Source organism: Pseudomonas gingeri (assembly GCF_013386165.1).
Lineage (GTDB): Bacteria > Pseudomonadota > Gammaproteobacteria > Pseudomonadales > Pseudomonadaceae > Aquipseudomonas > Aquipseudomonas gingeri_C.
On sequence record NZ_JACAOS010000011.1, the window covers coordinates 1 to 56385 of the forward strand.

A 56385-nucleotide genomic window follows, 5' to 3' on the forward strand; every position below is an offset into this window, starting at 1 on the left:
TTCAGTTTTATGGCAAATGGGTCAAAAAGCCCCGCAAAACCTACCTGGTAGGAGCCGGCTTGCTGGCGATGGCGTCCTTAATAGGCGGCGCAAGTCTCAAAGGCCCCATCGCGAGCAAGCTTGCTCCTACAAAGGTCGAGGCAGCCCTCAAGTCTTGCAGCGTTCGAACCAACGCCATCGCCAGCAAGCCGGCTCCTACACAAGGGATAGGCGTACATCGGCAAAACCGTGCGAGAACCAAGAACCCTGAAAAGCAGAAGGCCGGCCCTGGCGGGCCGGCCTTCTTCCCTTCTACTTACAAGCTCGGGAAAGCGAACTGCGAAGCCTCATGACTGGCACGTTGCGGCCAGCGCTGGGTGATCGCCTTGCGCCGGGTGTAGAAACGCACGCCATCCGGACCATAGGCATGCAGGTCACCGAACAACGAACGCTTCCAACCGCCAAAGCTGTGGTAAGCCACCGGCACCGGCAACGGTACGTTGACCCCGACCATGCCTACTTCGATTTCGTCGCAGAACAAGCGCGCCGCCTCACCGTCACGGGTAAAGATGCAGGTACCGTTGCCGTATTCATGATCATTGATCAGTTGCATGGCTTCTTCCAGGCTGTTGACCCGGACGATGCACAGCACCGGCCCGAAGATCTCTTCCTTATAGATGCGCATCTCGGGAGTGACGCGATCGAACAGGCAGCCACCGAGGAAGAAGCCTTCTTCGTGACCCTTGACGCTCAGGCCGCGACCGTCGACCACCAGTTGCGCACCGGCGGCCACACCGTCTTCTACATAACCGCTCACCTTGTCCAGCGCCTGGGCAGAAACCAGCGGCCCCATATCCAGGCCACAGGAAGTGCCGGCACCGATCTTCAGCGCCTTGATCTGTGGCGCCAACTTGGCCACCAGCGCATCCGCCACCTGGTCTCCCACGCAAACCGCCACGGAGATCGCCATGCAACGCTCGCCACAAGAACCATAGGCGGCGCCCATCAAGGCACTCACCGCGTTGTCCAGGTCAGCATCCGGCATCAGCACCGCATGGTTCTTCGCCCCGCCCAACGCCTGGACACGTTTGCCGCGCTTGGTGCCCTCGGCATAGATGTACTCGGCAATCGGTGTCGAACCGACAAAACTCAGCGCCTTGACCTCTGGCGCCTCGATCAACGCATCCACCGCCGTCTTGTCGCCATGCACCACGTTCAGCACGCCTTTAGGCAAACCGGCTTCCTGCAGCAACTGGGCGATCAGCAAGGTCGAGCTCGGATCACGCTCGGACGGCTTGAGGATAAAGCAGTTGCCGCAAACGATGGCCAGCGGGTACATCCACAGCGGCACCATGGCCGGGAAGTTGAATGGCGTGATGCCGGCCACCACACCCAGCGGCTGGAAATCGGACCAGGCGTCGATGTTCGGGCCGACGTTACGGCTGTATTCACCCTTCAGCACTTCCGGTGCAGCACAGGCGTACTCGACGTTCTCGATACCGCGCTTCAATTCACCGGCGGCGTCTTCCAGGGTCTTGCCGTGTTCTTCGCTGATCAGTTGGGCGATACGCGCCTCGTTCTGCTCCAGCAGTTGCTTGAAGCGGAACATCACCTGGGCACGCTTGGCCGGTGGCGTATTGCGCCAGGCCGGAAAGGCGGCCTTGGCCGAATCGATGGCCTGCTGGATGGTTTCGCGATCCGCCAGTGGCACCTGATGGATAACCTGGCCGGTGGAAGGGTTGTAGACAGCCGCCGTGCGACCGGAATCGCTGACCAACTGGCCATTGATCAAATGTTGAATTGCACTCATTGCGGGGCTCCAGAACTTGGGCATACGGGAGCGAGTCGCCTCGCTCCTGACGGGGAATAGCGTGGGTCTTCTATATAGAAGGATCAGTCGAGCTTGTTCAGCACTTCGCCGACCGCATCGAACAGGCGGTCGAGATCCTTCGGCTGGCTGTTGAAGGTTGGCCCGAACTGCAAGGTGTCGCCGCCGAAGCGCACGTAGAAACCGGCTTTCCACAGGGCCATGCCAGCCTCGAACGGACGCACGATGGCGTCGCCGTCACGGGCAGCGATCTGGATCGCCCCGGCCAGGCCGTAGTTGCGTATGTCGATGACGTTCTTGCTGCCTTTCAAACCGTGCAAGGCATTCTCGAAATGTGGCGAAACCTCGGCCACGTTCTGCACCAGGTTTTCCTTCTGCAGCAGGTCGAGTGCCGCCAGGCCCGCCGCGCACGCCACCGGGTGTGCCGAGTAGGTGTAGCCGTGGGGGAATTCCACCGCATACTCGGGAGTCGCCTGGTTCATGAAGGTCTGGTAGATCTCGCTGCTGGCAATCACCGCGCCCATCGGGATGGCGCCGTTGGTGACTTGCTTGGCGATGCACATCAGGTCCGGGGTCACGCCGAAACTGTCGGCACCAAACATGGAGCCCGTACGACCGAAACCGGTGATCACTTCGTCGAACACCAACAGGATATTGTGCTGGTCGCAGATTTCCCGCAGGCGCTTGAGGTAACCCTGTGGCGGTACCAGCACGCCGGCGGAACCGGCCATGGGCTCGACGAAGACGGCGGCGATATTCGACGCGTCATGCAGCTCGATCAGCTTGAGCAGCTCATCGGCCAAGGCGATACCACCCTGCTCCGGGATACCACGGGAGAAGGCATTGCTCGCCAGCAGGGTGTGGGGCAGATGATCGACGTCCATCATCGACTGACCGAACAGCTTGCGGTTGCCGTTGACGCCACCCAGGCTGGTACCGGCGAGGTTCACGCCGTGATAACCACGGGCACGACCGATCATCTTGGTCTTGGTCGCCTGGCCTTTCAGCCGCCAGTAGGCACGCACCATCTTCACTGCGGTATCGGCGCACTCGGAGCCGGAGTCGGTGAAGAACACATGGTTCAGGTTGCCCGGCGTCAGCGCGGTGATTTTTTCCGCCAGTTGGAAGGACAGCGGGTGACCGTATTGAAAACCCGGCGAGTAATCGAGGGTGCCCAGTTGCTTGGCAACCGCTTCCTGGATTTCCTTGCGGGTGTGCCCGGCGCCACAGGTCCACAGACCGGACAGCGAATCGTACACCTTGCGGCCCTTGTCGTCGGTCAGCCAGCTGCCTTCGGCGGCAACGATCAGACGCGGGTCGCGCTGGAAGTTGCGGTTGGCGGTGTAGGGCATCCAGTGGGCATCGAGTTTGAGCTGACTGGCCAGGGAACCAGGGGCGTGTTCAGGCATGTTCATGGGCGAAACCTCGCAAGGCAATAAGCGGCGCAGGAGTTGAAAGCGTTCTTGCAGCTAAATTGCCATGGCGATAAAGTCGATGAAATCCAACTTTTCTAATGTTCAGTCAGCAGCCCACTAAACTATATGATCAAACCATGAGCAGCCGCCGTCCCGATCCCCTCGCACAAGTCAGCGACTTTGATATCCGCCTGCTGCGCATCTTTCGCAGCGTGGTGGAATGCGGCGGCTTTTCCGCGGCGGAAACCGTGCTCGGTATCGGTCGCTCGGCCATCAGCCAACAGATGAGCGATCTGGAACAGCGTCTCGGGCTGCGCCTGTGCCAACGCGGGCGCGCCGGCTTCTCCCTGACCGAGGAAGGTCGCGAGGTCTATCACTCGGCATTGCAACTCTTGGGTGCCCTGGAAAGTTTTCGTACCGAGGTCAATGGGCTGCACCAGCACCTGCGCGGCGAGTTGACCATCGGCCTGACCGACAACCTGGTCACCCTGCCCCATATGCGCATCACCCACGCGCTGGCCCAGTTGAAGGAGCGCGGGCCGGATGTGCAGATTCAGATCCGCATGATCGCCCCCAACGAGGTGGAGCAAGGTGTGCTCGACGGCCGCCTGCATGTCGGTGTGGTGCCCCAGGCCAGCGCGTTGTCGGGCCTGGAGTACCAGCCGCTGTACAGCGAGCGGTCACTGCTTTATTGCGCGGTCGGGCATCCCTTGTTCTATGTGGACGACCGACAACTGGACGACGAACGCCTCAATAGCCAGGACGCCATTGCCCCGACCTTCCGCCTGCCGGCCGAGATCCAGGCGCATTACCAGGCGCTCAATTGCACCGCGAGCGCCTCGGACCGCGAGGGCATGGCGTTCCTGATCCTGACCGGGCGCTATATCGGCTACCTGCCCGACCACTATGCCAGCCTTTGGGTCCAGCAAGGTCGGCTGCGCGCCCTCAAGGCCGGCAGCCGCTTCTATGACCTGAGCCTGGCGTCGGTGACCCGCAAGGGACGCCGTCCGCATCTGGTTCTGGAAAGCTTCCTGGAGAGCCTGGCGGCGACCCGTTGAAGATATCCACAGCGCTGAAAACACAGCGCAACCCTGTAGGAACATGGCTTGCCAGCGAAGGCGTTATTGAGGACCGCGCAAGGCTCAAGGGTCCGACTGCCAATAACCTGGCGCCGACAAAATATCGCCCCAAACCCACTGCCGTAAATAGTTGCCCCGAAAGCGACAGAATCGGCCCGGATCCGGGCTTTATATGATGACAGGACTTGTCTGAACCCCCTGGGTACGCTATCTGTGCACCAGTTACGCCCACAGACCCGCTCGGAACTGCCTATGACCGTTGAAGCCCCTGCCCTTGCCGGAAAGCCCGCCAGCCGAATTCGCCAAAAAAACCAGGAAGCGATAATCCAGGCCGCCGAAGACGAGTTCGCCCGCCATGGTTTCAAAGGCACCAGCATGAACACCATCGCCCTGAACGCCGGGCTGCCCAAGGCCAACCTGCATTATTACTTCACCCACAAGCTGGGCCTGTATATCGCGGTACTGAGCAATATCCTCGAACAGTGGGACAACACCTTCAACCACCTCAGCGCCGAAGACGATCCGGCGCAGGCGCTGACCCGCTACATTCGCGCCAAGATGGAGTTCTCCCGGCGCCAGCCGCAGGCCTCGCGCATCTTCGCCATGGAGATCATCAGCGGCGGCGAATGCCTGACCGAACACTTCAACCAGGACTACCGCACCTGGTTCCAAGGCCGGGCGAACGTGTTCCAGGCCTGGATCGATGCGGGCAAGATGGACCCGGTCGACCCGGTGCACCTGATCTTCCTGCTCTGGGGCAGCACCCAGCATTACGCCGACTTCGCCACCCAGATCTGCCGGGTCACCGGCCGGCCGCGGCTGACCAAGCAGGATATGGAAGACGCCAGCAACAACCTGATCCACATCATCCTCAAGGGCTGTGGCCTGAAGCCAGCGCTCTGATCCTCCTGAACTGAAGCCCGACTCCGTATGCCTTTTACCCTGACCGGCCTTTGCGAATACCGAGAGGAAATTCGCAAAAGCCGCTTTATCACCCTCGCCGCCCCAATCACCAGCGTCGCCGAAGCCCAGGCTTTTATCGAGCAGCACAGCGATCTGGATGCCACCCACAACTGCTGGGCCTGGAAACTCGCCGACCAGTATCGCAGCAGCGACGATGGCGAACCCGGCGGCACTGCGGGCCGACCGATCCTGGCCGCCATCGAAGCCCAGGACTGCGACCAGGTCGTGGTCTTGGTCATTCGCTGGTACGGCGGCATTCAACTGGGCACCGGCGGCCTGGCCCGTGCCTATGGCGGCGGCGCCAACAAGTGCCTGCAGACGGCTGAACGATTGCCGCTGATCAGCCGGGTCGCCCTGAGCTGCGCCTGCGCTTTCAGCGAACTGGCGCTGGTAAAACTGCGGGTGGCCGAACTCGGCGGCCTGATCGCCGAGGAACAGTTCACTGCCAATGGCGTGGAACTGCAGTTAGCGGTGGGCGAAGCACAGATCGATACGCTGCAACGGCAACTGGCCGACCTCAGCCGTGGACGTATTCTGTTGGAACGCCAGACCTGAGCGGCCTCGACTCACGCACTCGATGGTTGCCCACAGCCGCTGTGCACCTGACTGTGGATAACCTGAGCACATCCGCCTGTAACCCTTCTGCACCGTGGCTTTGAGGCCACTGATCAGTTTTTGTCCAATATCCCGTCAACGACGAAAAATCGCCCAGTAAACAGCGAGTTAGTCGGGTTTATCGCGTTTGGAAAATAGCCGAATGCGCTTTATACCCAAGCCTTGAGCTTGCACACAGATACTGTGGAGCAACCTGTGGATAAGCCGTGCAAGGGTGGCCGGGTCGCTGATCCGGCCAAGCCTGCGGTAGATTGATCACTTTTTGATCAGGCCGCACTGACCCGCACGGCCTGATCGGACGCCCCGCGCACCGGTAATAACTGTGCGATCCCCCAGGCCAGTTCAAAGAACAGGAACACCGCGATAATCATGCTCGCTCCCTGGCTCAGGGCGTAGGCCTGCCAGGTCGCGAACAGTAACCGGCCCACCGCGTCATAGCGGCCGAATGCCGGTTGCGGGTCACGAATACGCAATACCGCCCAGACGCAGACGATCGAACCCAACAGGTTCGCCATCAACAGGTGCACAGGCGCAAACGGTGGAAAACTTCCCGGCAAGTTCAGCGCCCCGGCCAACGCCAACAACGCAGCGTGCAAGGCGAGAAAACTCCAGGGCGTGACAAAGGCCGCCGTGACGATCAAGTCATACCAACCACTGGCCCGAACCAGCCGGCGGTACTGTGCTGTGCTCCACATACTGCATCTCCATCGATATTCAAGGAGCACAGAGGTTAAAGCCTGGAGTATGCTCCAAGGTCAAGCCTTTCCAGAGAGCAAATAGCATGCGTATCGGTGAGCTGGCCCGGGCCTGTGTTGTCAGTTGCGACACCCTGCGTTTCTACGAGCAGCGCGGCCTGATCATTGCGCAACGTAGCGCCAACGGCTATCGGGACTATCCTGCCGAGATGGTGCAACTGGTGCAGTACATCAAGACCGCCCAGCGCCTGGGCTTCAGCCTGGGCGAAATCGGCAGCAGCGTCGCCGGGGTGTGGAATGCCCCGGACGCCGATAGCGCCGTGACGCAACTGCTGCAAGACAAGCTCACGCTGATCGAAGCGCGCATCGCCGACCTGGGCGAATTGCGCTTGGAATTGCAGCATCGCCTGCAACAAAGTTGTCCTCTGAGAACCGGACTTTCATCTGACAAGGAGTTTGCCCATGAGCAATAAAAACGCATTGATCATCGGTGCTTCCCGAGGCCTTGGACTCGGGCTGGCCAAACAGCTGCTGGCCGACGGCTGGGACGTCACCGCCACCGTACGCGACGTCCACAAGGCCGATGCCCTGAAAGCCCTCGGCCCGGTCCGCATCGAAGCCCTGGACATGGATGATCACGCCGCGGTCACCACGCTGGCGCAACGTCTGGAAGGCCAGGTCTTCGAGCTGCTGTTCGTCAACGCCGGCGTCAAGGGCCCTGAAGACCAGCGCCCGGGACACGCCTCGCTGACCGAGATCGGCAAGCTGTTCATGACCAACGCCATCGCCCCCGTGGCCCTGGCCCAGCGTTTTGTCGGGCAGATCCGCCCGGGCAATGGCGTGATTGCCTTCATGAGTTCGGGCCTGGGCAGCGTGACCGTCCCGGATGCGCCGAACCTGGCCTTCTACAAGGCGAGCAAAGCCGCGCTGAACTCGATGGCCAACACCTTCCTCAGCGAAATCGAGGCGCCGACCTTTACCGTGCTGTCGATGCATCCGGGCTGGGTAAAAACCGACATGGGCGGCGAAGGCGCCGATATCGACGTGGCGACCAGCGTTCGCGGGCTGATCGACCAAGTGAATGCTTATGCCGGCAGAGGCGGGCATCACTTCATCAACTACAAGGGCGAGACCATTCCCTGGTAAACCTTACCCTGTAGGAGCGAGCTTGCTCGCGATGGTAGCCCAGGCATCACGGGGCACCAGACGCCCCGTGTCATCGTTGACGCCCATCGCGAGCAAGCTCGCTCCTACAGGGGACGCGAATTCGAGCGGGATTTAGCCGGTGTCTCGACGACACCTGTAGAATGCCGGCATCTGCACCTGATGAGAAAAAAGACCATGTACGACTGGCTCAATGCCCTGCCCAAGGCAGAACTGCACCTGCACCTGGAAGGCTCGCTGGAGCCGGAGCTGCTGTTTGCCCTGGCCGAACGCAACAAGATCGTCCTGCCGTGGAACGATGTGGACACCTTGCGCAAGGCCTATGCCTTCAACAACCTGCAAGAGTTCCTCGACCTTTATTACCAGGGCGCCGACGTGCTGCGCACCTCCCAGGATTTCTACGACCTGACCTGGGCCTACCTGCTGCGCTGCAAGGCGCAGAACGTGATCCACACCGAACCTTTCTTCGATCCGCAGACCCACACCGACCGGGGCATCCCCTTCGAAGTGGTGCTCAATGGCATTGCCGCGGCCCTCAAGGACGGCGAACAGCAACTGGGCATCAGCAGTGGCCTGATCCTCAGCTTCCTGCGTCACCTCAGTGAAGATGAAGCGCAGAAAACCCTGGACCAGGCGCTGCCGTTCCGCGACGCGTTTGTCGCGGTCGGCCTCGACAGTTCAGAAATGGGTCACCCGCCGAGCAAGTTCCAGCGGGTTTTCGATCGCGCTCGTGACGAAGGTTTCCTGACCGTCGCCCACGCCGGTGAGGAAGGTCCACCGGAGTACATCTGGGAAGCCCTCGACCTGCTGAAGATCCAGCGCATCGACCACGGCGTACGCGCCATCGAGGACGAGCGGCTGATGCAGCGGATCATCGACGAACAGATTCCGCTGACCGTCTGCCCGCTGTCGAACACCAAGCTCTGCGTGTTCGATCACATGTCGCAGCACAACATCCTCGACATGCTCGAGCGCGGCGTGAAGGTCACGGTGAACTCCGATGACCCGGCCTACTTCGGCGGTTATGTGACCGAGAACTTCCACGCCCTGTACACCGACCTGGGCATGACCAAGGAACAGGCCCAGCGCCTGGCGCAGAACAGCCTGGATGCGCGGTTGGTCAAACCCTGACGCCTCAATTGTAGGAGCAGCCGGTCGACGCTCGATTGCTCCTACAAGGGACCGTATTCGGCGTTATAGCTGCGGCGCCTCACTCAACTCCTCCAGCGCCTTGCCTTTGGTTTCCATGCCGAAGCGCCAGACCAGCGCCGCCGCAATCGCGAAGCACAACGCCCCCAGGGCAAACACCCCGCCCTGCCCCGTCACCGGGAACACCAACCCGGTGACCAGCGGCCCGAGCAACGAGCCGATCCGCCCCACCGCCGACGCAAAACCGGAGCCCGTGGCCCGTGCCGAGGTCGGGTACAACTCCGGCGTGTAGGTGTACAACACCGCCCACATGCCGAACAGGAAGAACTGCATCAGCAACCCCGAGCCCACCAGCCAGCCGACATTGCCGCCGAACACCGCGCTTTGCCCGTAGACAAACGCCATGACCCCACCGCCGAGCAACGTCACGATGCACACCGGCTTGCGCCCCCAGCGCTCCACCAGCCAGGCCGCCATCAGGAAACCCGGAATCCCGCCCAGGGAAATCAGCACCGTGTAATACACCGACTGCGTCACCGCAAAACCCGACTGCTGCAACAAGGCACTGAGCCAGGAGGTCAGGCCATAAAACCCGAGCAGGGCAAAGAACCAGACACTCCAGATCATCATCGTGCGCTGGCGATACAACGGCGACCACAACTGTTGAAAGGCCGAAAAGAAACTCGGCGCACGGTCCACACCGCGGGGCAGACGCTCAGGGATCGGTAGCGACGTGCGCTTGAGCGACGCCCGCACACGCTCCTCGATAGCAGTCAACACCTTGTCCGCCGCCCCATGATGCCCGGCCTGCTCCAACCAGCGCGGCGACTCCGGGATAAAAAAGCGAACCGCCAGGACAAACACCGCCGGGATCGCCAACACCAGGAAAATGTCACGCCAGCCCACCAGTGGCAGCAGGAAATACGACAGCACCCCCGCTGCCACAAAGCCCAGGGGCCAGAAGCCATCCATCAACGCGATATAACGCCCGCGCCGCTTGGCCGGAATCAGCTCCGAAAGCATCGACTGGGCAATCGGAAACTCCATGCCCATGCCGAACCCCAGCAGGATGCGAAACAACGTCAGTGTCTCGACGGTCTGTGCGGTGGAACACAGGTAGCTGGCCAGGCCCCAGAGCACGATGCTCCATTGGAACACCGGCTTGCGCCCGAAACGGTCGGCGAGCAGGCCCGACAATGACGCCCCGACCACCATGCCAAAGAAACTCGAACTGGCCAGCAGACCGGCCTGGGCACTGCTGAGGGCAAACTCGGCTTTGATCGAACCGAGCAGGAACGTCATCATCGCCAGGTCCATGGAGTCGAAGAAAAACGCCAGGGCAATGATGATGAAAATCAGCCGGTGATAACCGCTGATGGGCAGTCGTTCCAGACGTTCCGCCGCGCTGTAGCCTTGGGCTTCCATGGGATATCCCTCGAGTCGAATCTTCGCTCGAGTGTGCGGTATCGTCAGGAGGGTTTATTTCTGGATACGACCTGTTCGCAGCCTTGAGCGACGCCCGCCGCATCCGTGCGGCAGGCCACCGGGCTCAGCCGGCCAATTCGAGCTCGACTTCACTGCCCAGCTTGTCGATCTGCCGCTGTCCGAGTGCGGACACCTGCAAGGCCCGGGAGTCTTCCCGCGAAGCCAGCCAGCCGGATTGCAGGAACAGTTGCAGCAGCCCGGCACCCAGCGCGCCACCCAGATGCGGGCGACGTTGCAGGTCGTGGCAGACACACGCGATCTCGCGCTGCCCATGGGCCAGCGCCTGGATATACAGGCCGCGCTCGGCCAGACGCGCCGCGCCCTTGCTGGTGACCCGCAGCCGCAGTTCCTGCTGTTCGATCCAGCCCGCCGCGAGCAGGCGCTGGTAAAGCTCGCAGGCCAGTTCACCTCCCAGGTGATCATGGCAAACCCGGGCATGCCGCAGGGCATCGGCGTCGGGAGCCAGGGTCTTGACCGCATGCGCCATCGCCAGCGGCGCACTGGCCAATGAAGCACTGGCCAAGGCTTGCACCGCCGTGCCGACTTCCGGGGCGGCGAGCCGGAAGAAGCGCTTGCGCCCGCGCTCCTCGATCCGGACCAGGCCGCCCGAACTCAGGCGCGCCAAATGGGCGCTGGCCGAGGACAGCGACAGGCCCGTGCACAGGGCCAACTCATCGGCAGCCCGGGCGCTGCCATCCAACAACGCCCACATCATTGCACTGCGCTTGGGGTCCGCAAGCAACGTAGCAATCTGACTGACGCAAGGTGCATATTCCATGTCTTCACTCCCTGTTGAAACACTGATCGAACGCACACGGGGCATACTGAGGAGTAATCCCGCCCAAGCCAAGACGCGAAAATGCCAAAAAGTGGGCGATTTTTTCAGCGTTCGGCCCTCAACGGCGGCGAATGAAACAAGATGCGCCACTCGCCGAAAGGATATTGGATCCAATATCTCCAGCCTAAACCACAATATGCACGGAGCCGACCTTTATTCCTGAACGGGTTGTAACAGAACCTCTTCGCGATCCGCGTGTCTCATGCCCGGGAAACCGGCGCCAGGCGCCCGAGTTGTGCACAGCGTCGGCTGAGCATCTCGCGCAGCAGGTTCACCGGCTTACTCAATTGAGCGCGATGGGCGCACAACAAATTCAGCGGAGCGCGCTCACAGCGCAGCTCCGGCAGCAGCACCTGCAAGCGTCCCGCAAGGACATCGGCCGACACATCCAGCCAGGATTTGTAGGCGATACCGACCCCGGCCACGGCCCAGCGCCGTACCACATCGGCATCGTCGCTGAAGCGGTCGCCGCTGACCGTCAGGCCGACCTCACGCTTGCCGTCATGAAAACTCCAATGATCATGAACCCGGCTGCTCAGCATGTAGAGCAGGCAGTTGTGCTGCGTCAGTTGCGCCAGCGTATGGGGCTCGCCGTGTTGCGCCAGATAACCGGGGGACGCACACAGCACCCGGTGGTTGTCCGGGGCCACGGGCAGTGCAACCAGACTGGAATCTTCCGGCTCGCCATAACGCAAGGCGATGTCCACCGGCTGGCGGAACAGGTCGGCGATACGGTCGCCCAGCAGCAGGCGCACCGTCAGTTGTGGATGTTCGCGCTGGAACTCGTCCAGCCAGGGCAGCAGCAGGTTGCGCCCGAAGTCCGAGGGCGCCGACAACTGCAAGACGCCGCTGACCTGATCCTGGCCGCGGGCCAGCAGCCGGCGTCCTTCATCAAGCTGACTCAAGGCGCCCCGGGCATATTCCAGAAAACCTTCGCCTTCGGCCGTCAGCCTCAGGCTACGGGTCGAACGCGCCAGCAAGCGCGCCCCCAGTTGCTGTTCGATCCGCTTCAGCGCGGCGCTGGCCACCGCCGCCGACATGTCCATGACCCGCGCGGCCGCCGACAGGCTGCCGAGGTCAGCAGCACGGACAAACAACTGCAAGTCATCGAAACGCAGCATCACAGCCTCGCCATTATCAAAAAAATATTGAAAGAGACTGCTGTTTTAGCCGGTTTTATCTTCAAGGGAAATAGCCAATCATGGCGCCATCGAAATCACTGCCCTCTGGAGTTTTCACATGAAAGCCATTGCCTTCTACGCATCCTTGCCCGTCACCGATCCACTGTCCCTGCAGGACATCGAACTGCCCGCCCCGGTTGCCGGTCCCCGTGACCTGCTGGTGGAGGTCAAGGCCATCTCCGTCAACCCGGTGGACACCAAGGTTCGTCAATTCATGCCGCCGGAAAACGGCGCAGCCAAGGTGCTCGGCTGGGATGTGGCAGGCGTGGTCAAGGCGGTGGGCAGCGACGTCAGTCTGTTCAAGGTCGGCGACGCGGTGTTCTATGCCGGTTCCCTGACCCGCCCTGGCGCCAACAGCGAACTGCATGTGGTGGATGAACGCATCGTCGGGCACAAACCGAAAAGCCTGGGTTTCGCCGAAGCCGCCGCCTTGCCGCTGACCGCCATCACCGCTTGGGAATTGCTCTTCGAACGCCTGCAGATCACCGAAGACAAGGCTGATCAGGGCCAGAGCCTGCTGATCGTCGGCGCCGCTGGTGGCGTGGGTTCGATCCTGACCCAGCTCGCCAGCCAGCTGACCGGCCTGAAAGTCATCGGCACTGCTTCGCGCAGCGAAACCCAGGATTGGGTGAAAGAGCTGGGTGCCGACCTGGTCATCGATCACAGCCGGCCATTGAGCGAAGAGCTCAAGTCACACGGCCAGGCGCAGGTGACCCATGTCGCCAGCCTGACCCAGACCGACAGCCACCTCGACCAACTGGTCGAAGCCCTCAAGCCCCAGGGCAAGCTGGCGCTGATCGACGACCCGAAAGGCCTCGACATCAGCAAGCTCAAGCGCAAGAGCCTGTCATTGCATTGGGAGTTCATGTACACCCGCTCGATGTTCGAGACCGACGACATGATCGAACAGCACAACCTGCTCAACCGCGTCGCCGAACTGATCGATGCCGGCGTATTGAAAACCACGGTGGGCGAACATTTCGGCCAGATCAACGCCGCCAACCTGCGCCGTGCCCATGAGTTGCTGGAAAGTGGCAAGGCCAAGGGCAAGATCGTGCTGGAAGGGTTCTGAGTCGAATCCCCCTGTAGGAGCTGGCTTGCCAGCGATGGCGTCCTTGAATCCAGCGGCGCCTATCCGGACAACATCGCCAGCAAGCCGGCTCCTACAAGACCGTGCCTCACCACAAAAGTATCGTGTTGCCACGGCCCCCTGTAGGAGCCGGCTTGCCGGCGATGGCGGCCGATCAGTCTACGCAAGACTTACGGGCCTCATCGCCGGCGCTCCTACAAGGTTTTCGGCGTTTGCAGAAATGCGGCCTTACGAGAAAGGTTTGCTCCTACAAAAAAGCCGGAACAACCACCAGTCAGATGTTTGAGCCAGGTCATCTGCTGGCAAGAAATCAGCGCTACAATCCTTTCCTCACTGCTGTTTTGGTCTTAATGCAGTCATTTTCAAAAAACAGAGAATGAGCCGTTACCAACAGGAGGAAGTCCGCAATGAATATACTGGTTAAAGAACTGACCAGGCCCCACGGCAATCAATGGCAGGTCCGTCTGGACCAGCACGTGGTGACCTTCCGTAGCGAATCCGAAGCCCGCGCCTTTGTCAGCACCCTGCAAAGCAGGCTGCAGGCTCCCCACGCCTTCCCCGAACGCCAACAACGCGCCGTCGGCTGATCCCGCGCCGGGAACCTAGCCCTGGATGACTCGCGCGTTCTGCACGCGACGAGTCGACATGGCCAGCGTGACCACCAGCACACCGCACAAGCTGATGACCAAGGCCATCGGCACGGCGCTGCCATCGTGCAGCACGCCGACCAATGACGCGGCGGCGGCCGCCACACCAAACTGCAGGCAGCCCAGCGTCGCCGACGCACTGCCCGCACGCCCACCCTGACCGTTCATCGCGCAAGCCGAGGCGTTGGGCAGAATGCAACCCAGGCTGGAAATACAGATAAACAACGGCACCAGCAACGGCCACAGTTGTTGCGGGTGCAGGCTGCTGATCGCCAGCAGCGCCAGGCCCGCCACCAGGTAGACCCACACCGCGCGGACCAGCAGAAAGGCCGGGCCACGCTTGGCCAGCAGGCGCGAATTGACCTGTGCCGTCAGGATAAAACCCGCGGCGTTGGTGCCGAACAACCAGCCGTAGTGCTCGGCCGGTACGCCATAGAGCTTGATGAACACGAACGGCGAACCGGCAATGTAGGCAAACATCCCAGCAATCGCGATGCCGCCGGTCAGGGCGTGACCGAGAAACAGGCGATCCCCCAACAGACGACCGTATTGGCGCAACGCACCCGACAGCGGTGGACGCGGATGATTGGCCGGCAGACTCTCGGGCAGGCCAAGAATCACGGCAACGGCCGCCAGCGCACTGAACACCGTCAAGGCGACAAAGATCGAGTGCCAGCCATAGAGGTTGACCAACACGCCGCCGAGCATCGGCGCGAGGATCGGTGCCAATCCCACCACCAGCATCAGCTGTGAGAAGACCTTGGCCGAACCCACCGCGTCGCATTTGTCGCTGACCACCGCCCGGGAAATCACCATTCCGGCGCAGCCACCCAGGGCCTGGACGAAACGCGCGGCAATCAGCCATTCCAGGCTCGGGGCGAAGGAACAGGCCAGGGACGCGACCGTGAACAGCGCCACCCCCACCAGCAACGGCGTCCGCCGACCGAAGCGGTCAGCCACCGGACCGTAGGCCAACTGGCCGATGGAGAGGCCGAGAAAATACACCGCCAGGGTCAGCTGGATATGTTTTTCATCGGTGCCAAAGGCGCTGGCCATGGCCGGAAAGCCCGGCAGGTAAAAGTCGATCGCCAAGGGCGCGAATGCGCTCAGGGCGCCAAGAATCAGGATGGTTCGCAGGTTCATCAGGTGTCCAGGGAAGATCGGCGCGGGGCGCTAGTCTAGCGGCGCAAGGACACCTTGAACAATCTGATAGGCCGCTAACTATTAAAAACCGCTGCCATCAACCGGCCAACTTCACCTCATAACCTTCTTCACTGATGGCGCTGAGCACTTCCTCCGCCGACAGCCGACTGCTGCTGACGCCGACTTCCTTCGCCGCCAGGTCGACTCGCACATCGGCCGCCGGATCGCGGGCCTGGACCGCCTGGGTAATGGCCCGAACACAGTGACCGCAGGACATACCCTGGACATTGAAGACTTGCATGGCATCGCTCCTTTCATGGGGGAATGTGCAGAGTTTCAAGCTTGCCACCATGGCAAGGTCAAGTTCCTGATGACACTGCCGGGCTGGCATTTAACGCGAGCCTGCGCCAAGCTTCGGCATCGACGATCAAACCGTAGGAGATTCAGCCATGCGCTGGTCAGTTTTCAGCCTGTTCGGCCTTCTCAGTATTTTCGGTGCGAGTCCCTTCGCCAGCGCGGCCGGAGAGGATTACGCCGTGTTGATCATTTCTCGCGAGCGCCTGGAAGTCTCCACCTCCTGCGAAATCGGCATCTATCTCCAGGACCAACTGTCCGCACGGCTGTTCCAGGAACAATCCATTTCCTTCAACCTGCCGCCCGGCAACGTCTCCATCCGTTTGAAATTCCTGCCCGGACAGATACCAGGCTGTGAAGCCGGGATGCTGACCACCCCCGAGCAGGTGATCAAACTCGGCGGCGGCGATGTGCGCAAGTTCGCCATCGTTGGCGGCCCGGAAGGCCTGCGCCTGAAACAGGCCCCCCTGGGTTATCAATAAGGGCTTGACCTTGCCAAGGGGGCAAGGTTGATTCTGCGGGCAACTTCTCCAGGAGTATTGCCCATGCTCGCCTCTACCCTCTTCGACCTGCCGATCGCCGGCATGACTTGTGCCAGCTGCGCCGGCCGGGTTGAACGCGCCCTGAGCAAGGTGCCCGGCGCCAGTGCCGTCAGCGTCAATCTCGCCACCGAACAGGCCCGCGTCCAGGCCCCGGCCGACAGCCTGCCGGCGCTGCTCAGCGCCGTCGAGCAGGCTGGCTACAGCGTACCCACCCATACCCTGGAACTGGATATCGGCGGCATGACCTGCGCCTCCTGTGCCGGCCGGGTCGAGCGGGCCTTGAGCAAGGTCCCCGGCGTGCAGCGGGTCGGCGTCAACCTGGCCAGCGAACGGGCCCACCTGGACCTGCTCGGCCAGGTCGACCCCGCCGTGCTGATGACCGCAGTCACTGGCGCCGGTTACACCGCCAGCCTGCGACAGAACGAAGCCGCCGTCGCCCAGGACCAGCAACGGCGCCTGCACCGCGAGCGCCTGTCCCTGTTGCTGGCGATCGCCCTGGCCCTGCCGCTGGTGGTGCCGATGCTGGTCCAGCCACTGGGCTATCACTGGATGCTGCCGGCCTGGCTGCAATGGGCGTTGGCTACCCCGGTGCAATTCATCTTCGGGGCGCGCTTCTATGTCGCGGCCTGGAAAGCAGTCAAGGCCGGAGCGGGCAATATGGACCTGCTGGTCGCCCTCGGTACCAGCGCCGGTTATGGCCTGAGCCTGTACCAATGGGCCAACGCGGCCCCGGACAGCATGCCCCATCTGTACTTCGAGGCCTCGGCGGTGGTGATTGCTCTGGTGCTGTTGGGCAAATACCTGGAAAGCCGTGCCAAACGCCAGACCGCCAGCGCCATCCGTGCCCTCGAAGCCTTGCGTCCGGAGCGGGCGATCCAGGTGGTGGACGGCCGCGAGCAGGACGTCGCCATCAGTGCCTTGCGCCTCGATGACCTGGTCCTGGTCAAACCCGGCGAACGCTTCCCGGTGGACGGCGAAGTGGTCGAAGGCCGCAGCCACGCCGATGAAGCGCTGATCAGCGGGGAAAGCCTGCCGGTGCCCAAGCAGCCCGGCGACCCGGTCACCGGCGGGGCCATCAACGGTGAAGGCCGGTTGCTGGTGAAAACCCGCGCCCTGGGTGCCGAAACCGTGCTGGCACGCATCATCCGCCTGGTGGAAGACGCCCAGGCCGGCAAGGCGCCGATCCAGAAACTGGTGGACAAGGTCAGCCAGGTGTTCGTCCCGACGGTCCTGCTGCTGGCCCTCGCGACACTGATCGGCTGGTGGCTGCACGGCGCGCCGCTGGAGACCGCGCTGATCAATGCGGTAGCGGTGCTGGTGATTGCCTGCCCCTGTGCCCTGGGCCTGGCGACACCGACGGCAATCATGGCCGGCACCGGCGTGGCCGCGCGCCATGGCATCCTGATCAAGGACGCCGAAGCCCTGGAACGGGCCCATGAAGTCAGCGCCGTGGTCTTCGACAAGACCGGCACCCTCACCTCCGGCGCGCCGCGCATCGCCCATCTGCTCACAACCGCCGGTGACGATGACAACGTGCTGCAACTGGCCGGCGCCCTCCAGCGCGGCAGCGAACACCCCCTGGCCAAGGCGGTACTGGATGCCTGCGCCGAACGCGGCCTGACACTGGCGGATGTCAGCGACAGCCGCGCCCTGAGCGGACGCGGCATCGCCGGCCGTCTCGGCGAGCGCGCCCTGGCCCTGGGCAATCAGCGTCTGTTGGATGAAAGCGGCCTGGACGCCGGCACGCTGGGCGAGTCGGCAAGCGCCTGGGAAGCCGAAGGCCGGACCTTGTCCTGGCTGATCGAGCAAAGCCCACAGCCGCAGGTGCTCGGTTTGTTCGCCTTCGGCGACACCCTCAAGCCCGGCGCCCTGCCAGCCATCGCACAGCTCAAGGCCCGGCAGATCAGCAGCCACCTGCTGACCGGCGACAACCGTGGCAGCGCCCGGGTGGTCGCCGAAGCCCTGGGCATTGACGATGTTCACGCCCAGGTGTTGCCGGCGGACAAGGCCGCCATCGTCGCCGAGTTGAAAAAACACGGTGTAGTGGCGATGGTCGGTGACGGCATCAACGATGCCCCGGCGCTGGCCGCCGCCGATATCGGCATTGCCATGGGCGGCGGCACCGATGTCGCCATGCACGCGGCCGGCATCACCCTGATGCGCGGCGATCCGCGACTGGTGCCGGCGGCCCTGGAAATCAGCCGCAAGACCTACGCGAAGATCCGCCAGAATCTGTTCTGGGCTTTCGTCTATAACCTGATCGGCATCCCCCTGGCCGCCTTCGGCCTGCTCAACCCGGTCCTCGCCGGTGCCGCCATGGCCCTGTCCAGTGTCAGCGTGGTGAGCAATGCGTTGCTGCTCAAGACCTGGAAACCCAAAGATCTCGACTGAAGGAGTTGTCATGAATATCGGCCAAGCAGCCCGCCAGAGTGGCCTGAGCGCGAAGATGATTCGTTACTACGAGTCCATCGGCCTGCTCAAGGCCGCCAACCGCACGGACAGTGGCTACCGTTTGTACAGTGCGCAGGATTTGCACAGCCTGGCGTTTATCAAGCGTTCCCGGGACCTGGGCTTCTCCCTGGAAGAGGTCGGCAAGCTGCTGACCCTCTGGCAGGATCGCCAGCGCGCCAGCGCCGACGTGAAAGCCCTGGCGCGCCAGCATATCGAGGAATTGACCCGCAAGATCGAGGAGCTGGCCAGCCTGCGCGACACCTTGCAGGACCTGGTGGAACACTGCCACGGCGATCACCGACCTGACTGCCCGATCCTCAAGGACCTGGCGTCGGGAGGTTGCTGCCCATGAAAAATCCGGCCGAGGCCGGATTTTTTACATCCTTACTGCTGCATCCACGGTGGAGGCGGCTCTTCGGCCTTGCTCGGCGGTTTGTCATCCGCCGCACGGATCGCCTGCCGGCGCTCTTCGTCGAAGCGCGCCGCTTCGATCTCGCGCATGACACTGCCGACGTCCGCCAGTTCTTCCGGATCGTCGAACTCGCCCGTCAGGACGCTGCCCGGATGCAAGGTGCCGGCTTCGAACAACGCCCACATTTCCTTGGCATAACGGGTCAACTTGAGCTCCGGGGCAAAACGCCCGAAATAGGACGCCATGTTGCCGACGTCACGCTCCAGCATGCTGAACGCATGGTTGTTGCCCGCCGCATCCACCGCCTGGGGCAGGTCGATGATCACCGGACCCTGTGGCGTCAACAGCACGTTGAACTCCGACAGGTCACCGTGCACCAGACCGGTGCACAACATCAGCACGATCTGGGAAATCAGGAACGCGTGATACTCGCGCGCCTGATCCGGCTCCAGCACGACATCGTTGAGGCGTGGCGCGGCATCGCCATACTCGTCCGCCACCAACTCCATCAGCAGCACGCCTTCCAGGAAGTCGAACGGCTTGGGCACCCGTACACCGGCACCGGCCAGACGGAACAATGCCGCCACTTCCGCGTTCTGCCAGGCGTCCTCGGTCTCCTTGCGACCGAACTTGGAGCCCTTGGCCATGGCCCGGGCCTGCCGGCTGTTGCGTACCTTACGGCCTTCCTGATACTCGGCCGCCTGACGAAAACTTCGTTTATTCGCCTCCTTGTAGACCTTGGCACAACGTAGCTCGTTGCCACAGCGCACCACATAAACCGCTGCCTCTTTACCACTCATGAGTGGGCGCAGCACCTCGTCGACCAGACCGTCCTCGATCAGGGGTTCAATGCGTTTTGGAGTCTTCATCAGCTTTTATTGTGGGTCCTTTATTGCCAAACACGCGAATGTCACTCGTTATACGGCAATCCTCTCACAGCGGGGAGAGGATTGCCGACCTCGAATACTCTCCAATGCACTCAATGTGCCAGATTATTCCGACGAATCGACCGGAGGAAAACCGAGCTTCCAGAGAATAGCTGACGATTATCAAGCTATTGTTCCTGGGGCACCTTGTGGTTTCCGACCACTGCCGGACGCCTGAAGCTCAAAAAAAATCAGAATATTCGCCGCGTACCTCAACTTTTTTCCGCGCCAGCCGAAGCGCTCTAAGACAGAGGCGTTTTTGTCGGACAATCAGCACGCCGTCAGCGAAACGGATTTTCAGCACAGCCACCACTTCACAGCTGCCCTATACCGACCCCACGCGATCAATACGTCTGGGGTTTACAAGAAAAATCTGGAGCGCGGATGAACATCAAGCAGAAACTGACCTGGGCGTTTGCAATCGTCGCCTGTTTGCCGGTGGTGCTGGTTGCCACCCTGGTGGTACTGAACCTGCGCAGCGAAGCCCGCAGCAACTTTGTTGACGGCAGCGGTCGAGAGATCCGCCAGGTCAACAACGCGATGCAGCTGTTTTTTGACGGCGTCAGCCAGAACGTCGAATACATGACAAACCTGCCGCTGATAAAAAATTCCGATGGTGTGCTCAAGAGCTACATGAGCGCCGATGCCGCGCAGCTCCCCCTCAACGAGCAGGACAAACAGATCTACGACCTGCTTGAGGGCATGAGACTGGCCCACCCGGCTTATTCCTACGTGTCCTACGGCGTTGGCAACGGGGGCTATGTCTCCACGCCAGCCGACCCGAAACTGGCCAACTACGACCCGCGCGCCCGCCCCTGGTACAAGACCGCGATCGCCAATCCCGGCAAGACCTTGCGCACCTCCGCCTACTACTGGGCGGCCGACGACGCCGTGATGATCGGTACCGTGCGCACCGTGGACAACAAGCTCGGGGCCCAGGGTGGCGTCGTCGGCGTCGACGTGACCCTCAAACAGCTCACCGAGGTCGTCAAGCAGATCAAGCTCGGTGAAAGCGGCTACCTGATGCTGATGGAAAACAGCGGCAACCTGCTGGTGGACCCCAAGCAGCCGGAACACAACTTCAAGAACCTCGGCAGCCTGGGCAGCGGCTATGCCGACCTGGCCAAAGCCGGCAAGGGCCTGGTGGAAGTCGATATCAACGGCGAACACTACATGGCCAATGTCTGGCCATCGGATCAGCTGGGTTGGACCTTTATCGGCCTGATCAAGCAGAGTGAAGTGATGGCCTCGGCCAACCAGTTGACCTGGCTGGTGGCGATCATCGCCGCTGTGCTCGCGGTGATCTTCGCCATTGTCGGCGCCAGCTTCGCCAGCCTGATCGTGCGGCCGATCCGCAGCGTGGCCAGCGGCCTGGAAGGCATCGCCCAGGGCGAAGGCGACCTGACCCAGAACCTGCAGATCCGTGGCAGCGACGAAACCGCGCAACTGGCGAACTGGTTCAACCAGTTCCTCGGCGCGATCCGCAGCCTGATCCAGCACATTGGTCAGTCGGCGAACAAGATTCTCGATTCGTCGCGTAATTCCACCCGGGTTTCCGGGGACATGGCCGACGCCGCCGGACGCCAGCGCGAGGCGGTGGACATGGTTTCCACGGCCTTCCACGAGATGGTCGCCACTGCCAACGAAGTCGCCCGCTCCTGCAGCCAGGCCGCCGAGTCAGCCGACAGCGGCCAGCGTCAGGCCCGCGAAGGCCAACAACAGATCGATGCGGCGGTCAGCAGCGTCGACCAGTTGAGCCATGAAATCTCGCAGTCGGCGCAGTCGATGCAGCAACTGGAAAGCGACAGCAACAATATCCAGTCGATTCTCGGCACCATTCGTTCGATTGCCGAACAGACCAACCTGCTGGCGCTCAACGCGGCCATCGAAGCAGCGCGGGCCGGTGAACAGGGCCGTGGTTTTGCGGTGGTGGCCGACGAGGTGCGGGCCCTGGCCAAGCGCACTGCCGACTCCACGGCGGAAATCGACGGTCTGTTGGGCAACCTGGCCAAACGTACCAGCCAGGTCGCCCAGCAGATGCATGCCAGCCTCGAGGTGTCGCAGGAGTCGGTGAACCGCATTGGCCTGGCGCGCACCAGTTTCGGGCAGATCCGCGATTCGGTGGATGTGATCCGTGACATGAACACCCAGATCGCCACCGCGGCGGAAGAGCAGCACCACGTGGCCGAGGACATCAACCGGCATATCAGCCAGATCCATGGCGATGCGCAATTGGTGGCGGAACTGGCGAACTCGGCGCGGCTCGACTCCCAGGGGCTGGCGGGGCTGTCCAGCGAGCTGGATGCGTTGGTCAAGCGCTTCCGCACCTGAGCCCTTCCCAAAGAACCTGTTCCGCCACTCAGTGACGGAACAGTTCCCCCGGCGTATAGCCGAACAAACCCTTGAACGCAGCGATGAACGCAGACGTCGAATCATAACCACAGGACAGCGCGGCCCGGGTCACGCTGTCACCCGCCTCCAACGTCCCCAGCGACGAGAGCAATCGGGCACGCTGGCGCCAACCCCGGAAACTCAGGCCGGTCTCGCGCTGGAACAGCCGCATCAAGGTTTTTTCCGACATACCCAGGCGCTCGGCCCACTGCCCCAGGGTGACCCCCAGTTCGGGGTTTTCAATCAACTCGTTGCACAAATCGAGCAAGCGCGCATGCCGTGGCAACGGCAGCGAGAACCCCACTTCCGGCAGCCCCGCCAACTGATCCAGCAACACCTGCACCAAGCGCCCTTCGCTCCCCCCGTCCTCGGGATAATCGGCCGGTAACAGGCAAAAACTCTTGATCAACTCGCGGGCCAGCGGCGTCACCTCCAGCACCCGGCAGCGCGACGGCGCCCACTGGCAATCCTCACGACGCACATACAGGCTGCGCATTTCCGCACGCATCGAAGTCACCACCTCATGCTCCAGCCCCGCCGGAATCCAGACGCCCCATTGCGGTGGCGCGAAGAAGCTGCCCTCGGTGGTGTGCACCCCCAGCACCCCGCTGATGGCATAGGAAAACTGCACCCAGTCATGGCGATGACGGGGCGTCCACGAGCCGGCGCTCAAACTCTCGGCACGGGCGTATAGCGGGCGCGGCAGGGACGCCAGAGCAGGAATCTGTCGTTGAGGACCACGTTGTCCGTTAGTCGGCATGGATAGACCTTATGTCGCAAGACGGCATTCAGGCTGCGACCTTAGGCCAAGCCATCGTTTCTGACAATGCCAGCGAAGCCATCAACCCTCGCCCATGGCTCACTCCGACCCCACCAGCAACACAGCGCAACGAATCCATCCTACTATTCGAGAGAAATAGCCTATAAAACTGAAAGTCTTTTCCTACAAATCAAGCGACCGCTCAGCGAGAGCCCGCCCATGACCGTGAACTGGCAATACCTGACCGCCGCCCCCAGCCTGCCTGCGCTTTATCTGCGTGCTGCGACACGGCGGATCATCACCGGCCAACACTTGCCTGAGCAGGGACTACGCAGTTGGGTGACCGTCGATGACCGGCGCCTGGCCGCCTATCGCCGGGTCTGCGGTTTTGCCGAGGGCAGCCCGATGCCGGCGACCTATCCCCATGTGCTGGCCTTGCCCCTGCAACTGCAGTTGCTGACGGCCAAGGAGTTTCCCTTTCCATTGCCGGGCCTGGTTCACCTGAACAACCGCATCCGCCTGTTGCGGCCCCTGGGTGGCACCGACAATCTGCGCATCGGTGTGCAGGTGCGCAACCTGCAGCCCCATGTCCAGGGCGCGACCTTCGATCTGCTTACCGAGATCGACGATGCCCTCGGGCCGCTGTGGCAAGCCGAAAGCCGGATACTCTGCCGGGGCGTCACCCTGGACGCCAGGCCGCCGAGGAAAAACAAGACCGCGACCCCGCCCTTGACCGAGCTGTCGCGCTGGCAGGTGCCCGTCGATATCGGTCGGCAATACGCCAGGGTTTCCGGCGATTACAACCCGATCCACCTGACCGCCCTGAGCGCCCGCCTGTTCGGCTTCCCCCGGCCGATCGCCCATGGCCTGTGGAACAAAGCCCGTATCCTCGCGGCCCTGCACGCCCACCTGCCGAGCGCGAATATCGAGATCGAGGTGGCCTTCAGAAGACCGGTGCGCCTGCCCGGCGAAGTCGGCCTGTGGGTCAGTGAGCCAGGCTCGAACGGGGCGTTCAAATTGTCCGGCGCCAAGGGGCTGGAGCACCTGAGTGGCCGTTGGCAGCCGATTACCTGATCGCGCGTCGACCGGCACTGACGAATATTTCATCTTCTCCAGGTGTTATCCCTACAGCAAGGCCCTTGCTTCCCGTTCTCATCCACCGGAAGCTAGGCACCTTGAAGGAGAACACCCGCATGAACCTCGACGAACTGACCCAACGCCTGCACGGCATCCGCGATCGCAACGACTGGAAAACCTTCCACAGCCCGAAAAACCTGGCGATGGCCGCCAGTGTGGAAATGGCCGAACTGGTGGAGATTTTCCAGTGGCTCAGTGAGGATCAATCGCGCCAGTTGCCGCCGGAAAAGCTTGCCCATGCCGGGCAGGAAGTCGGCGATATCGTCCTCTATCTGCTCCTGCTGTGCAGTGAACTGGGGCTGGACATGAACGAGGTGGTCCGCGCCAAGCTGGCCGACAGCGAACGGCGTTTTGCCCAATGAGCGACCGTCATTTCGACCAGTTGGCGACCCGCTTCGCCGAGAAAATCTACGGTGGGGCCAAGGGCGCGATCCGCCTCGCCGTGCTCCAGGCCGACCTGACCGAGAGCTTGCCGCAGCGCCCGCTGCGGGTGCTGGATATCGGTGCGGGCCTGGGCCATATGTCGTTGTGGCTGGCCGAACGCGGTCATCAGGTGACCCTGGCCGAACCCGCCGAACCGATGCTCGAAGGCGCACGCCAGCGCTTTGCCGAGGCCGGACAAAGCGCGACCTTTATCCAGGCGCCGTGGCAGGACCTGCTCGGCCAGCTCACCGAACCTTATGACCTGGTGCTCTGCCACGCCGTGCTCGAATGGCTGGCCGAACCCCATGCGATCCTGCCGGTGCTGCACCAGCTGTGCAAACCGGACGGCTGGCTGTCCCTGGCCTTCTACAACCGCGATGCGCTGATCTACCGCAACTTGCTCAAGGGCCATTTCCGCAAGATGCGCAAGAACGACATGGCCGGCGAAAAGCAGAGCCTGACCCCGCAACAACCCCTTGATCCACGGGAGCTGGCGGCGCAACTTGAAGGTCTGTGGCGGGTCGAAACACAGAGTGGGGTGCGGGTATTCCACGACTACATGCCGGTTGAATTCCAGTCCCGCGCCGCCCTGGCGGATCTGCTGGAAATGGAACTGGCCCACCGTCGCCACCCCGGCTTTGCCGGGCTGGGACGTTACCTGCACTGGATCTGCCGTCCGGTCTGAATGCGGAGGATGCAATGAGTCGCCGTTTTTGTCTGTTAGCGCTGTGCCTGGGCCTGGCGGCCTGCCAGAGCGACAACCCCTACACCGCCAGCTCCATGCCCCTGCCGCCGGCCCCGGCGCAGGTTTCCCATGGCCCGGACCTGAGCGCCTATCCGGCGCCGCCACGGGACTATGCGCGCTACCGCAGCTGGGCCTGGAGCAATGACCGACTGCCCGCCGGCACCACCTGGGCCGACCCGGCGCAGTTGGCCGAAGTGGTGGGCAACGCCCTCGAGCAGCAGGGTTTGCGCCCCCGTCGCGACACCGCGCCGCCGGACCTGCGGGTCAGCGCCGACCTGCACGTGGAGAAACGCCTGCGCCAGGTCCAGGAAGACTACGGTTATGCGGGTGGCCCTTATGGCAACCGCTACGGCATGTACCCGATCGCCCCGATCGTGCGCACCTACGAGGTGCAAGTGCTCGTGGTGCGTATCAGCCTGTTCGACACCGGCACCGGCCAACCGATCTGGAGCGCCAGCGCCGAGACCGGCACCCAGGGCAACCAGCTCGAACGCACGGATGCCTTGCGCGACGCCGTGAACAAAGCCCTCGCCAGTTATCCCCCCAGCTAGCCCCCCGGAGAAAGATCATGTTCCGCCGTCTCGCTTTAGTGGTTTTTGCCGTGCTGCTCAGTGCCTGTGAAACCACCCAGGTCAACCACGATTTCGACGCCAGCCGTGATTTCGCCGCTTACCGCAGCTGGAGCTGGAAAGAACCCGCGTTGCAGTATCGACCGGACGACCCGCGAATCAAGAGCGACATCACCGAGCAGCGTATTCGCCAGGCGGTCGGCGAACAGTTGGACCAGCGTGGCTTGCGCCCGGCCGTGGCCGGAGGCAAGGCCGATGTGAAGGTCCAGGCGTACCTGATCGTCGACAATCGCCAGCAACAGGTCAGCACCAATTATGGAGGCGGTTGGGGTGGCCCTTGGCACGGCGGTTTCTGGGGCGGTCCTGGCTACACGGAAACCCGCAGTGTCGATTACCAGGTCGCGACGATCCAGGTCGATCTGCTCGATGGCAAGGACGGCAAGCTGGTCTGGCGCGGCAGCGCCGAGCAGATGGTCAACGACGGCGCGACGCCGGCCGAACGCAGTGCGGCAATCAACCAGGCGGTGGCCAAGTTGATGACCGCCTATCCGCCGAGGTAACCACCCGGAACGACATCGCGCCCCAGGCCGACGCGCTCTTCCAGCCTTGACTACACTGCCAAGGATTACTGGAAAGTAAGCGCTCGGCCATGGGCCGGCAAAGGAGTGCTCGATGTCTTTCCCCGGTCGTGCCGTCGCCTTTCATGGCCCCGCCAGCCAGCGCGGGGCCATTGGCCTGATGGCGGCCATCACCCTGGGCCTGGCGCTGCTATTGATGGTGGTGGTGGCCGATACCGGCCGGCTCTATCTCGAACAGCGCAAGTTGCAACGAGTGGTGGATACCGCCGCGCTGGAAGCGGTAAGCCGCGGGGGTACCTGCCTGCCGGGCCTGAGCGCCGCCAGTTATGCCACCCTGGCCGCCAGTCGCAATGCCTTTACGGTCGGCACGGGCAACACACTGACCACCACCTGCGGCACGTTGGTCACCGGGAGTAATAACCTGCGTACCTTTGCCGTGAATGCCGCTCAATCTTCGGCCATCAAAGTGGTCGCCACCCATGCCGTCGCCACCAGCATCGCCGCCGGGATCTACACCCTGGTCTCGACCGCCACCTTCAATCCGAATACCCAGTTGAGCGCAACGGCCGTGGCCGCAACGCCGCTACCGCCCACCGCGCAATTGAGTATCCGCAGTACGGTCGTCACGGCGAATCTCAACTCGATCATGGGGCCGCTGCTCGGCAGTTCACTGACCATCACGGCCGCCGGCTGGAACGGCCTGCTCAGCACCAACATCAACCTGCTCAGCTACCTGAACCAACTGGCCATCGACCTGAATGTGACGGCCGGCAACTACACCCAGTTGCTCGCCACCAATGTCACCGTCGCCCAGTTGATGCAGACGGCCATCACGGTCTCCCAGGCCAATGGCGCGAGCGCCGATGTCCTGACGGCGCTGGGCAACTTGAAAGTCGCCGCACAAACGGCGGGAAGCATTCAACTGGGGAACCTGCTCAGTCTGTCGACCAGCACGCCAACCTCGGTGCTGAACGCCAATCTACAAGTGTTCCAACTGGTCCAGGCGCTGGCCGAGGTCGCCAACAACCAGAATGGCCTGGCGGTGACACTCCCCGTCAGCCTGCTGGGATTGGGATCGGGAATAACCGTGCAGACCAAGGTCATTCAGGCGCCGCAGTTCTCTGCGATAGGCAACCCGGCCCTCGCCGCGCTCAACCCCCAAGGCCCCAATCAGATTTACGTGCGTACGGCACAAATCCGCACATTGGTGAGCCTGGATCTGTCGGTGGTCACCAATATAGTGTCGATCGTGACAACCGCACTTTCAGCGATTACCTCGGCCCTGGGAATACTGGGGCTGAATCTCAGCATACTGCCCGTGCATACCCTGGGCCTCAGCCTGGACGCCGGCGGCGGCAGCAGCTATGTCACGGGCTACACCTGCGTCAGCGACACCAACAAAAGCCTGTCCATCAGCGCCACCACCGATACAGCCTACCTGCGAGTCGGCAATATCAGCTCGAACTGGGCAAGCAGTTCGGCGGCACCCACTGTCACGCCTTTCGTCCTGGTCGCCGTGGGTACGTTGGCAGCCCCTTATTCCGGCGGAGGCCTTGAACTGACGATCAACAGCCCGGCGCTGCAAACAACCGGCACCAATACGTTTATCAATCCACCCAATGTCAATGTAACGCCCACGCCCGCCTACCCGCCCTACACACTGTCGATGTCCAACCCTACCACCAGCCTGACATCTTCCGTCACAGGCATACAGTTGACGTCCATTACACCGACCTACACCCCCTCACCGCTTCTGGCAGTCACTTTCGGGCTGGTCACGACGGCCATCAATGGCCTGACCAGCCTGCTGGTATCGGCCTTGAGCGCTCCGCTCAACCTCGTGCTGAACGACCTGATCAACACGTTATTGACCGGCCTGGGCATCACGGTCGGGCAGATTTCCGTCGACGGCCACCTCACCTGCGGCCAGACCGGCAAGGCCTACCTCGTGATCTGAAGCAATCGGCAGTTCCACGCAAAACCGCGCCCCGGCCTCACCATTACGCACGCTGAGGCGCCCGCCCATGTTCTCGACAATCCCGTAGCTCACCGACAAACCCAGACCGGTACCAACGCCCACCGGTTTGGTGGTGAAGAAGGGTTCAAAGATCCGCTCCAGCAAGCGCGGGTCGATGCCGCCGCCGTTATCCTCGACGAACAAGCGCACGGCTCGCTCATCAAGTTCGGCGGTCAACGCTATCCACGGCTCAAAGTCGCGGTTCTTCTCACGCTTGCTCAACAGCGCATCCCGGGCATTGACCATCAGGTTGATCAGCACCTGTTCCAACTGGTCGACGAACCCCCGCACCTGTACCTCGAACTCGATGGGCGCCACCCGCAGTTGCACGCCCTTGCCCTTCATCCCTTCGCTGAGCAACGACAAGGTGCCCTCCACCGCCTGCGCCGGATTGAACGGCGCCTGTTCGATTTCCGAACGGCGGCCGAACACCCGCATATGATCGACCACCCGCGCCGCCCGCTGGACCTGGGCATCGATACGATTGAGCTTGTCCTGCAAGTAGTCGATCTGCACATCGCCATTGCTCAGGCGCTTGAGCACATTGACGATGGCCATGCGCATGACGTTCAGTGGCTGGTTGATCTCATGGGCAAGGCCTGTGGCCATTTCGCCCAAGGTGGCCATTTTCGCGCTCTGGGTCAGTTGCTGCTGGGAACGCCGTACTTCGGTGTTGTCACGCCCCACCGCCTGCACCTCGACCAACCGGCCTTGCTCATCGAACACACCGCGATCCGACCAGACCCACCAGGCATGTTCGCGGCCGGGCAACTGCAGGCTGATTTCCGCAGTGCTCACCGGCTGTTCCGGGGTCAGTTGCGCCAGGCGCTGGACAAACGCCGCGCGCTGCTCGGGCGACAACCAGTTGCCCAGGTCAACCCCCGGCAGTTGCTCGGGCAAACATTCCAGATAGACCGCGAGCGGCTTGTTGCCGAAGGTCAGTGTCAGGTCCGGGCGGTAACGGCAGATCATCGCCGGTGAATCTTCCACGAGGATGCGATAGCGCTCCTCGCTTTTCTGGATATGCTCGGCGGCCAAGGTCGCTTCGGTGACATCGAGCCACAAGCCCACCGCCTCCACCGGCAAACCCAGGTCATCGCGCAACAGCCGGGCCTCATCCAGCAGCCAGTGGTAAGTACCACCCTTGTCCCGGAGCCGATAACGACAACTGACGTTGCCTTCGCGCAGCAACTGGCGGGTGCGATCGAAATAGCGGTCACGATCCTCAGGGTGAATCCACTGGGCCAGGCCACCATCGGCACAGTCGGCCAGGGTCCAGCCCAGCAACGGCAACAGGCTGTCGCTGAAGAACACCGGCTGCAAGGCGCCCTCGACATAACGCTGCACATAGATCACCGCCGGCGAACTGGCGATCAGGTTGTCCAGCCGGGCATGGGCGGCGGCGGCGTCCTGCTCCTGGTTCTTGACGTCGCTGATGTCGAGCATGAAGCCGACAATCCGCAGGCTGTCGCCCACCCCCAGTATCTGTCCCTGGAGGCGATACCACTGGGGGGACTGGTGCGGGTCCTCGGCATGGCGCCGCACACAGAGCAGCAGCGCCTTGCCCTGCTGCAAATCGTGCATGCGACTGGAAAGCTCCTGACGGTCGGCGGCATGGAACAACCCCAGCCATGCCTCCAGCGATACCACCCCGTACGAAACCTCCAGCCCCAGCCCCCGGACCAGTTGCGGGGCCAGTTGCAGTTCGTCGGTCGCCGGAGTCCACTCCCACCAACCGGTCCCCAACAAGCCTTGCAGCACCTCCAGGCGCTCCAGTTGATGGTGATGCACCTGCTGCCTCAGGCGAGCCAGCAAAGGCGCCGCCAGGGCCGCCGCCAGTTGCAACCAGTCGCGGTCGTCCAGCCGCGCCTCCCGTTGCGGCACCGGGTAAAACCCGGCGAGCAGCCAGGCGGCCACTCCGTGGTCGTCACAAAAAGGAATGAGCAAACCATCGGCATTGCCCATCACCCCTTGCAGGCGCATATGTTCGCTGAGGCCCTGCTGTGCGCTGAACGACAGCGGCACCATGCCGCTGAGGCTGTCCAGGCCAGTGCCCAGGGCCTGGCCGGTCTGCCACAGGGCCGGGGCGTCATGGGCCCGATACTGGCTGTGCACCGTCCACTGCTGTTGATGGTCGTCCAGCAGCGCCAGGGCGACACAGGGAATCCGCCAGCGCTGGGACAGCCCCTGCAATTGCTCGTTGAGTACCTGGGGCAGGCGCGCCAGGCTGCACAAGCGCAATTGTTCACTCACCTGTCCGGCGACCTGCTGCAACTGCTCACGCAACGATGAGCGCAGGTTGTGCTCAAGCAGGTCACCGATATCCAGGGCCTGTAACCACCAACCCGGGTTGCCGGGCTGGACCCAGGCGCGGGTATGCAGGACTTGCCCGGCCGGCCCGCTGAAGTCCAGGTCCAGGCTCTGCCCGAGCCAATCCGCCGGTACGCCTTCGACAGACAGCCGACTGGAGAGCAGCAACCAGTTGCGCAACTCACCACCGGCCTCCTGCGGCGCCAGGTCATGACGCAAGGGACCGTCGATGCTCAAGACCCGGCCTTCGTCGTCGAGCCGTAGCAGCAAGCCGAAGGCCGGGGCGGGCAAGTGGTGCATGGGCTCGGCTGGCGACTCGCTGCCGCGTCCCAGCAAGCGCCCGAACAGCTTGTCCCCTGCGCTCAAAATTGCAGACTCGAGGTGACGGTCAGGTTCGTGGGGAGATTGGGTACCGTGCCGATTCCAGGTAACACCAGAAACGGTAGGGCATTGTTTAGTTGGGCCGTCGGATAGTTCACCGTGACCGTCAGGATGCCGCCCGAGTAAACCGCGGTGATATCGCTGGCGGCGTTGAAGTTGAAGGCCGGGGGAATCCAGCCCAGCTTGCTGGTGGCGGCCTGTATCGCCGTGCTCTGGACCAGGGTGGTGTAGTTGCTGCCGGCCGCCACGGGGTCAACGGCCACACTACGGCGCAACGCCTCGGCCGTCGCCTCGTGGAACGACTGCACCATCAACAATGGCAGGCAGTAGCTGACCATGCCATAGAACACCCCGAAGAAAATAACGAACACGAGGGCGAACTCGATGGCGGCGGCGCCTTTTTGCTTGCTCGGGAGGCTGGGATTCATGGCAACGTCTACCCTGACAACTGCACGTTGCTATCAGCATAGAATCATTCGCCGGAAAAGGACGCTTTTTAGTCGATGCACAGCCTTGTTCTGTTGGCCTGGTTCGCGCTCTGTGCGGCCCAGGATCTGCGTCACCGGCAAATCGCCAATACCTTGACCCTCGGTGCCGGAGCGCTGGCCCTGGCCTATCTGCTCTGGAACGGCAGCACCTGGCTCGGGGCGCCGGCGGTCCAGGGCGGCGTGGCCTTGTTCCTGGCGCTGCTGCTGAGCGTGCCCGGCTATGCCGTCGGCCGCCTGGGGGCAGGTGATGTCAAACTGTTGTCGGCACTGGCGCTGGCCAGCGACCCGAACACCCTGCTGGGCACCTTTATCGGCGCCGGTGCCGCCACGCTGCTGTGGCTCTGGCTCGCTCCCCGAATGTGGCCGTTACTGGGACAAGGTCCACGGGCCAGCCTGCACCACCTGGCTCCCGAAACCGTGGAAAAACGCCCCTTCGCGCCCTTTCTGCTGATTGGACTGTTTTGTATGTCAACCAGCATCCTTTAGTCGTAGCAGCTGTCGCGTCTATGTACAGAGTGGCAAAGTGCGTCTACTTTTGAGGGTGAGCCCCGCGAATTCAAGCGTGTGGGCAAGGAACTCGTAGTCATTGGCTGGTAGAGCATGGAGTCGCGCGTGAACGAGCTTGTATCCCAAGTCAAAGTACTGGTGGTGGATGACCAACCACTGATCGTCGAAGAAATCTGCGAGTTTCTCGAAAGCAACGGTTATCGTTGTGTGCCTTGCCTGTCCAGCCTGCAGGCCATTGAACGCTTCAGGGAGGACAAGGGCATCGGCCTGGTGCTCTGCGACCTGCAGATGCCCGATCTGGACGGCATCGAACTGGTGCAACAGCTGCAGCACATCGCCGGTAAGCAGCGTGCCTTCGAGGCCATCATGCTCACCGGTCGAGCCGAGAAACAGGACGTGATCAAGGCACTCCGAGCCGGCGTCGCCGACTACTACCAGAAGCCCGTGGACCTGAGCGAACTGCTTGAAGGCATTCAGCGTCAGGACAAGGTGCTGGCCGAGCGCAACCGAACCGACAGCCTGGGCCACCTGAACCAGAAGCTGCAGTTCTTGGCCGAGTCCATCGACGACCTCTATCAGGACCTGGACAGGATGCGACGCGGCAAGGCTACCGAGACCAGCGACGACTCCGACTCCGACTCGACACAGATCCTGCCCGAAATCGTCAACCAACTGTCGCCCCGGCAACTGGACGTCGCGCGATTGGTGGGCAAGGGGCAGACCAACTACCAGATCGCCTGTGAACTGGGCATCACCGAGAACACGGTGAAGCTCTATGTGTCCCAGGTTCTGCGCTTGACCCACATGCACAACCGGACCCAACTGGCATTGGCATTGTCGCCGGCCAATGTCCGACAGAGAGGAATCACCGAACATTGATCAGGCCGGTGATACCGCCTGCACCAGCGCTATCGCGATCAAGCTCGTTCAGGGGCTGGCTCGGCGGTAGCGACCTGCAAGGAGCCAGTCCCCCGGGTGCTGGCTCAATTGCTCTTCAATGACCCGCCTTCACTCTGCTTGAAGAAATCCGGAATCGAATGTTTGTAGCTGTCCAACCAGCGTTGCAGGCTTTGCTCGCGTTCGCTTGGCGTGGCCGTCTGGGGCATCGGTGTCTGCTGTTTCCCCGAAACCTGCAGTTGCAACCAGCTTTCCGTCTGCCGCTGGTAGCCCGAGTACGCCTCCGGCTCCATCGCCTGGGCGCTCAACGCCAGCAGCAGGGCGGGCACAGCACAAAATCCATATCGCTTCATTTCGACCTCCTTCCTGTCGATTTAACGGACACCACTGGCCTCGGCAGGCGCCTCTTGCCTTGCCGCGACCCGATCACTGGCGGCCCGACCACTCGCGCCGGCACCGCTCTTGAGCTGTTGGGCCCGGGCCTGGGCTTCGCTGAACTGCTGGGGCGTCAGGTTCATGCGGGTGACCAGTTCGGCAGCCTGCTTCCAATTGTCCTGGTAGAGCAGCAAGGTCACCAGGTTCACCGACGCCAAGGGATCGGACTGCTTGAGCTCGATGGCGGTCAGAAACTCGAAACGGGCATCCTCCAGTCGCAGTTGGTTGAGATAGACCACCCCCAGATCGTTGCGAATCTTCTCGTCAGTGGGTGACAAGCGCGCCGCCCGCTGCAGATGCGCCATCGCCAGGCCATTGTCGTTACGGGCCGCCGCCAGTTGCCCGAGGCCATGTTCACCTTCGGCCGCGAGGCAGGTCCCAAGCAGGCTGCGGTACAGCGGCTCGGCCTCGCTGCGGCCCAACTGACGATAAACCCGGGCCTTGCGCAAGCGCACAGCGTCGAGACTTTCCGGCAGGTTTTGCAGGTTGGCCAGGCTGGCGTGCAGCTTGCCCTCACCCGCCATGTCGTCCGCCAGGTTCAATGACAGCTCCTGGTCGGCATCCGGTTTGGCACAACTGCCGCCCTGCCCCGTCAGCGCCGCCCAGGATGCGCGGCCATCGCCGGCACATCCTCCCAGCGCCAGCATCACCAGCGCGCCAATCAATGCTTTCATCCCACTCCTCCTAGAATGTACTAAAGGCCTTGGCCAAGGCGGTAAAGCCTGGCCCGGCGAGGACGATCAACAACGCCGGAAACAGGAACACCATCATCACCACGGACATCTTCGCCGACATCTTCGAGATGTACTCCTGCAGACGGGTCAGGCGCCGGTCATCAAGCAATTGCTTGAGGGCCAGCAACGACTTCATCGCCCCGCCGCCCTGATGGATCAGTTGCTGAAGAATGACGCAGATATCATCGAACTCGTCCACCGCCAACAGGCCGGCCACCTTGTTCAACTCCTCACCCAGCTCCAGGCCCGAATCGACCCGCACCAGCACCAGTCTCAGTTCCTCGCTCACCACCGGCAGCAACTCCCGGCCCTCCTGGGAGAGCACCCGCAACGCCTGCTCCACGGCCATGCCCGACTCGAAGAGGATCCGCAGCAACGGGATAAAGGTCGATACCTCCAGGACAACCTGCTGCTGTCGGCGCTGGGCCAGGATCACCAGCAAGCGCTTGGGAAACAAATAGCCGGCGGCCAAGGCCATGAAGGGGGCGATCCAGGGCGATGAGCTATCGGAAAACGCCACCTCCTCCACCAGCAACGCGAGACCCAGCGCCAGCAGCGGCAGACCGAGTTGGCTGGCGGCAAATAACGAACGCTGACTGGCCTTGCGCCAGCCGACACGATTGAGCAACGTCTGGGTCTCGTTATCCATGCTGATCGAACGCTGGCCGAAACGCGACTCGCCCAGGCTGCGCAACAGGCTGCCGAAACGATTGCTGCGGCTCATGTGGCCTTGCAGACGCTGGGTCACCGCACGCTCACGCCGGCGTCGCTGCAACCACTGGCCCAGTACCAGGGTCACGGCGGCGAGCAACAGCAGGACACTGGCCAGGATCGCCATCTCACACGCTCCGCAACATGCGCCACAACGCCAGGCAACCGAACACCTGCAAGCCGAACGCTACCAGCAACATTTGCCGACCGCTGGCGTCATCCCACATGTGTAGCAGGTACCCCGGGTTGGCAATCAGAAAATAGCCCGCCATCCCCACCGGCAGCAGCGCCAGCACCACCGCAGTCATGCGGGTTTCCCCTGTCATGGCGTGCAGTTGCCGGGCAGCCTGTTCGCGCTCGCGAATCAGTTTGATCAGGTTTTCCAGCAACTCGCTGGCGTTACCGCCGTAGCGGTGGTTGACCTTCAACCCCAGGGCCAGGAAACGAAACTCGTCGAGTTCATAGAACTCGGCGAAGTCATGCACCGCATCCGCCAGGCCGACCCCCAGTTCAACGTTGCGACGTACCCGGCCCATGCCTTCCCGCAGCGGATTGGTAGACGCCTCGATCCCCCCCAGGATCGCATCCGCCAGGGTCCGCCCCGACTTGAGACTGCGCACCGCATGATCGAGCAGGGATGGCAGTTGCTCGACCATCCGCCGTACACGACGCCGATACCGCCAGGCCAGGTACAGGCGCAAGACCAGGGGCGGCAACACCAGCATCACCAGCAATCCGATCCCGCCGGCCTCCACGCCGCCCACCAGTACCAACAGCACCCAGATGCCCAACCAGAACCCTTGTCGCTCACCGGGGCGGTTCAGGCCGGCCCTCACAAACAGCCGATCGAGGCGGTTCTGCGCGGTACTGGTCGCCGGCGCCAAGGCCGGCTGGGCCTGGCCCAGACGGCTCAGCACCCGTTCGTTGCCGGTCTTGCGCATGCTCGTATAGAAAAGACGTATCGACAGTGCCAGCATCAGCAGGCTGATCAGGCCGAGCAACACGGAAACAAACATTGGCGCGCCTCCTTAACCGAAGGACACGGGCGAATCACGGCGCAACTTCTCACCGCCCGGGTTCACCGCGTCGCGCAGAAACCCGTAGGCATTGCGCCGGTCCAGGCGGAACAGGGTGTTGGTGACATAGATGTCCTCGCGTACATCCAGCACCTCCACCACTTCGCTGACACAACGGCGGCCGTCGGGCAGGCGGGTCAGCTGGATCACCACATCCAATGCCGCGCAGATCATCTGCCGCAGGGTCTTTTCGCCGATCTGCCGCCCCGTCAGCCCCACCAGGGTTTCCAGGCGCAACAGGGCATCCTGGGCGTTGTTGGCGTGCACGGTGCTCATGGACCCATCATGGCCAGTGTTCATCGCCGTCAGTACGTCGAGCACTTCCACGCCGCGAATCTCGCCGAGAATGATCCGATCGGGACGCATACGCAGGGCGTTGCGAATCAGGTCGCTGGACTTCACCTCACCATGGCCCTCGGCATTCGGCGGGCGGGTTTCCAGGCGCACCACATGGGGATGGTTGAGCTGCAGTTCGGCCACGTCCTCGATGGTGACCAGTCGCTCATGGGGGTTGATCAACTGGCTGAGGATATTCAGCAGGGTGGTCTTGCCGGTGCCGGTGCCGCCGCTGATGAGGATATTGCAGCGTTTGCCCACGGCCAGTTGGAAAAATTCGAAAATCGCCTGATCGATGGTCTGCATCGCCACCAGATCGCTGCTCTTGAGCATGTCCTTGCGAAACTTTCGGACCGACAGGCACGGGCCGTCGAGCGCGATGGGCGGAATAATCGCGTTGACCCGGCTGCCGTCGGGCATCCGTGCATCGACCATCGGCGAGGACTCGTCCAGGCGCCGGCCCAGGGGCGCGAGAATCCGCTGGATCACCCTCTCCACATGGTGGTCGTCGATAAAACGCAGGTCGCTCTGGTGCAGGACACCATCACGCTCGATAAATACCCGATGGGGACCGTTGACCAGGATCTCGGTCACGGAACTGTCGCGCAGCAGGACCTCCAGCGGCCCGAAACCGGTGAGCTCGTCGACGATCTCCTCCGCCAGTCGCTCCATCTCATAACGCGACACCGCCAGGTGCAAACGCGAGACATACTCGCCAACCTTGTCCATGACGAACTGCGCGAGGACCGGGCGCGAACCCTCCAGCAGGTTCTTTCCCGATTCCTCGATGGCATCGATGATGTAGCGGTGCAGCACCAGTTTCAGGCCATCGTGGTCGGTATTGCCCGTTCCGCTGCGCGATTGTCCACCGAACAGTTTCTCTACCATTACTTGTGCCCCCAGAGCCGATTGAACCAGCCTTCGGAGGTCTTGGTCAGGCCCTGGGAACGTTTCGCCAGGCGCTCGCCGAGGGTTTTCAGGCCTTGGGTCAGGGCTTCCCGGGGCGACAGTTCGAACAGCGTCTGCCCCTGGTTCTTCGCATTCAGCCGGACTTCCGGGCTATACGGCAGCACGGCAATCACCTCCAGGCCGAAGGTCTTGCCCAGGGTTTCGGAGTCCGGTGAAACACCCCGCAGGTAACGGTCGACCAGCAGGCGGGCATGCTCGAGTTTCATGCCCTTTTCCCGCCAGAGATTGAGCACCGCCAGGCTGCGCCGACAATCGAGCACGCTCTGGTCGGTGTACCAGAGCAGCTTGTCGCAATGACTGACAAAGGTACGCAAGGCCTCGCTGTCGGGCTGTCCCACCAGGTTGACGACGATATGCTGGAAATGCTGACGCAAGGCACTGAGCAGCATGTACAGCTCAGCCGCGCTGGTGCGCTTGAGAGGCTCGTCGGTGCTGGTGTAGGCGAGGATGCGCAGGCCCGCTTCGGCGCTGGTGAAGGCGCTGTCCATCAAGGTTGCGTCCAGGCGGCGCAGATGGCGCAGGGCATCGCCGAAATGGAACGAACTTTCCAACCCCAATAAGGCCAGGCTGTCGCCCCGGGGCAGGCCGAGGTCCAGCAGCAGGGTCTGCTGGCCACTCTTCTGCACCACCAGCGCCAGGTGGCTGGCGAGCAAGGCGCCGTCGGCGTTGCCCTGGGCGCCATAAAGGACGGTGAAGCCACCCAGTTGGGTACTTGGGGTAACCGCCGGCAGACGCTTGCTCAAGCGTCGTACCAGACCGGCCACTTCACTGGAGCGCGAACCGTAAGCGACGAAATCCCTGGCCCCGGCACGCATGGCGTTGAGTACCAGCTGATTATCCATGCCGTCGCCAAGGGCGACGATGGCCAGCATCGGCTTGGCCTCCAGCACGCCTTCGATCAGGGCGCTCTGGGCCACCAGGTTTTCCCGGTCCAGACCGACAAAGATCAGGCTGGCAAAGGTGACATCCACCAGCGAGAGCAGTTCGTCGAGGCTACCGCCGGCGCTGACCACCTGCCCCAGAGGGGCCAGGGCGCCTTGCAGCCATTCCAGGTCAGTGGCGTTGCGGGTGATTGCCAGAAAGGTCTGGCTAAGGCTCTGGCTCATTTCGATAACCCGCTGCGGCGGTCGTAGTCGCCGTTATCCAGGAAGAACAGGCGGAACCAGTTCGGATCGTATTCGCGCAATCCTTCCCCCGGCAGGCTGGGCAAGCGGGCATCTGCCGCCAGGGGTTGGACCAGGTGCGGCGTGACGATCATCAGCAACTCCTGCTCCTCGCGCTTCATGCTTGAGTTGCGGAAAAAAGCCCCTAGCACCGGGATATCCCCCAGGCCAGGCAACTTGTTGATCTGCGAGCTGTTGCTCGTATTGATCAGGCCGCTGATGACAAAGCTTTCGCCATCGGCCAGGGAAATGCTGGTGTCGGTCCGGCGGATGGTCAACGCTGGTACCGCGGTGCCGGAAATGGTCACGGCATTGCTGTAGTCGAGCGCACTGACCTCGGGCGCCACCTTCAGGGCGATGCGGTTGTGGCTGATCACCGTCGGGGTGAGGGTCAGGCGAATACCGAACTCCTTGTATTCGATGGAAACCGTGTTGCTGCCACTGCTGGGCACCGGAATCGGGACTTCGCCGCCGGCCAGGAAACTCGCGCTCTGCCCGCTCAGCGCCACCAGGCTCGGACGCGCCAGGGTGTAGGCGAAACCGCTGCCCTCCAGGGCATTGATCAAGGCCTTGACCCGCCCACCGCCAAAACCGAGGTTGAAACTGGTGTTGTCCAGGGGCAAGCCGCCGGACACGACGCCGGTGGTGGCATTGGTCACTATCGTGCCCGGGGAGCCGAACAGGTAGTTGCCGCCCTGGCCGAAAATGGCGCTACTAGCCTCCTTGAGCTTGGTCCGGTTGACTTCGACAAAGCGGATATCGGTCTGCACCTGGCTGGGCAGGGACGGGTCCGCCGACGGCGAGGTGGACGCCGTGGTCAGGCTCGCAGTGGCCTTGCCCTGGACAAACACCATGCTTTGACGTGGCTCACTGGCGCAGGCGGTCCAGACCATCAGGCTGGTGGCGCCGGGCGCCATGCCGGTGAGCAGGAAGGCGTTGTTACCGTTGGGATGTACATCGGCGATCTTGGCATCGCCGACCGCCAGGCGGGTGATCGCCACCGGCGAGCGCAATTCCTGTTGCAGACCTTCACCGACTTCCAGCACGGCGGGCAATGGCCCGATAGCAGCACAAGCGCTCGATGCCGCCTGGGCCACATCCCAGCCTAAACTCCCCAGTATCAGAGCCCCGAGCATGGGTTTTAATCTCGATACACATCGATTCATCCACGACTTCCTTGCGTACAGATCAGGGCGTTTGTTGAGTGACTTGATTACCGCGGATCACCTCGATCCCGTGGTTTTTTGCCGCCCCGGGGACCGCCCCCGGAACCGCCGCCGCCTGGTTCCGGGGCGCATCGGCCAACGCCAGTTGGTTGAACTGGAACAGACTGCGATTGGTGTTTTCGATGCTGGCGGCAGCGCTCTCCCCGGCCCAGTAACGTGGCAGCAGATGCTCGTCAGCACTGCGTACCGCCAGGCGCAGCGTACCGACCTGGGTGGCGAGCATCAGGCGGCTGAGCAGGGGCTCCGGCACCGCCAGCACCACCGTATGGGCACCGGACGGGCGTGAGCCCTGGGGCAAGCGCTCCCCGACGCTGAGTGGCGGCGAAGCCGGCAAGCCATCGTTGGTCAAGCCGAGTTGGTCGCCGACACCGAGCAAGCGTATCGCCGGCACCACCACCTGGGCCGACTGTTGCGGGTTGCCGCCCTCCTGACGCAGGAACAACAGGACATCGACATAGTCTCCCGGTGTCAATTGGCCGCCGGCACCAATCACCTCATCCACAGCCACCGCCAGTGCACGCTCATCGGGGCGGATCATCCGCGCCAGCGGGCCACCGGCCGCAAAGCTCTCTTCGCTGAGCCAGGTGCCAGCCTTCAAGGGGCGCCAGGGAATACGGTCGACAGCCTGTTGCAAGGCATTCAAGCTACCGGCCGGCGCCGTGCGTAGTCGCTCTACGGTCAGATCGGCTGCCGTCAGGGGAACAAAAGCTGGAACATCATGGGCCAGCACCACCACTGACTGACGAAGCGCGTCCTCTGCGTTAGTCGCGTTTTTTTCCACAGGTGCAACCACGGCTGCACCGGCAGGTACCACCGGAGCTGGCTGACGGCTCAGCTTCAAGCCCCAGTAACCGACCACAACGGCTGCGATCAACAACAGGGCGGCCAACCCCAGGGTAACGCGACTGTTCATGAAGGCTCTCCCTTTCCTGCTACGCCCAAGGCCCCTGGGACCTTCGCAATCAGGCAGCTATGAACATCAACTATTTCGCTATTGGAAGGTAGCGCAGCTAGGACAAAACGCCATTACTGAAGGGAAAATATCCCCCGAACGAGTGGAAAAATAATGACTTTCTGGCGCCAGCCTTAAAACCAATACTTTGTGATTAAATCGTTCTTACAGTTGTAGAGCGGCTTATTGTTGACAATGCTGATAGTGAGCTAAGAAAACCCGTGGCAAGCCCGCTCCAGCGGCGTTTTCCAGGCGTAAGGAGAAACCAGATGTTGCACGAAGCGATCCTCAAACTGATTGTAAAACTGCAGATATTCCTTCAAGAAAAGGATGGGGCCTCCGGTATCGAATATGCCCTCGTGGCCGCAATGGTCGCGCTTGCCCTCTCCTTTTTCATCACCCCCATCAGCGGCAAGATCAACGGCATCTTTACCGCTATTCAGGGCGCCATCACGACCTGATCAACCCCTCACCTCATCCATTCCAAGAGGCGCTACACTAAGAAACGAACTCAGTGAAAGGAATCGTCCATGAACGCCTCTTCCCCCCCACGTCAACAGCTCCTCCTCGTGGACGACGAAGAGGACGCATTGCTGGAACTGGCTGAACTGCTGGAGGGCGAAGGCTTTTGCTGCTTCACCGCCACCTCCGTCAAGCTGGCCCTCTCGCACCTGACCCATCACCCGGATATCGCCCTGGTGATCACCGACCTGCGCATGCCCGAAGAAAGTGGCATGTCGCTGATCAAGCGCCTGCGTGAACACACCTCGCGCCAGCACCTGCCGGTGATCGTGACCTCCGGCCACGCCGACATGGACGATGTCAGCGACATGTTGCGGCTCCAGGTCCTGGACCTGTTCCGTAAACCCATCTACCACGTGCGCCTGCTGGAAACCCTCAACAACCTGTTTCCGCAGCCCAGGATGCATCTGGTCAACCCCTCTTGATACACGGTCTGGACAACCTTCGGGTGCGCCTGTAAAACCTGCTCCCTGCTAAAGCAGCACGCCGTCGGTTTATTCATCAGGGGTCCCTATGCAGGTAGAAGGTTTTTTCGAATGGCTGGGCCAAGCATTGGGCTCGGTCATCCGCTTTATCATTGATGGCCTCAGCGGCTTCTTCCACCTGCTGCCCCATGCCGGCGGCAACTTTATCGACGGCTTCGCTCGTTCCCTCGGTATGAGCCCCTCGTTCTTCAGCATCCTGATCCTGATCTTCGGCCTGATGCTGCTCTACTCGGCAGTCCGCGCCTTCATGCGGGCCTCGATCATCCTCGGCATTATCTGGCTGGTACTCGGACTCTGGCTGTTGAGCTGGATCATTCACTGACGAGTCGCCGGCATGTCCTCCCTGATCGCTGACTGGCGAGACCGCCCGACCCACCGCCGGGTCTGGGCACTCGCCGCGCCCATGATCCTGTCGAATATTTCCGTGCCCCTGGTCGCGCTGGTCGACAGCAGTGTGATCGGCCACCTGCCCCATGCCCATCAACTCGGCGCGGTGGCGGTCGGCGCCAGCCTGTATATCTTTCTTGCCTGGGCCATGGGTTTCCTGCGCATGGGCTCCACCGGCTTCGCCGCCCAGGCCGCCGGACGTGGTGATGGCGCGGCATTACGCCAGGTGCTTGCCCAAGGGCTGTTGCTGAGCGGGGGGCTGGCGCTGTTCCTCGGGATGATCGCCGTACCGTTCAGTGGGTTGGCCTTGAGCCTTATGCAGCCGTCGCCCGAGTTGCACGAACTGACCCTGGCATTTTTCCACACCCGACTCTTCGGCCTGCCGGCGGCACTGGCCAGCTATGCCCTGGTCGGCTGGTTCCTCGGGACCCAGAACGCCCGGGCGCCATTGGCCATCCTGCTGACCACCAACCTGGTGAATATTGCCCTGAACCTGTGGTTCGTCCTCGGCCTGGACTGGGGCGTGGTCGGTTCGGCCCGGGCCTCGGTGATCGCCGAATGGACCGGTGCCCTGCTCGGCCTGAGCCTGACCGGCAAAGCCCTGCGCGCCTACCCCGGGCAGATCGCCTGGGCGGCACTCAAGCGCTGGCAGAGCTGGCGCCCGTTGCTGACGGTGAACCGCGATATCTTCATTCGCAGCATGGCGCTGCAATCGGTGTTTTTCCTGATCACCGTCCAGGGCGCGCGCCTGGGCGACGCCACCGTGGCGGCCAACGCCCTGCTGCTCAATGGCCTGTTGCTCACCGCACACGCCCTGGATGGACTGGCCCATGCCGTGGAAGCACTTTGTGGCCATGCCATCGGCGCCCGTGACCGTGACACCCTGCGCCGCTCCCTGGTGGTCGCGGCCGGTTGGTCACTGCTGGCGAGCCTGGGCTTCGCCCTGCTGTTCCTGTTCGGTGGGCACCTGTTCGTCGAAATGCAGACCAACATTCCCAGTGTGCGCGACACCGCCTTCGGCTACCTGCCATACCTGGCGTTGTTGCCGCTGATCGCCGTGTGGAGCTACCTGCTCGACGGTTTATTCATCGGCGCGACCCGCGCCCGGGAAATGCGCGACAGCATGTTGCTCAGCGTGCTCCTCAGCCTGCCTTGCGCCTGGCTGCTGAGCGGCTTTGGCAACCACGGCCTGTGGATAAGTTTCCTGCTGTTCATGGCCCTACGCAGCCTGATCCTGGGTCTCTACGCTGCGAAACTGCGGCGCAATGACGGCTGGTTCGGCGGGACCTCCAACTGAGTTAGCATCGCCGCAACAATCAACGTCCCGAACGGGAAACGAACCCTGTTGCCGACCAAACTGAACCAATGCTGAACAAGGGTTGAAGTTATCAATTCCGGACTGAAGGGAATAGGACGTATTCCTTGCTCGGGAGGCAGCTTTACAGGCCTGCCGGATAGAAGCCCACGAGCCTATTGTAGGAAAATCGTTACTTTGCGATTCAGTTAAGAAACGGCCACGACCACTAAGAACCTTGACCAATCAACTCAGCAGGGCCCGCCAGAGGTATCCACGCGCACCTTAATATTTATTAATTGATACAAATCATCTTGGCTGAATTTGTTTCCCGCACGTGCCCACCCATAAATATTGGCGGAGAAAAGCCCGCTTCTTCTCGAACGTAATAGGTGCTAGCCTTTGATGGCTTTTTGATACCCAACTTAAACGGGTATTCACTTAAAGCTTTTGGTCAATCTGGATTTTAGCCACAACACCTTTGCAGGTATTAACCAGCTCAAAGTGAGTTCGTCGTGCTTGTCATAGAACGATGCACTTACACCTTTCGTGAATGCTATTGAGTTGAGATGTCTGATTGTAAGGCAAGGAGCAGCGTTTCGCCTGAGACGCTACAACCCACAGGAAGTGAAAACAGTGACATTGCCTCAACTCGCCGCCATCATCCAACTCGCGGGTCTCGCCGTCGGTGCCAAGCGTCTCAGGCACCTGTTGGGGCTGTCCCGAGCGCCAGCAACAGTACCTATGAAAAATATAGCCAATCGTGGCCGTCCTCACCGTTTGCGGCCGGTTGGTTATTGTAGTTTTTAACTTGAGGGAACAAATTGAAAATCCATCAGATGGCAATCTTTGCCGCCACTGCCGCTGTGTGCACGACGGCATTTGCCGGAACAGACGACATCAAGGCATCGAACAACCAGTTTGATATCCAGGCCATTTCCACGAAAGTCGATTATAAGGAAACCAACGACGGGAGAGGAGGTAGTCTTGCCGGAAAATTTTATACGGAAAGCGGTCATATTCCCGGATTTTCATTGTCTTTTTCCATGATGAATGATGTGTTGCTGGATAACGACTATCTTCAACTGCAGTACAGCAAGAGCGACGGCGATACCGATTACAAGGGCGTACTCAAGCCAACCCGAGTTTACGGCACCGCGTCGGGACAGGTTGGCTCAACCATTTCCGACTACAGTCTGCGATGGGGAAAAGGTTTTGCGTTTGACGGGGCGTTCATGATCACTCCTTACGGCGAACTTGGCCGTCATGAACAGCAGATAAAATCCAGTTCTGACGCAACCTTTACCCACAACTGGTATGGCGTCGGCACGCTCGCCCAATACTCGCCCTTTTCTCGTTTGGTGCTGACTGCCAATGCCTTGATCGGGCGCACGTTCGCGGCAGACTATCATCAGAATGGCCCTACTGCCTTTTCTGGCGCACTTGGTGACTCCAATCTGTATAAAGTCGGCTTATCTACAGACTATGCATTCACGAAAAATTTTCATGGAAACGTGGGCATCGATTACACGTCCTTTAAATATGGCAGCAGTGCAACGCACAGAGCACAGAACGGAGAGGGGGTATGGATGCCAAGCAGCCAGACCGATGATACAACTTTGAAAATCGGAGTTGGCTACGCTTTTTGAGTAGCGGGCCGAACAAGCCAAACATCAGGAGCAGCCATATGAAAGAAGATACAACCAATCTTTTGCAAGCTACCGCCAAGGCTAGAAAAGTTTCGCTGATTTTATCGATCATATGGTTCGCGGTCGTTCGGCACCATCAGGACTTCTATCCGGACATACCGATCAGTTCGTCGCAGGAGGTCATGATTTCATTAGTCCCTCCCCTGGTGATCATCCTCTTGGCGTACATCGGGTATCGAATCTTCAAGCACAGCTCCAAGAAATAACCCAGATAGCGCTGGAGCCCTGCAGCCGAACACGCCGGCATCAACCCTGGCCTGCACTCCAGGCGCGGCGCAGGTTTTCCAGACGCTCGACAGGAGAGTCCGCCGACGAGTCCGTCGGAATAGGCGCAGCAGGATATTCCGCACGCAGGTGCAACCAGCCATCGAGCAGGCCGTACTCGCGAAACCCCTGGGCAATGCCCTCCTGGACATGGCACCAGGTCCGGTCGTACTCATGCCCGCTGCAGCGGCTCCACTGATAGGCGTGACGCTCCAGCAGGCAGGTCTGCAGGCGGCGCTGCTGGCGACTGCTCAGGAGCGGCGGCGCATCAAGGGTGGGAGTCTCCAACCCGGGGTTGAACAGTTGCTGCCAGCCGACACTGCCAATCGCCCGGTCCGCCCAGGTCCCGCCATGCCAATACAGGGAATGGATGGGACCGAGCCAGGCGCTCAGTTCGCGCGGATCCGATGAGTCGAAAAAATAGCTGGCGGTCTGCGGGTTGTAGTAACTGAGCAAGCCTCGATGCTGCTCGTCGAACCCCACCACCAGTATCTGCCGCAGATGTGCCAGTAACACCTGCACCGGCGCCCGGGTGCGCAGGTACAAGCCGGGCCAGAGGCTCGGGTTGGCCTGGCTGAGGCGGCTCAACGGGCAATCCCCGGCCAGTTGCAACAGGCGCGGAGTGACGTCACCCAACCCCTGAAACGATGTGCCTTCGAACAGGTTGTAGGCCAGGTAGTGCGCGTAACGCTCCTTCAGGGCGTCGACCACCCCCGGTGCGCCGGGAACATCCAGCAACAGCCACTGGCTCGTCATAATGTACCCCGGCGCGAGAATACGCCCCGGCAGGTGCAATCCTGCCACCGGCAATGACACTCGCGGCCGTCCATGGGGTGCCCGCACAGCAGCACCAGCGGATAACCGGCATGCAGTGACTCGAGAATCGGCTCCCGTCGCGGACGTTGCGCGACAACGGGTAGCGGCGCCGGCAACCGCGCATCGCCACGCATGACAATCCACGGCGCCCGCGGGTCGCCACCCCGGAAGCGTACCCACACCGGCGTCCCCACCGTCAGTGCCGAGCCGCTCTCCTCGTTCTCACATTGCAGCGAGCGGGCCAGCGGCAACCAGCAGGGAACCTGTGGCGCGGCGCTACCCAGGGAAAAGACCTCGATGCACACCGCCACCCGCCCCTCGGTATCGCGAAAGGTCCCCTGCCCATCGGGGTCGACCACCTGTGCCCGGAACAAGCCAGACAACACCGGGCCGGGCCAGCGCTTTCGAGAACGAAACGCCACCTCCCAGGATGTCGCTGCAAAGGCATTGCTGTAGCGCACTTTCGGTCCGAGGTCCGCGGACTCGCCGGGCAGACTGTCACCACGATGGCAAAGTCGGGTGACCAGCCATAAACGGTTCCACGCCGCACAGGGGTGATCCGAAACCGGCAGGTAGGCGCCGCTGGCCAGACCCGGCAGATCGCTCTCACCTTCCGCCACCTGGGCCCCGCGCCCGCCACGCCGACGGCTGCTGTCGGCCAGCGTGACGCAAAAGTCGAGCACGCCAGGGCCCGACTCGTGAGCGAAGCGCGCTCGAGGCCCCCGCCGAAATGCCCCCTGATGATCGGCAAAAACCAGCAAGTGCACATTGCGGCTGTGCTGGAAGTGATAGTGGATACCTTCCTCGGCACAGAGTCGCTGCACAAACGCCAGGCTCGACTCCTCGTACTGCACGCAATAGGCACGCCGGGCATAGTGGCCCTTGAGCGAAAAACGCACGGCGTCGTCGCCCAGGCCATGTTCCCCGAGGACCCGGGCAATGATCATCGGGACCGAACAGTGCTGGAACAGTCGCCGGCTTACGCGTTGCGCCAGGCAACCCAGTTGCGGCCCCAGGGACAGCCGACAATGCCCCCGTGCCAAGCCCCGCAGCGTCAGGTTGACACCCTGTATCTGCCCGTGAAAACCGGCGTTTTCAGCCCCCAGCGCCAGGTAGCAACTGCGGTACATCAACCCGGCCAGGTCCAACTCGCCTTCCTCGTCGAGGACATCCAGCTCAAAGGTAAACAACTCGTCGATCGCCTCCGTGCCGGTAAAGGCCGTGACGATCAGGGGATGGGACAAGCCCGCGACATCCAGCCGAAAAAACGGCTCGCTGACTGGATCGAACATTGGCTTTCCTCATTACATGGCACCCAATCGGGATTCTCCCCGAGAGACAAGGCCGAGTAGAGGGCTGAAACAACGTTAGAGAAAAGACCTACGCAAAACACAGAATAAGGGAAGCCGTGATCTTGATTTCAAGGCATAAAAAAACCACCGCGGAGGGTGGTTTTTTGACAAAAAGACATTGCCTACAAGATCCCAGGAAAAAACCAAATCCAAACAAGGCCGTTTCCCGGGAACTATTGGCGCCGCCTTATGAAGACAGGTACGAAGAGCGAGTCAGCCCCAGACGCAGGGCGTCCAGGTACTGGGTACGCTCCTTGACGCTGATGTTCGCGCTGGCGACTTTGTCGCGGTAGTGGGTCATGAGCTCTTCCGGCGACAAGTGCACATAACGCAGCATGTCCTCGATGGTGTCATGGGTTTCGATACCGGCGTGGTAAACGCTGCCATCCGGGTTCTGGTAGATGTTCACCGAGTCGGTATCACCGAACAGGTTGTGCATGTCACCGAGAATTTCCTGGTAGGCACCCACCAGGAAAATCCCCAACAGATAGTCCTCACCCTCGTTCAAGGCGTGCACCGGCAGGCTGGTTTCGATGCTCTGCTCGTCGACGTATTGCTTGATCTTGCCGTCGGAGTCGCAGGTCAGGTCCTGAAGCACGGCGCGGCGCAGCGGCTCTTCGTCGAGACGGTGCAGCGGCAGGATCGGCAGGACCTGGCCGATGGCCCAGGTGTCCGGCAGGCTCTGGAACACCGAGAAGTTGCAGATGTACTTGTCGGCCAGCTTGTCGTTGAGTTCGTCGAGCACCTGACGGTGCGAACGCTGACGGGCCTTCAACGAGTTGTGCAGGCGCCGGCACACAGCGAAGTAGCATTGCTCGGCCAGGGCTTTCTCGGCCAGGGTCAGCTTGCCGTCGGCGTACTGGGTGGCCACGTCGCTCATGTAGTGGGTGGCGCGCCAGTAGGTTTCGGTGACCATCTCGATATCGGTCGGCCCCAGCAACTCCACCAGCCACTGCACGGTTTCCGGCAGGTTCTCGGGGTTGTCGATGTGCGGCACGTCGTCGTTGTGCTTCTCGACGTCGGTCACCTGCACCACCAGCATGGCGTGGTGGGCGGTCAGCGAACGGCCGCTTTCGGAGAAGATGTTCGGATGCGGCAGGTTCTGCGCATCGCAGAACTCCTTGAGCATGCCGACCACGACACCGGCGTAGTCATCCATGTCGTAGTTGATCGAACTGGCGTTACGCGAGTGGGTACCGTCGTAGTCCACGCCCAGGCCGCCGCCGACGTCGATATGGTCCACCGGCAGGCCGAGGTTGCGCAGCTCGCCGTAATAGCGGATCGCTTCCTTGAAGCCGTACTGGTAGTCCGCCAGGTTGGCGATCTGCGAACCCATATGGAAGTGCAACAGGCGAATGCCCTGGTCCAGGCCGGCATCGCGGAAACGCTCGACCACCGACAGCAACTGCGCCGCCGACAAACCGAACTTGGACTTCTCGCCGCCGGTATCGGCCCACTTGCTCGAGGCCAGGGAGGACAGGCGCACCCGCAGGCCGATCCGTGGCTTGACCTTGAGGGCCGCGGCCTCTTCGATCACCAGTTCGACCTCGGACTCTTTCTCGATCACGATAAAGACCGTGTGACCGAGCTTCTGGCCCATCAGCGCGAGGCGGATGAACTCGCGGTCCTTGTAGCCGTTGCAGACAATGGTGCCGCCCTTCGGCGCCAGGGCCAGCACCGCCAGCAGTTCCGGCTTGGAACCGGCTTCCAGGCCGATGGAGACGTTCTGGGTGGCGATGATGTTCTCGATCACCGCTTCCTGCTGGTTGACCTTGATCGGGTACAGCGCGGTGTACTTGCTCTGGTATTCCAGACGCTCGATGTTAGCGTCAAAGGCCCCGGTCAGTTGGCGGACGCGGTCCTGCAGGATATCCGGGAAGCGCACCAGCAACGGCAAGGACAAACCGCTCTTGCGCAGTTCGTCGACCTGCTCGAAGAGGTCGATGGGCGAACTGCTCGGACCGTTCGGACGAACCTCGACGCGACCGGCGTCACTGATCGCGAAATACCCGGCCCCCCAATGGCGAATCCCATAAACACTGCGGCTGTCCGCAACTGTCCATTGGCTGCCATCGTCTTTGCGTGTGCGTCGTACGGACATCGAAGTCCCCTATAAAGAAGTCAAATAGCGCCACCTGGGTCCAGGCTGCGCGCAGTCTAAAGAATGAAAATGACGATTCGCCTGCATGCAGGGAACTCAGACCCTGAATCCGGCACCGAGTTTAGGCTCAGTACGATAACTGCCTGCGCGACGATCATGCTGCGTTGAAAACAGGCTCGGAATGCTCATTTAGTGGACTAAACTCTGCTTCCTCGCCTGTTTTCGCCTTGCCTGATCGCCGCTCGGCGAGTTCTCGTACGGAGCCTAGAAACTGTTCGGGAACAGGCTCTGTGAAAACCATGGGGACGACAGCCCGGCTTCGTTCATCCGGGCCGGCAGGTCAACTTCACAGTGGTTTTCACAGAGGCTGCTAGCCGCCGGACTTCTTCGCCTTGAAACCGTGTTTCTCCAGCTCAGCCAGGAGCAACTCGACGTGATCGCCCTGGATCTCGATGACGCCATCCTTCAAGGCGCCACCGGTGCCACAGCGTTTCTTCAACGCCGTCGCCAGGTCCTTGAGGGCGTCTTCGGCCAGGGGCACGCCGGTGACGGTGGTCACCGTCTTGCCGCCACGCCCCTTGCTTTCGCGACGCACGCGGGCAATGCCATCACCGGCAGGGAGAACACTTTGTTTGCAGATACAGGCAGCCACCGGCTGGCTACAGTCCGGGCAATGTCGACCTGCGTCGGTGGAGAACACCAGGCCACCGAGGGCGGCGAAGGATGCGGCTTTTTTGGCCACCGGCAATCCTCTTGGGAGGACTAAAAGACTGGTCACACCCCCGGGAGGGGCCTGCGACCGCGAAGCCCCACTCAGGCAGGGGCAGCGCAACTGCAGCGGGCAACGCCACCGCAGCTTTGAAAGTCGCGCAGTGTAACGGCAAAAAGCCCTCGGCCCAATAGCCAAACAGCGCCAATTGATGAAGCTTTTGCGACGTCGCTGCCGTGTTATTGCAGATAACGTTTCAACGCTGCCAGGGAGTCCGGGCAATAGGGCTTTTCCAGGGTTTCGCCCAGGGCCTGGTCAATCGAGACAAAACGCGCCTCGAGAACCTCTTCCGGTTGCAGCCGCAGCGGCCCGTCCCAGACCGCACTGAACACCGCGCACCAGAGACGGTTGCCCGGCTGGTCGAAGAAAAAGTGCTCGTGTTCGGTCAGCGGCACGCCACTGACCCCCAACTCCTCTTCCAGCTCGCGGGCAGCGGACTCGGCATAACTTTCGTCGGCCTGGACCATGCCGCCGGCGGCCACATCCCAATACCCCGGGTAGATGGCCTTGCTCAAGGTCCGTCGGTGCACGCACAGCTCACCGGCGGAGTTGAACAGCAGGATATAGGTCCCCCGCCCGATCAGGCCGCGCTCGCGCAACTCGATCCGGGCCAGGGCGCCGAGCAGTTGGTCATCGGCGTCGACCCAGGCGATCTGCTCGGCGTCCGAGGCGGCGCGGTGCAGGGCTTCCTTTGCAGCGTTATCCATGACTCAACCCTGGTTCAGCAGTTGACGCAGATCGATCACCGCTGCGTTGGCCCGGGAAATATAGTTGGCCATCACCAGCGAGTGGTTGGCCAAAATACCGAAACCGCTGCCATTGAGGATCATCGGGCTCCAGATCGGCTGCTGGGAGGCCTCCAGTTCACGGATGATCTGACGCACGCTGACCGTGGCGTTCTTCTTCGCCAGGACGTCGGCGAAGTCGACTTCAACGGCGCGCAGCAGGTGGGACAGTGCCCAGGCCTGGCCGCGAGCCTCATAGAACACGTTGTCGATCTGCAACCACGGGGTTTCGACGATTTCCTCATCGACCTGCGGTACTTGCCCCGGGATCACGCTTTCGGTTTTCAGCGCGGTGTTCAGCTTGACCCGCCCGACACTGGCCGACAGACGCTGGGACAGCGAGCCGAGACGGGTCGCCACATCGCCCAGCCAGTTGTTCAGGTTGTCGGCGCGCGCATAGAACAACGCGTTGTTCTGGTTCGGATCGGACAAACGGGCCTGATAGCGGCTCAGGGAATTGATCCCTTCCTGATATTCCGACTCACTGGACGGCAGCATCCAGCTCTTGTTGTCGAAGTTGAAGCGCGGTTCGGCCTTGGCCAGGTCCGCATCTTCAGCCGATTGCGATTGGGAACGGGCGAAGTCCTTGCGCATGGCACGGGTCATATCGCGGACCTGGACCAGCACGCCGTACTCCCAACTGGGAATATTGTCCAGCCAGACGCCCGGCGGAAAGCGGTCGTTGGACAGGTAGCCACCGGGTTTGTGGAGCAAGGTGCCGGCCACGGTCTTGAGGGTTTCCACCGTGGTGTAGCCGACCACCATCTTGCGGCCTTCCTTCTCGGCGGCCATCTGGGCGTTCTGCTGCACCGCAAACAGCGGCGGCTCCTGGCTCCAGTACCAACCGATGAGGATCGTGGTCAGCAGGTACAAACCCAGCAGGGTCGCCAGTGCACGACTGAACAGCATCCCACGAAAGTAACCACGGGGCGCCGACTTGGGTTCGGCGGCACGCTCCGACGCGCTGCCTTCGCGTTTTTTCCAGTCCAGCATGGCTCTATCCTTTTCCTGAATTCATCGGTTCGACCACAACCCTGCTCCATCGTGCCTTTCCTGTTGTTGCGCAAGGTCAAGGACACGGCAGCGTTGCCATCCGTGCGAGCACTATAAATCAAGCCCCGGCGGGACGCCTCCTCGATACGACCTCTCCGGTCTTGTTGTGGGATCCAACCCGGCGAAACCCATGGGTCACCAAATGAATCTGCTTAATTGACGGATGACACCGCCATTGACGAAAAGAGCTGCTAGCATAGAGCCATCAGTCGACCCCAGCCGTTCCCCTAACTAGTAGTCAGGACATGACCGAGCCAGAAGACCCCAGCCGCGAGCGCCTCAAGCAGCACTTTGCCCAGCGGGTCATTCATCAGGCCCGGCAAATCCTCGAGATCTGGCAACGCCTGCAACGCAGCGAATGGTCGAGCGCCGACATGTCCGAACTGAGCGAAGCCAACCTGCGCCTGCTGCGCTTCGCCGAACGCTTCGAACAACCTGAACACACCCAACTGGCCCGCCATATCGGCCAGTCCCTGGAAGAGGTCGAGGCCAACCGCGGACGCCTGAGCAGCGGCCCGATCACCGAACTCAACCGCCTGATGCAGCGCCTGTCGCGGACCGGCCTGCGCCACGGTGACCAACTCGAACACACCTTCCTGCCGCCACTGCGCAGACCGGTCTACGTGATGCTGCAAGACCACGACCGTGCCGAACGCCTGGCCAAGCAACTGGAGTTCTTCGGTCTCAGCGCCCAATCCCTGGACAGTGTCGCCGCGTTTCGCTCCTCGATGGCCGAGCGCCTGCCTTCGGCTATTGTCATGGACGTCGACTTCAGCGGCGCCGGCATGGGCCTGCACCTGGCCGCCGAAGCGCAGTTGGGCCTGGAACAGAAACTGCCGCTGCTGTTCTTCAGTCTCCACGAAACCGACACCCCGACCCGCCTGGCCGCCGTGCGCGCCGGCGGCCAGGAGTTCCTCACCGGGACCCTGGAAGCGTCGAGCCTGCTGGAGAAGATCGAAGTCCTCACCTGCATCGCCCAATACGATCCGTACAAGGTGTTGATCATCGACGACTCACGGGCCCAGGCGCTGCACACCGAACGCCTGCTCAACAGCGCCGGCATCGTCACCCGGACCCTGATCGATCCGATCCAGGCCATGGCCGAACTCGCGGACTTCCAGCCCGACCTGATCATCCTCGACATGTACATGCCGGCTTGTACCGGCACGGAACTGGCCAAGGTGATCCGCCACAACGACCGTTATGTCAGCGTGCCGATCATCTACCTGTCGGCCGAGGACGACCTGGACAAGCAACTCGACGCCATGAGCGAGGGCGGCGACGACTTCCTCACCAAGCCGATCAAGCCACGGCACCTGATCACCACCGTGCGCAACCGCGCGGCCCGGGCCCGCAACCTCAAGGCACGGATGGTCCGCGACAGCCTGACCGGGCTGTACAACCACACCCATATCCTGCAACTGCTCGAAGACTGCAGCTTCCGCGCCCGCCGCGAAAGCAAGCCGCTGAGCTTCGCCATGCTCGATATCGATCACTTCAAGCGGGTCAACGACAGCCACGGCCACCCCATGGGTGACCGGGTCATCAAGAGCCTGGCGCTGTTTCTCAAGCAACGCCTGCGCAAGACCGACTTTATCGGCCGTTACGGCGGCGAAGAATTCGCCATCGTCATGCCCGATACCGATATCGAGTCAGCCTATAAAGTGCTGGATGAAATTCGCCAGCGCTTTGCCGAAATCCACTACCCGGCGCAGCCCCAGGACCTGTGGTGCACCTTCAGCGCCGGGGTGGTCGAACTGCAGGCCGAGTCCGACAGCCTGATGATGGCCAGCCAGGCCGACGAAGCCCTCTACCGCGCCAAACATGCCGGACGCAATCGCGTGCAAGCGGCAAGGCAAAGTGCCAGCTTTTCATCGGATCCCACTGACTCCGTCATGACTCTGTAACAAAACCGCAATAACTTCAGGCACTTACCACTATTTGTCGTGGATAGAATCCTGAATGCGCCTGAAGTTACTGACCAATCTCAACACTCTGTTGCTCGTCGCCGTCTGCCTGGCGCTCGGAGCCACGCTCTGGTGGTCGCAACAGGCGCTGGAACGTCCCTACCAACTGATGGAGCGCTACCTCAGTCTGTCGCAACAATTCCAGAACCAGGTGGCACGTAATATCGAAGACTACCTGGGCAGCGGCGACGCCTTGCGCCTGAGCAGTGCAAGCCAGGCCATCGAACAGCTGGAAAAACAGCTCGATGTCCTGTCGCCGGACATGACCGCGGCCCTGCATCCAAGCCTTGCCGCCCTGAACGATTTCAGCAAGACCGACCTGCTCGCCGCTGGCAAGCTGGCCGGTGATCCACAAGCCCTGCTGCTCCAGGCCGAACGCGAACTGGGCGGCAACCTGGAACAACTGAGCCAATACGCCACCCAGGCCAAGGGCCCGGAAGCGGCCGCCTACCTGCCCCTGTTACTGACGGCCTCATCACACCTGGCCAAGCTGAGCCTGGCACGGGACAAACTGGTCAGCAGCGGACGCAGCGAACTGGCCACCGATGTCGAACGCGAACTGGCGAGCATCCGCGGCCAGGCCGAACAACTGGAAGCCCTGCCCCTGCTCGGCGTGACCGCCAGCAGCGAATCCAGCACCGACGATTTCAGTGCCATGATGGGCCTGGAAAACACCGAAAAGGCCGTGGTCCAGGACACCGGCGTCGACCTCAAGCGCGAACTCCACAGCCTGCTGAGCCGCTACCCGGCGGAACTGGGTCGGACCCGCGAGCAGATCCAGCGCCGCTCGGAGCTGGCGACGGCGACCCACCTCAAGATCAATGCCGTGCAACAGGCCATTGCCGGGCTGGAGCCGGTGGTCCGCGCCCAGCATGGCAAGATCCAGAGCGACGTGCGGATGATGCAGGGCCTGATGATTGGCCTGATCCTGCTGATCGCTCTGTTGATCGACACCCTGCAACGCAAGCTGTCACGGGTCCTGACCAACCTGGCCCCGGCGCTCTCGACCTGGGCCGAAGGCGATTTCAGCCGGGATATCCAACTGGGCAAGACCAACCGTGAACTGCACGATATCGAAGCCTCGCTGAACCGCCTGCGCGCCTATCTGGTGGACCTGGTGGGAACCATCCGGCAGAACGCCGAGGAAGTCGCTGGCAGTAGCCGCGCCCTGGCCGACCTCAGCGGCGGCCTGCACAGCGGCGCCGAACGCCAGGCCGGCGACACCGCACAGATTCGCGACGCCCTCGGCGAACTCGAAGCGACCATCCAGCAAGTGGCCGGCGACGCCAGCCAGGCCGCCGATGCCAGCCGCAGCGCCGGCAGCGCGGTGGAACACGGCCAGCAGGTCATCGGCCTGAGCCTGACCGGTTTGCACGCGCTGGTGGGTGAAGTCCAGGGCAACGCGCAGATGATCGAGAAACTCGCCGAGGAATCGGCCACCATCGGCGGCGTACTGACGGTGATTCGCTCGATTGCCGACCAGACCAACCTGCTGGCCCTCAACGCCGCGATCGAAGCCGCCCGCGCCGGGGAAATGGGCCGTGGTTTCGCCGTGGTCGCCGAAGAAGTGCGCAGCCTGGCACAACGCACGGCCGGGGCTACGGGCGAGATCCAGAGCCTGATCGCCGGCCTGCAAAGCGCGGCGCGACAGTCGGTGGAAGGCATGCGCGCGCAAGTCGAACATGCCGAAGCCACGGCCAGCCAGGCCCAGGCGGCGGACGGTGCACTGGACAAGATTGTCGGGGCGATCCAGACCATCGCCGAGACCGCGGTGCGCATCGCCGATGTCACCGCCCAGCAAAGCGGCGCGGTCAGCGAGATTCGCGATCACAGCGAGCGGATTCACCAGCTCGGTGGCGACAACCTGCTGCGTATCGGCGAAGGTCGCAGCCAGGGCGAACACCTGCTGGTGCTGGGCGGGCAGTTGCGCACCGCCGTGCAGGCCTTCCGCGTCTGAACCCACACCACGGGCCCCTCTCTCGACCCCACCCGGATACCCGCAACGGCAGCAAAATCGCCGCGGCGGCGGTCATCGGCAGCGGCGCTGCCGCGAACTTCGGCGAACCGGTCGCCGCGACGAATGACCAGATCCGACAAATCAGTCATAAACTTCGCGCGAA

At 62.1% G+C, this 56385-nt stretch carries 54 protein-coding genes and 2 pseudogenes; 30 read left to right on the forward strand and 26 right to left on the reverse strand.

The genetic code is table 11. From position 1 onward, the window contains the following. Positions 1 to 332, forward strand: a 332-nt coding sequence (locus tag HX866_RS34065; protein WP_218179673.1) for a hypothetical protein, incomplete at its 5' end; no start/stop codon positions are given. On the opposite strand, the gene HX866_RS09965 is transcribed toward HX866_RS34065, so the two are convergent. Beyond that, entirely contained in the window at positions 296 to 1789 is a 1494-nt protein-coding gene (locus HX866_RS09965; RefSeq protein ID WP_177139362.1) for a CoA-acylating methylmalonate-semialdehyde dehydrogenase, read from the reverse strand. The two genes, HX866_RS34065 and HX866_RS09965, sit on opposite strands and share 37 nt — an antisense overlap. Positions 1790 to 1872: 83 nt before the next feature. Next, positions 1873 to 3222 (reverse strand): aspartate aminotransferase family protein, encoded by a 1350-nt coding sequence (locus tag HX866_RS09970; RefSeq protein ID WP_177139364.1) that lies wholly within the window; start codon positions 3220 to 3222, stop codon positions 1873 to 1875. Between the two features lie 137 nt (positions 3223 to 3359). On the opposite strand from HX866_RS09970, the gene HX866_RS09975 reads away from it, so the two are divergent. From HX866_RS09975 to HX866_RS09985, 3 genes are all read left to right on the forward strand, one after another. Continuing rightward, positions 3360 to 4280, forward strand: a complete 921-nt coding sequence (locus HX866_RS09975; protein WP_177105454.1) for a LysR family transcriptional regulator — start codon at positions 3360 to 3362, stop codon at positions 4278 to 4280. Positions 4281 to 4547: 267 nt separating this feature from the next. Beyond that, entirely contained in the window at positions 4548 to 5204 is a 657-nt protein-coding gene (locus tag HX866_RS09980; protein WP_177093487.1) for a TetR/AcrR family transcriptional regulator, read from the forward strand. 27 nt (positions 5205 to 5231) lie between these two features. Further along, positions 5232 to 5819, forward strand: a complete 588-nt coding sequence (locus HX866_RS09985) for an IMPACT family protein (RefSeq protein WP_177093383.1) — start codon at positions 5232 to 5234, stop codon at positions 5817 to 5819. A gap of 326 nt (positions 5820 to 6145) precedes the next feature. On the opposite strand, the gene HX866_RS09990 is transcribed toward HX866_RS09985, so the two are convergent. Then, positions 6146 to 6574 (reverse strand): hypothetical protein, encoded by a 429-nt coding sequence (locus tag HX866_RS09990; protein WP_177139366.1) that lies wholly within the window; start codon positions 6572 to 6574, stop codon positions 6146 to 6148. 86 nt (positions 6575 to 6660) lie between these two features. Here HX866_RS09990 and HX866_RS09995 point away from each other — a divergent pair, with 86 nt between their 5' ends. The 3 genes from HX866_RS09995 (at position 6661) to HX866_RS10005 (ending at position 8869) form a co-directional block, all read left to right on the forward strand. After that, on the forward strand, positions 6661 to 7047 hold the full coding sequence (locus tag HX866_RS09995) for a MerR family transcriptional regulator (RefSeq protein WP_177093385.1): 387 nt from the start codon (positions 6661 to 6663) through the stop codon (positions 7045 to 7047). Next, positions 7037 to 7720 carry an SDR family oxidoreductase gene (locus HX866_RS10000; protein ID WP_177139368.1) on the forward strand — a complete coding sequence of 228 codons (684 nt, stop codon included), beginning with the start codon at positions 7037 to 7039 and terminating at the stop codon, positions 7718 to 7720. Before HX866_RS09995 ends, HX866_RS10000 begins: the two co-directional genes overlap by 11 nt. A gap of 195 nt (positions 7721 to 7915) precedes the next feature. Beyond that, positions 7916 to 8869 (forward strand): adenosine deaminase, encoded by a 954-nt coding sequence (locus HX866_RS10005; protein ID WP_177093488.1) that lies wholly within the window; start codon positions 7916 to 7918, stop codon positions 8867 to 8869. Positions 8870 to 8932: 63 nt separating this feature from the next. Here HX866_RS10005 and HX866_RS10010 read toward each other — a convergent pair whose 3' ends face one another. From HX866_RS10010 to HX866_RS10020, 3 genes are all read right to left on the reverse strand, one after another. Continuing rightward, the gene (locus HX866_RS10010; protein ID WP_177105451.1) at positions 8933 to 10312 is read right to left on the reverse strand and encodes an MFS transporter; all 1380 of its coding nucleotides are present in this window, start codon (positions 10310 to 10312) and stop codon (positions 8933 to 8935) included. 124 nt (positions 10313 to 10436) lie between these two features. Further along, complete coding sequence (locus tag HX866_RS10015; RefSeq protein ID WP_177105450.1) at positions 10437 to 11150, reverse strand: ArsR/SmtB family transcription factor; 714 nt, start codon at positions 11148 to 11150, stop codon at positions 10437 to 10439. A gap of 260 nt (positions 11151 to 11410) precedes the next feature. Next, complete coding sequence (locus HX866_RS10020; protein WP_177139370.1) at positions 11411 to 12331, reverse strand: LysR family transcriptional regulator; 921 nt, start codon at positions 12329 to 12331, stop codon at positions 11411 to 11413. Between the two features lie 118 nt (positions 12332 to 12449). Between HX866_RS10020 and HX866_RS10025 the strand changes: the two genes are divergently transcribed. Both HX866_RS10025 and HX866_RS10030 read left to right on the forward strand, forming a co-directional pair. After that, positions 12450 to 13463, forward strand: a complete 1014-nt coding sequence (locus tag HX866_RS10025; protein WP_177139372.1) for a zinc-binding alcohol dehydrogenase family protein — start codon at positions 12450 to 12452, stop codon at positions 13461 to 13463. A gap of 425 nt (positions 13464 to 13888) precedes the next feature. Continuing rightward, complete coding sequence (locus HX866_RS10030) at positions 13889 to 14068, forward strand: hypothetical protein (protein WP_177093391.1); 180 nt, start codon at positions 13889 to 13891, stop codon at positions 14066 to 14068. Between the two features lie 15 nt (positions 14069 to 14083). Here the strand turns inward: HX866_RS10030 and HX866_RS10035 are convergent, their stop codons facing one another. Both HX866_RS10035 and HX866_RS10040 read right to left on the reverse strand, forming a co-directional pair. Then, entirely contained in the window at positions 14084 to 15271 is a 1188-nt protein-coding gene (locus tag HX866_RS10035; RefSeq protein WP_177105447.1) for a multidrug effflux MFS transporter, read from the reverse strand. Positions 15272 to 15368: 97 nt separating this feature from the next. After that, the gene (locus tag HX866_RS10040; RefSeq protein ID WP_177105446.1) at positions 15369 to 15572 is read right to left on the reverse strand and encodes a heavy-metal-associated domain-containing protein; all 204 of its coding nucleotides are present in this window, start codon (positions 15570 to 15572) and stop codon (positions 15369 to 15371) included. A gap of 148 nt (positions 15573 to 15720) precedes the next feature. On the opposite strand from HX866_RS10040, the gene HX866_RS10045 reads away from it, so the two are divergent. From HX866_RS10045 to cueR, 3 genes are all read left to right on the forward strand, one after another. Further along, positions 15721 to 16107, forward strand: coding sequence for a hypothetical protein (locus HX866_RS10045; protein ID WP_177139374.1), 387 nt, complete (start codon positions 15721 to 15723; stop codon positions 16105 to 16107). Positions 16108 to 16170: 63 nt separating this feature from the next. Continuing rightward, positions 16171 to 18558 carry a heavy metal translocating P-type ATPase gene (locus HX866_RS10050; RefSeq protein ID WP_177139376.1) on the forward strand — a complete coding sequence of 796 codons (2388 nt, stop codon included), beginning with the start codon at positions 16171 to 16173 and terminating at the stop codon, positions 18556 to 18558. Between the two features lie 10 nt (positions 18559 to 18568). After that, positions 18569 to 18970, forward strand: a complete 402-nt coding sequence (cueR, locus tag HX866_RS10055) for a Cu(I)-responsive transcriptional regulator (RefSeq protein ID WP_177139378.1) — start codon at positions 18569 to 18571, stop codon at positions 18968 to 18970. Between the two features lie 32 nt (positions 18971 to 19002). Here the strand turns inward: cueR and HX866_RS10060 are convergent, their stop codons facing one another. Continuing rightward, on the reverse strand, positions 19003 to 19899 hold the full coding sequence (locus HX866_RS10060; RefSeq protein WP_177093397.1) for a PA4780 family RIO1-like protein kinase: 897 nt from the start codon (positions 19897 to 19899) through the stop codon (positions 19003 to 19005). Positions 19900 to 20538: 639 nt separating this feature from the next. Here HX866_RS10060 and HX866_RS35035 point away from each other — a divergent pair. Both HX866_RS35035 and HX866_RS35040 read left to right on the forward strand, forming a co-directional pair. After that, positions 20539 to 21429 (forward strand): annotated as a pseudogene (locus tag HX866_RS35035) (cache domain-containing protein); the annotation flags it as partial. Between the two features lie 261 nt (positions 21430 to 21690). Beyond that, a pseudogene (locus HX866_RS35040) lies at positions 21691 to 22287 on the forward strand (methyl-accepting chemotaxis protein); the annotation flags it as partial. 28 nt (positions 22288 to 22315) lie between these two features. Here the strand turns inward: HX866_RS35040 and HX866_RS10070 are convergent. Beyond that, a complete protein-coding gene (locus HX866_RS10070) occupies positions 22316 to 23107 on the reverse strand; it encodes an AraC family transcriptional regulator (protein ID WP_177105442.1) in 792 nt (263 codons plus the stop codon). A 219-nt stretch (positions 23108 to 23326) separates the two neighbouring features. Between HX866_RS10070 and HX866_RS10075 the strand changes: the two genes are divergently transcribed. From HX866_RS10075 to HX866_RS10100, 6 genes are all read left to right on the forward strand, one after another. After that, positions 23327 to 24181 (forward strand): MaoC family dehydratase, encoded by an 855-nt coding sequence (locus HX866_RS10075; RefSeq protein ID WP_177139380.1) that lies wholly within the window; start codon positions 23327 to 23329, stop codon positions 24179 to 24181. A gap of 119 nt (positions 24182 to 24300) precedes the next feature. Next, the gene (locus HX866_RS10080; RefSeq protein WP_100944316.1) at positions 24301 to 24606 is read left to right on the forward strand and encodes a MazG-like family protein; all 306 of its coding nucleotides are present in this window, start codon (positions 24301 to 24303) and stop codon (positions 24604 to 24606) included. After that, positions 24603 to 25352 (forward strand): methyltransferase, encoded by a 750-nt coding sequence (locus HX866_RS10085; RefSeq protein ID WP_177105440.1) that lies wholly within the window; start codon positions 24603 to 24605, stop codon positions 25350 to 25352. Before HX866_RS10080 ends, HX866_RS10085 begins: the two co-directional genes overlap by 4 nt. A gap of 14 nt (positions 25353 to 25366) precedes the next feature. Next, positions 25367 to 25963 carry a DUF4136 domain-containing protein gene (locus tag HX866_RS10090; RefSeq protein WP_177139382.1) on the forward strand — a complete coding sequence of 199 codons (597 nt, stop codon included), beginning with the start codon at positions 25367 to 25369 and terminating at the stop codon, positions 25961 to 25963. Between the two features lie 17 nt (positions 25964 to 25980). Next, on the forward strand, positions 25981 to 26541 hold the full coding sequence (locus tag HX866_RS10095) for a DUF4136 domain-containing protein (protein ID WP_177093404.1): 561 nt from the start codon (positions 25981 to 25983) through the stop codon (positions 26539 to 26541). Positions 26542 to 26653: 112 nt separating this feature from the next. After that, positions 26654 to 28516 carry a pilus assembly protein TadG-related protein gene (locus HX866_RS10100; protein ID WP_177139384.1) on the forward strand — a complete coding sequence of 621 codons (1863 nt, stop codon included), beginning with the start codon at positions 26654 to 26656 and terminating at the stop codon, positions 28514 to 28516. Here the strand turns inward: HX866_RS10100 and HX866_RS10105 are convergent. Both HX866_RS10105 and HX866_RS10110 read right to left on the reverse strand, forming a co-directional pair. Continuing rightward, positions 28424 to 31252 (reverse strand): PAS domain-containing sensor histidine kinase, encoded by a 2829-nt coding sequence (locus HX866_RS10105; RefSeq protein WP_177139392.1) that lies wholly within the window; start codon positions 31250 to 31252, stop codon positions 28424 to 28426. The genes HX866_RS10100 and HX866_RS10105 overlap by 93 nt on opposite strands. Next, complete coding sequence (locus tag HX866_RS10110; protein WP_177093407.1) at positions 31249 to 31695, reverse strand: TadE/TadG family type IV pilus assembly protein; 447 nt, start codon at positions 31693 to 31695, stop codon at positions 31249 to 31251. The genes HX866_RS10105 and HX866_RS10110 overlap by 4 nt, the downstream gene beginning before the upstream one ends. Before the next feature lie 75 nt (positions 31696 to 31770). Here HX866_RS10110 and HX866_RS10115 point away from each other — a divergent pair, with 75 nt between their 5' ends. Both HX866_RS10115 and HX866_RS10120 read left to right on the forward strand, forming a co-directional pair. After that, entirely contained in the window at positions 31771 to 32241 is a 471-nt protein-coding gene (locus HX866_RS10115) for a prepilin peptidase (RefSeq protein WP_177093408.1), read from the forward strand. Positions 32242 to 32367: 126 nt separating this feature from the next. Then, positions 32368 to 33141 carry a response regulator gene (locus tag HX866_RS10120; RefSeq protein WP_177139394.1) on the forward strand — a complete coding sequence of 258 codons (774 nt, stop codon included), beginning with the start codon at positions 32368 to 32370 and terminating at the stop codon, positions 33139 to 33141. A gap of 104 nt (positions 33142 to 33245) precedes the next feature. On the opposite strand, the gene HX866_RS10125 is transcribed toward HX866_RS10120, so the two are convergent. From HX866_RS10125 to cpaB, 8 genes are read right to left on the reverse strand one after another with little or no spacing between them, the layout of a single operon-like run. Further along, complete coding sequence (locus HX866_RS10125; protein WP_177093410.1) at positions 33246 to 33512, reverse strand: DUF3613 domain-containing protein; 267 nt, start codon at positions 33510 to 33512, stop codon at positions 33246 to 33248. Positions 33513 to 33533: 21 nt separating this feature from the next. Further along, complete coding sequence (locus HX866_RS10130; RefSeq protein ID WP_177093411.1) at positions 33534 to 34268, reverse strand: hypothetical protein; 735 nt, start codon at positions 34266 to 34268, stop codon at positions 33534 to 33536. A 10-nt stretch (positions 34269 to 34278) separates the two neighbouring features. Next, positions 34279 to 35166, reverse strand: coding sequence for a type II secretion system F family protein (locus tag HX866_RS10135; RefSeq protein ID WP_177105435.1), 888 nt, complete (start codon positions 35164 to 35166; stop codon positions 34279 to 34281). A 1-nt stretch (position 35167) separates the two neighbouring features. Continuing rightward, positions 35168 to 36055 (reverse strand): type II secretion system F family protein, encoded by an 888-nt coding sequence (locus HX866_RS10140; RefSeq protein WP_177139402.1) that lies wholly within the window; start codon positions 36053 to 36055, stop codon positions 35168 to 35170. Between the two features lie 12 nt (positions 36056 to 36067). Further along, on the reverse strand, positions 36068 to 37339 hold the full coding sequence (locus HX866_RS10145; protein WP_177093414.1) for a CpaF family protein: 1272 nt from the start codon (positions 37337 to 37339) through the stop codon (positions 36068 to 36070). Further along, complete coding sequence (locus HX866_RS10150; RefSeq protein WP_177093415.1) at positions 37339 to 38526, reverse strand: AAA family ATPase; 1188 nt, start codon at positions 38524 to 38526, stop codon at positions 37339 to 37341. The genes HX866_RS10145 and HX866_RS10150 overlap by 1 nt, the downstream gene beginning before the upstream one ends. Then, a complete protein-coding gene (locus HX866_RS10155) occupies positions 38523 to 39719 on the reverse strand; it encodes a type II and III secretion system protein family protein (protein ID WP_256261567.1) in 1197 nt (398 codons plus the stop codon). The genes HX866_RS10150 and HX866_RS10155 overlap by 4 nt, the downstream gene beginning before the upstream one ends. Before the next feature lie 52 nt (positions 39720 to 39771). Next, positions 39772 to 40722 (reverse strand): Flp pilus assembly protein CpaB, encoded by a 951-nt coding sequence (gene cpaB / locus HX866_RS10160; protein ID WP_177139404.1) that lies wholly within the window; start codon positions 40720 to 40722, stop codon positions 39772 to 39774. A 308-nt stretch (positions 40723 to 41030) separates the two neighbouring features. On the opposite strand from cpaB, the gene HX866_RS10165 reads away from it, so the two are divergent. The 6 genes from HX866_RS10165 to HX866_RS10190 all read left to right on the forward strand — a co-directional run bounded on the left by HX866_RS10165 (position 41031) and on the right by HX866_RS10190 (position 45364). Further along, positions 41031 to 41222: a Flp family type IVb pilin gene (locus tag HX866_RS10165; RefSeq protein ID WP_177105431.1), complete on the forward strand. Its 192-nt coding sequence runs from the start codon at positions 41031 to 41033 to the stop codon at positions 41220 to 41222. Positions 41223 to 41291: 69 nt separating this feature from the next. Beyond that, entirely contained in the window at positions 41292 to 41708 is a 417-nt protein-coding gene (locus HX866_RS10170) for a response regulator (protein WP_100944299.1), read from the forward strand. Positions 41709 to 41796: 88 nt separating this feature from the next. After that, complete coding sequence (locus HX866_RS10175; RefSeq protein ID WP_177139406.1) at positions 41797 to 42090, forward strand: hypothetical protein; 294 nt, start codon at positions 41797 to 41799, stop codon at positions 42088 to 42090. A gap of 12 nt (positions 42091 to 42102) precedes the next feature. After that, entirely contained in the window at positions 42103 to 43452 is a 1350-nt protein-coding gene (locus HX866_RS10180) for an MATE family efflux transporter (RefSeq protein ID WP_177139407.1), read from the forward strand. 821 nt (positions 43453 to 44273) lie between these two features. Beyond that, positions 44274 to 45098 carry a porin gene (locus HX866_RS10185; RefSeq protein WP_177105429.1) on the forward strand — a complete coding sequence of 275 codons (825 nt, stop codon included), beginning with the start codon at positions 44274 to 44276 and terminating at the stop codon, positions 45096 to 45098. 38 nt (positions 45099 to 45136) lie between these two features. Beyond that, the gene (locus tag HX866_RS10190; protein ID WP_177139409.1) at positions 45137 to 45364 is read left to right on the forward strand and encodes a hypothetical protein; all 228 of its coding nucleotides are present in this window, start codon (positions 45137 to 45139) and stop codon (positions 45362 to 45364) included. Positions 45365 to 45404: 40 nt separating this feature from the next. Here HX866_RS10190 and HX866_RS10195 read toward each other — a convergent pair whose 3' ends face one another. From HX866_RS10195 to HX866_RS10220, 6 genes are all read right to left on the reverse strand, one after another. Then, positions 45405 to 46178, reverse strand: a complete 774-nt coding sequence (locus HX866_RS10195) for a DUF4123 domain-containing protein (RefSeq protein WP_177139411.1) — start codon at positions 46176 to 46178, stop codon at positions 45405 to 45407. Further along, complete coding sequence (locus HX866_RS10200) at positions 46175 to 47530, reverse strand: contractile injection system protein, VgrG/Pvc8 family (protein ID WP_177124188.1); 1356 nt, start codon at positions 47528 to 47530, stop codon at positions 46175 to 46177. The genes HX866_RS10195 and HX866_RS10200 overlap by 4 nt, the downstream gene beginning before the upstream one ends. Positions 47531 to 47777: 247 nt before the next feature. Beyond that, the gene (speA, locus tag HX866_RS10205; RefSeq protein ID WP_177093425.1) at positions 47778 to 49691 is read right to left on the reverse strand and encodes an arginine decarboxylase; all 1914 of its coding nucleotides are present in this window, start codon (positions 49689 to 49691) and stop codon (positions 47778 to 47780) included. 370 nt (positions 49692 to 50061) lie between these two features. Next, positions 50062 to 50433, reverse strand: a complete 372-nt coding sequence (locus tag HX866_RS10210) for a translation initiation factor Sui1 (protein ID WP_177093426.1) — start codon at positions 50431 to 50433, stop codon at positions 50062 to 50064. A gap of 206 nt (positions 50434 to 50639) precedes the next feature. Then, on the reverse strand, positions 50640 to 51167 hold the full coding sequence (locus HX866_RS10215) for an NUDIX hydrolase (RefSeq protein WP_177093427.1): 528 nt from the start codon (positions 51165 to 51167) through the stop codon (positions 50640 to 50642). Positions 51168 to 51170: 3 nt separating this feature from the next. After that, positions 51171 to 52238 (reverse strand): DUF2333 family protein, encoded by a 1068-nt coding sequence (locus tag HX866_RS10220; protein WP_177093428.1) that lies wholly within the window; start codon positions 52236 to 52238, stop codon positions 51171 to 51173. Positions 52239 to 52543: 305 nt separating this feature from the next. On the opposite strand from HX866_RS10220, the gene HX866_RS10225 reads away from it, so the two are divergent. Together HX866_RS10225 and HX866_RS34730 are read left to right on the forward strand one after the other, a co-directional pair. After that, positions 52544 to 54205 carry a response regulator gene (locus HX866_RS10225; protein WP_177093429.1) on the forward strand — a complete coding sequence of 554 codons (1662 nt, stop codon included), beginning with the start codon at positions 52544 to 52546 and terminating at the stop codon, positions 54203 to 54205. Between the two features lie 973 nt (positions 54206 to 55178). After that, positions 55179 to 56222, forward strand: a complete 1044-nt coding sequence (locus HX866_RS34730; protein WP_371318732.1) for a methyl-accepting chemotaxis protein — start codon at positions 55179 to 55181, stop codon at positions 56220 to 56222. Positions 56223 to 56385 lie beyond the last annotated feature (163 nt).

Coding starts and splice junctions, on each gene's coding strand:
- HX866_RS09965 (WP_177139362.1), bottom strand. CDS start 1,789: ATGAGTGCAATTCAACATTTGATCAATGGCCAGTTGGTCAGCGATTCC.
- HX866_RS09970 (WP_177139364.1), bottom strand. CDS start 3,222: ATGAACATGCCTGAACACGCCCCTGGTTCCCTGGCCAGTCAGCTCAAA.
- HX866_RS09975 (WP_177105454.1), top strand. CDS start 3,360: ATGAGCAGCCGCCGTCCCGATCCCCTCGCACAAGTCAGCGACTTTGAT.
- HX866_RS09985 (WP_177093383.1), top strand. CDS start 5,232: ATGCCTTTTACCCTGACCGGCCTTTGCGAATACCGAGAGGAAATTCGC.
- HX866_RS09990 (WP_177139366.1), bottom strand. CDS start 6,574: ATGTGGAGCACAGCACAGTACCGCCGGCTGGTTCGGGCCAGTGGTTGG.
- HX866_RS09995 (WP_177093385.1), top strand. CDS start 6,661: ATGCGTATCGGTGAGCTGGCCCGGGCCTGTGTTGTCAGTTGCGACACC.
- HX866_RS10000 (WP_177139368.1), top strand. CDS start 7,037: ATGAGCAATAAAAACGCATTGATCATCGGTGCTTCCCGAGGCCTTGGA.
- HX866_RS10005 (WP_177093488.1), top strand. CDS start 7,916: ATGTACGACTGGCTCAATGCCCTGCCCAAGGCAGAACTGCACCTGCAC.
- HX866_RS10010 (WP_177105451.1), bottom strand. CDS start 10,312: ATGGAAGCCCAAGGCTACAGCGCGGCGGAACGTCTGGAACGACTGCCC.
- HX866_RS10015 (WP_177105450.1), bottom strand. CDS start 11,150: ATGGAATATGCACCTTGCGTCAGTCAGATTGCTACGTTGCTTGCGGAC.
- HX866_RS10020 (WP_177139370.1), bottom strand. CDS start 12,331: ATGCTGCGTTTCGATGACTTGCAGTTGTTTGTCCGTGCTGCTGACCTC.
- HX866_RS10025 (WP_177139372.1), top strand. CDS start 12,450: ATGAAAGCCATTGCCTTCTACGCATCCTTGCCCGTCACCGATCCACTG.
- HX866_RS10030 (WP_177093391.1), top strand. CDS start 13,889: ATGAATATACTGGTTAAAGAACTGACCAGGCCCCACGGCAATCAATGG.
- HX866_RS10035 (WP_177105447.1), bottom strand. CDS start 15,271: ATGAACCTGCGAACCATCCTGATTCTTGGCGCCCTGAGCGCATTCGCG.
- HX866_RS10040 (WP_177105446.1), bottom strand. CDS start 15,572: ATGCAAGTCTTCAATGTCCAGGGTATGTCCTGCGGTCACTGTGTTCGG.
- HX866_RS10045 (WP_177139374.1), top strand. CDS start 15,721: ATGCGCTGGTCAGTTTTCAGCCTGTTCGGCCTTCTCAGTATTTTCGGT.
- HX866_RS10050 (WP_177139376.1), top strand. CDS start 16,171: ATGCTCGCCTCTACCCTCTTCGACCTGCCGATCGCCGGCATGACTTGT.
- cueR (WP_177139378.1), top strand. CDS start 18,569: ATGAATATCGGCCAAGCAGCCCGCCAGAGTGGCCTGAGCGCGAAGATG.
- HX866_RS10060 (WP_177093397.1), bottom strand. CDS start 19,899: ATGAAGACTCCAAAACGCATTGAACCCCTGATCGAGGACGGTCTGGTC.
- HX866_RS10070 (WP_177105442.1), bottom strand. CDS start 23,107: ATGCCGACTAACGGACAACGTGGTCCTCAACGACAGATTCCTGCTCTG.
- HX866_RS10075 (WP_177139380.1), top strand. CDS start 23,327: ATGACCGTGAACTGGCAATACCTGACCGCCGCCCCCAGCCTGCCTGCG.
- HX866_RS10080 (WP_100944316.1), top strand. CDS start 24,301: ATGAACCTCGACGAACTGACCCAACGCCTGCACGGCATCCGCGATCGC.
- HX866_RS10085 (WP_177105440.1), top strand. CDS start 24,603: ATGAGCGACCGTCATTTCGACCAGTTGGCGACCCGCTTCGCCGAGAAA.
- HX866_RS10090 (WP_177139382.1), top strand. CDS start 25,367: ATGAGTCGCCGTTTTTGTCTGTTAGCGCTGTGCCTGGGCCTGGCGGCC.
- HX866_RS10095 (WP_177093404.1), top strand. CDS start 25,981: ATGTTCCGCCGTCTCGCTTTAGTGGTTTTTGCCGTGCTGCTCAGTGCC.
- HX866_RS10100 (WP_177139384.1), top strand. CDS start 26,654: ATGTCTTTCCCCGGTCGTGCCGTCGCCTTTCATGGCCCCGCCAGCCAG.
- HX866_RS10110 (WP_177093407.1), bottom strand. CDS start 31,695: ATGAATCCCAGCCTCCCGAGCAAGCAAAAAGGCGCCGCCGCCATCGAG.
- HX866_RS10115 (WP_177093408.1), top strand. CDS start 31,771: ATGCACAGCCTTGTTCTGTTGGCCTGGTTCGCGCTCTGTGCGGCCCAG.
- HX866_RS10125 (WP_177093410.1), bottom strand. CDS start 33,512: ATGAAGCGATATGGATTTTGTGCTGTGCCCGCCCTGCTGCTGGCGTTG.
- HX866_RS10130 (WP_177093411.1), bottom strand. CDS start 34,268: ATGAAAGCATTGATTGGCGCGCTGGTGATGCTGGCGCTGGGAGGATGT.
- HX866_RS10135 (WP_177105435.1), bottom strand. CDS start 35,166: ATGGCGATCCTGGCCAGTGTCCTGCTGTTGCTCGCCGCCGTGACCCTG.
- HX866_RS10140 (WP_177139402.1), bottom strand. CDS start 36,055: ATGTTTGTTTCCGTGTTGCTCGGCCTGATCAGCCTGCTGATGCTGGCA.
- HX866_RS10145 (WP_177093414.1), bottom strand. CDS start 37,339: ATGGTAGAGAAACTGTTCGGTGGACAATCGCGCAGCGGAACGGGCAAT.
- HX866_RS10150 (WP_177093415.1), bottom strand. CDS start 38,526: ATGAGCCAGAGCCTTAGCCAGACCTTTCTGGCAATCACCCGCAACGCC.
- HX866_RS10155 (WP_256261567.1), bottom strand. CDS start 39,719: ATGCTCGGGGCTCTGATACTGGGGAGTTTAGGCTGGGATGTGGCCCAG.
- cpaB (WP_177139404.1), bottom strand. CDS start 40,722: ATGAACAGTCGCGTTACCCTGGGGTTGGCCGCCCTGTTGTTGATCGCA.
- HX866_RS10165 (WP_177105431.1), top strand. CDS start 41,031: ATGTTGCACGAAGCGATCCTCAAACTGATTGTAAAACTGCAGATATTC.
- HX866_RS10170 (WP_100944299.1), top strand. CDS start 41,292: ATGAACGCCTCTTCCCCCCCACGTCAACAGCTCCTCCTCGTGGACGAC.
- HX866_RS10175 (WP_177139406.1), top strand. CDS start 41,797: ATGCAGGTAGAAGGTTTTTTCGAATGGCTGGGCCAAGCATTGGGCTCG.
- HX866_RS10180 (WP_177139407.1), top strand. CDS start 42,103: ATGTCCTCCCTGATCGCTGACTGGCGAGACCGCCCGACCCACCGCCGG.
- HX866_RS10190 (WP_177139409.1), top strand. CDS start 45,137: ATGAAAGAAGATACAACCAATCTTTTGCAAGCTACCGCCAAGGCTAGA.
- HX866_RS10195 (WP_177139411.1), bottom strand. CDS start 46,178: ATGACGAGCCAGTGGCTGTTGCTGGATGTTCCCGGCGCACCGGGGGTG.
- HX866_RS10200 (WP_177124188.1), bottom strand. CDS start 47,530: ATGTTCGATCCAGTCAGCGAGCCGTTTTTTCGGCTGGATGTCGCGGGC.
- speA (WP_177093425.1), bottom strand. CDS start 49,691: ATGTCCGTACGACGCACACGCAAAGACGATGGCAGCCAATGGACAGTT.
- HX866_RS10215 (WP_177093427.1), bottom strand. CDS start 51,167: ATGGATAACGCTGCAAAGGAAGCCCTGCACCGCGCCGCCTCGGACGCC.
- HX866_RS10220 (WP_177093428.1), bottom strand. CDS start 52,238: ATGCTGGACTGGAAAAAACGCGAAGGCAGCGCGTCGGAGCGTGCCGCC.
- HX866_RS10225 (WP_177093429.1), top strand. CDS start 52,544: ATGACCGAGCCAGAAGACCCCAGCCGCGAGCGCCTCAAGCAGCACTTT.
- HX866_RS34730 (WP_371318732.1), top strand. CDS start 55,179: ATGATTGGCCTGATCCTGCTGATCGCTCTGTTGATCGACACCCTGCAA.